The sequence below is a fragment of the Dapis brunnea BLCC-M229 genome (genome assembly GCF_050015995.1).
Taxonomy (GTDB): domain Bacteria; phylum Cyanobacteriota; class Cyanobacteriia; order Cyanobacteriales; family Microcoleaceae; genus Trichodesmium.
The window spans coordinates 1-42,878 of the sequence record NZ_JBNHEP010000250.1 but is presented as its reverse complement, the minus strand read 5'-3'; the positions used below and the strand labels follow the sequence as shown (position 1 = coordinate 42,878).

Here is a 42,878-nt window from a genome sequence, read left to right as displayed (position 1 = left end):
TGGCGAGGAAACCTAGCCATCCCATCCTAAGGTTATGCTCCGCTTTCCGACCGCTTTTTCCCCTTGAAAGGGGAGGCTTTAAAGGGTGAATAATTAATAATTATTAATTATTAATTATTCGGTAAGTAGATTTAATAGACTATTTACTATGATTTTGCATCAAATTGCTGCATTCTTAGTGGCACTAAAACTTTTTTGTTGGCTTTCCATTGCCCAAAGTCAATATTATCCACTACCTCTTTCTTAATTAACATAAAACTTGATATAACAATTCCCATACTGGTGAGATACAAAATTCTACGTTTTAGGAAATAGGAAACAGGGAATTAGGAAGAAACTATCCCACTATTATTGAAACCCTTGCATTTTGCATCTTCCCATTTCCCTATTTCCTTATCAAGGAAAGGTAACAAAAATTCATGTATTTCATATAAAATAGGGTGCTATTTTATTTAACACCCTATTTTATATGAAATTATGTTGAATATATAATTATTTATAACTTGAGACAGTTATTCTTTTTCCTCTCTGATTGAGATATTTCTGAAGATGTTCTTGTGATGTGACCCAAGACTTTAAATTGACATCCCAAAAAAAATTAATTCGATTCCTAATTCTGAGAGTATGAACCCTTTGAAAAGATACTCCTAAAAGTCTTGCTACATTAGTTTGAGTTAATTGATCTTTCATGGTTGATGAGTTAATTGAGATTTAAATGTTGTTAGATAAATCTAAAACTTGCATCTGTAATTAATGACTTATTCAGTCATCTTAGATGTTCTAATATCATCATAAAGATTAAAAACCAAAGCTTCAATAGTAATATTACTGAACTTTGAAAATTTTATTTGTAGTCAAAAATTATATCTACCCTAGGGAAATTACTCAAACGTTAAACTCAATACCAAATTACAGTTTTATCTGATATTTTTGACATTACTGAATCAAGCGATAAAACTCTAAGTATTTAATATAAAATAATATTATTTATAACAATCTTTTTTTCATAAGGTATAACAAACTCTAAATAAGGACTTAACTTTCATTTAGCAAAAAGCTTCTAAATACTTACTTCATTTTTTAGATTAGGCTGAGTTTCAAGATAAACTTTGATATTTTAGCACTCGATCCCAAATAGAAACCCATTCATCGTTCCAAATGGGGAATATTTTAAGCTCATGCTTATTTACTTATCTTCACAAACTAAAGAATTAAAATCCCAAATAGCTTCACAATTATCTAAATGTAAATTGAAGTGTCAACTTTTGTGACAAATTCCCCTATCTTCACGAGTTCTTCATATTTGTCGATTAACTTTAATTGGTAAGGTCAGCAACTTGCCCTAACACTGATATATAAATTTTTTCTTTGGAGGTAGGAAATGCAATCAGTTTATATCATTCTATTGACTGTTTCTGCAACCGCCGTATTGATTTATAACCACACATCTGAAGATATATCCTTTGTTTTAGCTGTATTAACCGGATTAATTTGTTTATTCTGGGGTTTTGCTTGTGCTCCATGGCTTGTTCAACTACTAATAGTATTAGGTTTGTTCTGTTTTTACAGACTTTACTCACCAGATAGCCAAGGTCTCAGTTAATTAAAGTAACATTTTTTGAACTTTTTTCAAGACAATTTTTGCGATTTTTTTTTGCTGATTCAGATCGATCAGTTACAAGTCTTAACTAATTTAATCTGATTTTAATTCCTCATCTAAAATCATCAGTTATTTGTTAGGGGTTAGTTATTGGAAGTTTCGATGTGTTTATCAAATAAATTTGAGGTATATTATGCACACTTGTCCTTGCTGCTCTACAACATTACTCCGTCATGTACGTCATAATAGTATTTACTGGTATTGTCCCCACTGTCGGGAAGAAATGCCAGACCTAGAATCAATGTTATTGAGTCGTTCTCAATTATCTCAGTCTTATGGAAGTTGGTTAGAGCTTCGTAAACAAAACTCTGAAGTATTAGTTGTGGTTCCAGTATAAATTAATTGTCATCTGTACTTCCATCTTTTCTAATATTAGGAGTGAATAACTATTAATTCAATAATTAATATAGGACTTACGCAGAAACCATATATATAGCGTTCAAAACTATAACGTTATAGTTTTGAGACTCTATATGTAGTACCTTTGCGTAAGTTCTGTAATAATTACCTATTGTTCAAAAAAAGACCATGGGCTAAAAAGAAAAAAATTTCTTTTTTCTTCCTGTGTGGGTAGTTTTAGTATTAATGTTAACTTACTCATGCCTTTATTTTCAGTAAGTAGGTAAGTGGGAAAATTTACAACTATGTCATTGCGACTGGAACTCGTGGAAGGAGGCAATCTCAAGGTTTGCGACTACATTAACATTTGGCGCTTACCTACTTATCCTATAATAAGCTTTTAGAATACTGCGCGATAAATTCTGTTCCTAATTTTTCACATCATTATTAAAACATGCTGGCTCTCATCTTAATTTTGCAAACTCTGGTAATTTGAGAATAATCACTAACCCGATTTAGAATAAATTCAAGAGCAAGGCATGGCCACTATTTGGGAACTAGACTTCTACAGTCGTCCAATACTCGATGACAGACAAAAAAAACTCTGGGAACTATTAATTTGCCAAAGTCCCGTAGGCATTAATGAACCGACAGACTCTTTGTATCGTTACTCGGAGTTTACAAATAATCAAGAAGTAAACTCAATTTGGCTACGAAATGCTATAGAAAAAGCGATCGCTGATGCTCCCGAACCGCCTCAAAAAATACGCTTCTTTCGTCGCCAAATGAATAACATGATTACCAAAGCTTGTGCAGAACTGGCCATACCTACAGCCCTAAGTCGTCGCACTTATTTACTCAACCAGTGGCTAGAAGAACGAATGGAAGAAGTTTATCCGACTTATCCCGGTTATCAGCCAGGAACAAATCCTTCCGTTCAATATATGAATTCTGCACCACAACCTTTACCAGATGCCTTAATTGGAGAAAAATGGACATTTGTTAGTTTAGAAGTTGGGGCTTTTGCAGAAATGTCAGAGTGGGATATTGATTTTGGAGAAGCTTTTCCCCTCAGTATGATGAATATAGCACCTAATTGTCCTATTCCTGGTTTGATTATCTATTCATCTAGGGCGCAAGCTTTAGCTGCTTGGATGTCAGGGTTAGAGCTAGCTTTTATCAAATTTAGTCCTAACCCACCAGCTAGATTACTACTACAGACTGGAGGTGATGATTCTTGGATTTTAGCTAATCTGAATAATCCATCAACTATTGCCGAAGCTAAAAGATTTTCTGAAGCCAAGTCAAAGGCCAAAGAGGTTCATTTTCTGGCAGTACAGTCAAATCCAGAATCAGAATCATTTGCTGGTTTTTGGTTATTACAAGAAATTAATATTTAGGACAGCCTAATTAAATCTCAAAGGATTTACAGGGAAAGGACTTACTAAAAACCGCTATATATAGTACGGGTAAACGGGATATCTCCCCTACAGATGATGTATGTTTTGATATTTTGCGTAAGTCCTGAGAGAAAAGCTGTAGAATTTTTGGGGCTAAATAGGGATATATGGGAGGAAAGTCAGTTTTTATTAGAGCTTGGGTATATTCCAGACCCTCTACTCCCGACACTTCCCAAACTTCCCACACTTCCCACACTTCCCACACTCCCCATCCTCCTGAAAAAGATTTAGTTAAACTTTGGGTACTGGACATTGGTACAATCCTACTAGCAATGCCATTGTCCAAAATCAAAAATCCCAAACAGAATGTTATGACCGAATTAGCAGAACAACTGCTAGAACTAGCTGCCAAAGCAGGGGCTGAGGCAGCAGAAGTATTTCAGGCGCAATCACACTCCCAGCCTATATTTTTTGAAAGTAATAGACTCAAGCAACTAGAAAGTACCCAATCAGAAGGCACAGCACTAAGACTTTGGCGAAATGGACGTCCAGGTCTAGCTGTAGCCCATGGACCTGTGACACCTAAAGCTTTAGTAGAAAGAGCCATCTCTATCAGCAGTTTGAATGAACCAGAATATATTGAACTAGCCTCGAAAGCCAAAAATCGCCATTATCCCAACCAAGGGATATTTGTACCCGTAGAACAACTGGTAAAGTGGGGCAAAGATGCGATCGCCTTAATTCGAGAATTTTATCCAGATGTGATTTGTAACGGAGAATGGGATTGTGAAATTGAATCTACACGTTTGATCAATTCATTGGGACTAGATTGTAATCATATAGATACAACTTTAAGTGGTTATGTAGAGACTGATTGGGTAAGAGGTGACGACTTCTTAAATATATCTGATGGTCAAATCCAAAGAAATAGCCTCGACCCCAAGAAAGTCGCAAACCGAATCTTACAACGATTAAATTGGCCACACAATAATGTGGCGTCCCCTAGTGGTAGAGTACCTATTTTATTTACAGCTAAAGCAGCAGACTTATTATGGAGTACCATATCTGGAGCTTTGAACGGCAAGCAGGTACTAGAAGGTGCTTCTCCTTGGAGCGATCGCCTAGGGGAACTTGTCACTAATAAGCAAATTACTATTTCTCAACAACCAGAAGAAGGACCATTTAGTTGTCCTTTTGACGATGAAGGTACTCCGACCCGCTCCATAGAATTTATTCAAAAGGGTATTTTACAACTATTTTATACAGACCGAACTACTGGTAGATTATTGGGTAGTGGGACTACTGGTAATGGGTTTCGCCCGGACTTAGGTAGGTATCCTACACCAGAATTATTTAATTTTATAGTTAAGCCGGGGGAGCGATCGCTACAGGAATTAATAGGGATGTTAGATGATGGAATTATAGTCGATCAAATTCTAGGTGGTGGTGCTGGTATTTCTGGTGATTTTTCTATTAATGTTGAACTTGGGTATCGTGTGATAAAAGGTGAAATAGTTGGTAGAGTGAAAAATACTATGGTTGCTGGTAATGTTTATACAGCATTAAAGCAATTAGTAGAATTAGGAAATGATGGGGAATGGAATGGTTCTTGTTATACTCCTCATGTAATTGTAGAAGGATTATCTACTATTGGTAAAGTGGATTAAATTACTTGCATGAGTTTAATATAGCAATCTCAATATTTTTGAGATAAAAACTCTCAATTTTTTAGGAAATATATTGATAAAACAAATGACTATACCTAACAATTAGTACCGTTGTGTAAGCCCTATATAAGTATTAGGAAAAAGCAAACAGGGAACAGGTATAAAACCTTCAGGAATAAGGAATAGGGAATAGAGAATAGGAAATAGAGAATATCTGAGTCGGGAATAGTTTCGATCTCCTTACTATTTTAGGACTACCATTTTATTTCGATAGTAATACTGAATTTAAAAGTAAGTAGGTGGGCTTAATTATCGGTACAATAGCAATGAAAATTCACGCGCAGTGAAAATATTTTGAAGACTGGATTATAAGTTCTTTTTCATATTTTTTATTTTGAACTTTATTGATGCCTACCTACTTAGTAATTGTAAATATTTAACCTTTTTTACCGACTGGAGTTTAGACTAAATTTTGGGGTCTTCAGATAGTCTGCTCAGAAGCAATGAAGACTTGGAATTCAAAACCCTTGGGTCATATAAGCGGTGCAGATGTTTTCGATGCTCTTGATTATTTTTCTTTGATACGGCCATCTGTTTCTTGGGACAAAAGCCTGTTTAATTCTGATTCTGTTTCTCAGGCTGTAAATTTTTTTTCTCATTTCATTTAACTGTTTTCACTTAATATCTTTAGACCCATTTCACTGTAACAGTCTTTTCTGAAATTGGTATAAAGCCTCTCCTTTCAGGAATAAAAAAAGAAAAAATTTTCCTTTTAACCAATCCTATTCTTAAAAAGAAGAGGTAATAATTAATTATCAATTATTAATTGTTAATTATTAATTATTGAAATACTTCTGTTTCTCTATTTCCATATCCAGTGTTCTCTGTTTGCTATTATTTGATGGTAGCAGTATTTTATAAAATTGGTATAACTAGATGGAAATCAGAATTTGCTTTATTGGAGACTCTTTTGTAAATGGCACAGGGGACCCTGATTATTTAGGTTGGGCTGGTAGAATTTGCCAGATATCTTATAATCAAGGATATGATATTACATACTATAATCTCGGAGTCAGAAGAGAAACTAGCACTGATATTAAAAATCGTTGGTTTAGAGAAGTTTCTTCTCGTTTACCGCCAGAAGTTAGTGGTAGAGTAGTATGTTCTTTTGGTACAAATGACACTACTTTAGAAGCAGGTAAAATTCGTGTGGAAAGAAATCAATCAATAGAGAATATTCGGCAGATTTTAATTCAAGTTCAGCAGCTTTTTCCAGTATTAATGATAAGTCCTCCACCTGTTGCTGATGCTGAACATAACATTAGAATTGCTAATTTATCTAATGATTTTTCCCAAGTATGTTTGCAATTAAATATTCCTTATTTAGATGTTTTTACACCATTAAAAACTTCAGAAAATTGGCGGCAAGAAATAGCGCAAAATGATGGTGCTCACCCAAGAGGATCAGGTTATTGTGAGTTAGCAAGCTTAATAGAAAATTGGAGTGCATGGAAATCTTGGTTCTAGAAACAATAATTTTCATTGTAAGGATTCAGCTAGCTTGCATTCAGCTTTCAGCTTTTCGGATTTTCGTAAAGAATAAAGCAACTACTAAAATTTGCTGATTTCTTCTTTACAAGGAGAAGGTTTATACCTTAATTATTGAGTAATTAATCCAATAAAGTAATTATGTTGCTTTTCTAGCTTAATTATATTAATAGTAATAAATCAAAAAAAATACCAACTAAGGAGTAGAATTAAAGACAAATCTGCCAAAATCAAAGCCAACATTTCCTTATGTGGTATCAGCATATCCGAGAAGAAGCACAAACCTACCTAAAGACATTTGTCTATCCATATACAGGCTTTGTAACCAAACCCCTACTAAGACCTAAACTTCTAGCAGTTTTTGAAGCTAGCTTAATCGGAATAACTTCAGGATTAGCCGCCGTCACCCTCAAAGAAGGTGTAGGATGGCTAGGTAGTTTGCGAATAGCTGCATCCCTAAAATTTCCCCCTTGGTTGTTACTACCTATTTTTGGTTTGATTGGAGGATTTATCACTGGTGTATTAGTAAAACTTTTAGCACCAGAAACTGGAGGGAGTGGAGTACCACAAGTAAAAGCTGCACTAGCAGGTATGCGAGTTCCCTTAAACTACCAGATTGCCATTGTCAAAATGTTTACTACCATTCTGACAGTGGGTTCTGGATTAACACTAGGAAGACAAGGCCCAACTGTACAAATAGGTGCATCTTTGGCAGCTTGGATCAGTCATTGGCTTCCCACTTCTCCCAGTTATCGTCGTCAGTTAATTGCCTGTGGTGCTGCGGCTGGATTAGCTGCTGGGTTCAATGCTCCTATTGCTGGTGTGTTATTTGTAGTGGAAGACCTGATGCATGATATTTCTGGCATCACCTTGGGTCCAGCAATTATTGCTTCCTTCGTCGGAGCAGTTACTTCCCAAATTCTAGGGGGAAAAAGTTTGTACTACAGCAGCGATAGCCTAGATACATCAATTACAGGATTTTTGGATCTTAAAGAAATTCCTTTCTACATAGTTTTGGGAGTTTTAGCAGGGTTACTAGGAACAGTATTTAGTCGGGGAATTATTGCGACTTCAATATTTAATCAGCGTAAACTGAAATTAACATTACCTTGGCGAATAGCTATTACGGGATTGATTAGTGGTTTAATAATCGCATTTTTACCGGAGTCATTTCACAATTATACAGGTTTAAGAAAATTACTAGGGACTAGCGACGCTAACTTGACACTGAGTTGCATAGCTTTTCTTGCTCACTTTATCTTAACAATATTTGCTGCAGGTTCAGGTGCCCCTGGCGGATTATTTGCACCATCTTTAATTATTGGTTCTGCTTTAGGTCAGATAGTTGGGATTTTGCAAAATAATGTAGTAGGTATTGAACAACCAACAATTTTTGCTTTAGCAGGAATGGGTGCATTCTTTTGTGCTGTATCAAGAGCACCTATCACAGCAGTAGTAGTTATTTTTGAACAGACACAAGACTTTCGCTTGGTGTTACCACTGATGATTGTTTCTATTGTGGCTTTATTGGTGGCAGAAAAGATAGATAAGAAATCTCTGTCTGACCTAGTTTTAGATTTAAAAGGTCTACAACTTAACAAGGAAATATCAGCAAATGATTATTTGAGTAACATTCGCGCCGATCAAGTGATGCACACTCCTGTGGAAACTCTTGATTCTAAATTAACTTTAGATGAAGTTAAGCAGAAATTTTCCAATTCTCACCATCGAGGTTTTCCTGTAGTTGATAGTCAAGGTTTGCTTGTGGGTATTGTTACTCAGACAGATTTAGCCTACACTCGGAAACGTCACCTTCGAGGAGATAATCTTTTAAAAGATTTTATGACACTCCATCCAATGACAGTAAAGACTAGAGATAATCTGAGTGAGGTTTTAAATCTTTTACATAGATATAAAATCAGTCGTTTACCTGTGATGGAAGGTCGTCATCTTGTGGGGATTATTACTGATACTGATATCATTAAAATAGAATCAGAGCAATTAACAGGCAAGACAAACTTAAGAACCAACCCGCCAGAACCATCTTATGTAGTTTATCAAACACGAGCGCCTCAAATTGGTAATGGTCGATTGTTGGTACCTTTGAGTAATCCTCGTACTGCCCCTGCATTATTAAGGTTGGCTGCTGTAATTGCTCGGCAACGCAATTATGAACTAGAATGTCTCCAAATCGTAATTGTGTCTCGTCAAAATTCTCCTGCTGAGACTGTAGTTGATACAACTGAGAGTCGTCGTTTGTTGGCAATGGCAGAACGCATAGCTACAGATTTGCAAATTCCAATTCACACTCAAGTGCGGGTTGGTCACGATATTGCTGATGCTATTTTGGAAACTGTTAAGGAGAGACATATATCTTTAATATTGATGGGTTGGAAGGGTGATATTGCACCAGGTCGTATTTTTGGCAGTATTGTGGATACTCTGATGCAAAAAGCTATTTGTGAAGTGGTAGTAGTGAAGTGGGGAGCGGATAAATTCAGAGAAAAAGAAAAGTTGGCAGGTGTTGCCAATGAAAAATTTAACCCTGATTCTGATTATATGTACTCATTTTTAGGATGGCGACAATGGTTGGTGCCTTTGAGAGATATTCCTACTCAAGCAGCAGCAGTAAAACTTTTGCCTGCTTTAGTTTCTTTGAGTGTGAAGCCAAAAATTCTCTTATGTCAAGTTTGTACTCAATCTGTTGTTGCTCCTAATATTCAGGAAATGCAGCAAGCTGCTAGAATGCTGAAACACCGCTTACATACAGAGGTGATGGCTACTTCAATCTGTTCTAAATCGGTTTCAGATGCTGTAGTTGATTTAGCTGATGCTCATCACTCTGATGTTGTGGTTATTGGTGCTAGTAAGGAGGGATTTTTGAGGCAAGCAATTAATGGTAATATTCCCGAAGCGATCGCTCGTGGTTGCAATTGTACTGTAATTCTGGTGCGAGCTGCGAATAATCAATAATATCATGTCCGGTAGCATCGGTATTGTATAGCAAAGGTAGGGAACACTTAACTGGGAACAGGGAACAGGGACGAGAGGGAGGAAGGTTTAAGAGCAAGAAAAAACTTAAATTTCCTGTTGATATTTACGCTAACTTTTACACAAACGATATAAACGGACATGATATAACAACCTACAGTTATTATTAGACCTCTCCGGAAAAGAGGGAGTAGGGAGTAGGGAGTAGGCAGAAAGAATTGATTATTTATGTGCGATAATTGATTTGATTTTTTATTATCACCAGATGTCTATTTAATACCAAATCCAGTCCTGCATACATTACCTTTTTCAAATCCCTCTCTAACCATCTCCCCATCTCCCTATCTCCCCAAAAGGATACTCTATAAACCGGATTTAGTATAAGATAGGGCTTACAGATAAAGGTTTGAGCCTTTTATGCTCGAAAAAAGTGCGCCTGTTTCAGTTCTCTTGGTCGATTGGATATGGCGCACTTCGGAGCGGCTCTGAAAGAGCGGGAAACCTCGCCATCCCATCTACCAGGTCATGCTCCGCAAACGACCGCTTTCTTGGTCGATTGGATATACCGAGGAGACCTCGGCATCCCATCCTAACGGAATGCTCCGCAAACGACCGCTTTTTCTCCATGAATGGAGAGGCTTTATACCTGAATTTTTCAGTAAAATATGCACGATCGCCTTTTTGACATAATCTAATCGACCTCAAAGTGCAACTGATAAAGTCTCAAACTCGGATGTTCAGTTAAATACCAATGACAGCCAATATTAGCAGGTGAAGGTCTTTTATTCAGTCGATACAAAAACATTGGTTCTTCTCTCAAGATTGCTTTTAAAATCAAATCTTCCCAGTCTTCATTGCCATGGTCAAAAACTAAATAAGACTTACCAATATATCCTGTTTTTATCAATACCTTGAGTAACCATCCCAAAATTTCCTCAGTTTTTTCTAGAGAAAATTCACTATCTGTTAAACCATAAGTTTCAACCTCTAGCTTTTCTGATTTAGGTTGTAGTATTGCCAAGAAAGCTGATACAATTCTTTTAAGTTTTATCATATTTACATACTCAACTCTCTATCTTTTATTCTAGTACCAACTCAGTTAAATAATGTCACAAATAATTTATAAGCTGCACTTGTGAAATAGAAGCCTGAAATGATTCTCAATCCTAAATTATGCACTTCAAAACCTAGTATAAAAGTTCTAAGTCGCCATCGGAGTAGCGACTTACAGGAGGGGAAGGTTGTCGCCAGTTGAAAAAATAAATTAAATAATAAGCATATCAGAACTATCAAGAATGTTTTTGGTTATCGCCAAAATATTTACAGCATTAGCGAGAAAAACCCTACATGAGATGAAAACCAGCTAGAAAAGGTATAAATTTTAGTATTAATCAATTCCTATTGTTTCCGAGAGAAAATCGGCTGTGGATTTAACTAGAGCGATCGCATTTTCATAGACCATCCGAGTTGGCCCTAAAACTCCCACACTTCCTAGAGGAATTGTCCCATTTCCATAAGTTGCAGAAACTAAAGCACAACCTTGAATAGGTTCCAAAGGATTTTCTGAGCCAATTCTCACTGTCACCTGCTTATCTATTTTTTTCCCAGTGGCTCCAAAGATTAAAGGCCACAGTTGTTCTTGTTTTTCTTCAAGTAGTTGAATAATAGTTTGGACTTGTTCAAGTTGGGAGAATTCTGGTAAACGCAATGCTTCTGCTATACCACTAATCAGAATTCTGGTATAATCAGGTGTCTGAGAACGGAGAGTTAAATTTTCCAACAGATTTTTGATTAATTCAGCATACTTCTCAAACTCCCGGTCTAGCTCACTCCAGTCCAATAAAGATAATTCTCCTATTGCCCGGTCTCGTAGTTGGCTGTTCAAAAAATTTGATAATATATGTAACTCTCGATCAATATCTTCTGGGTTGGAGAGTACCGAATCACCCTGTAAGTTTTGTCGATCGTTGGTCTGATTTATTGCCCGCAAGTCCATAATCAGTGACTGAGTTTCATAAGTATTTGTCACCACAATTAGCATAATTTTTTCTGCTTCCATTTGTACCAGTTGTAAATGTCGTAGCTTGGCCGTGGAAGTCTGGGGCATCGTCACCAAAGTAATATAACCACTGAGAGTAGCTAAAATTTGAGCTGCTCCCTGAAGTACAGCCTCTAGACGACCTTCTGGCCAATTCAGTTGTTTTTGTAAAAGTTCTTCAACTTCAAAAGCCAAATTTTCTGAAGGTGTCATTAATTGATCGACATATATTCGGTAGCCTGAGTCCGAGGGAACTCTTCCTGCTGAAGTATGAGGTTGATATAAAAGTCCACTTTTTTCTAAAAAGCTCATCCCATTGCGAATGGTCGCTGGACTAACACTGAGATTATACTCTTCTACTTCTACAAGGGACTTTGAGCCAACTGGCTCTGCCGTCGCAATATAGTGGCGAACTGTTGCCCAAAGAATATGTTGATGACGATTATTAAGCTTAACTTGCACTGACATAGATGTAGGGTGAGTATATCGGTAAGTTATCAGACAATAACAGAAAATAATGATCTTAGTTAATCAAAACATTAGGTTATTTTTCTTAATATAAATTAGTGCTTCGTTATGATATAAGCATAATTTTATAAAAAATATGTAGCCAAAAAAACTTTTCTACTCACATCATAAAATTTTTGATGTCTAATAGCGAGGTATACTTTTATCTACAACTAATGAGTAGGCATCAATACCACCAATAATGTTTTTCACATTGGTAAAACCTTGGCTCTTCAACCATTGGCACATTTGAGCTGAACGCATCCCATGGTGGCATAAGACTAAGGTTTCTTGATTAGAGTCTAAATGGACATGAATTTGGTCTGACCATTCAGAAAACTGACTTAAGGGTAAAACTTTAAAACCTTTGATAAAGGCTATTTCTACTTCTTGTGGCTCTCGAACATCTACTAATTGTAAATTTTCAGGAATACCATTTATTAAGTGATTTGCTAGTTCTTCGACAGTAATTTCAAGTATAGGTTGCTGGGAAAACTGTTGTGACATTTTTAGATACAAGAATTAATTAATTTACTAATAGAATAGTATAAACAAAATTATAGAAAATTTTTTCATTATCCTAATTTTTTTTAGTAACCTGAGAATTTTATCTGAAATTATATCAAGGTCTCTCGACTTAATCATAACAAACCTTATCCTCTCTCTCTTAAGTAAATCTTTCTTCACAAGGCTTGAAGAAGCAAACACTTACTTTATGGGTTTCCTTTTCTATAGTTCGGGATTCGGGCAAAAATAATATAATATGATGTCCGGTTGAATACTTATGAATAAGGATGAAGGAGTCAGGAGTCAGGAGTCAGGAGTGAAGAAGAAGGAAGAAGAATGAAGAAGAGAAGAAAGTTTTTTATAACTAATTAAACGGACATGATATAACTCAAATAAAATTAAAACTAATCAAATCAATATTATTTTAAATTTACTTTAAGGAGCAGGACAAATTAAACGTAAAATAATAACAGGAAGTTAATTTATTTAGACTATTTTAATTATGAATTATAACTCCTCCTAATTTAAAGTTGACTTTATTTATGACCAAATAAATAAGGTCTCAAGCCTCCTATTTCAAGAGGATAAAAAAGAAAATTAGCCCCGATACGAATTTCAAGTCTAGGGGTTGAGCTGGAAGTAATGTTAAAGTTAGCGTTTCGCTGCGCGACAAGAGGCAGCTCCTCTGGCAGGAGGCTAACTGAAATGACTAGTTACTTATGTTTTTTCTTGCTGATTCCTCCCTAAATTAATTAATTAATTAATCAAACATTTTTGTAAATTTTTAATTAAATCTTGATCTAAATAAGGTTTAGTTAAATAGCCATTTGCACCCAACTGTTTAGCTAACTGACGATAGGGTTGACTGCCACGAGATGTTAACATTAATACAGGCATTTCCTCCTGAGAATATTGTTTACGACAACGACTCAGGAACTCAAAACCATTCATTTCTGGCATTTCTACATCACAAATAATAGCCTTAATATAAGTATTTTGGTCTAGCTGTCTTAATCCTGCTTTAGCATCTTGAGCTTGCACAACATTATATCCTGATTTTTGCAAAGTTTTAGAAATAGTTTGGCGAGTAGTTAAAGAATCGTCTACTACTAAAATAGTTGGCAATTTAGACAAGGTAGACTGCTTAAATTGCTTCTGAAGACCAGGTAATCTATGAGGAGTTAAACTGGTTTGATTTAAGGTTTTTTCTAATAACTTAATTCCGTCAATAACTGGTACTAAACTACCATCTCCTAAGATAGTACAACCATACAAATATGATGGCGATGTTAAAACCTTGTTAAAAGGTTTAATCGTCAAATTTTGTTCCATTAATATTTGTTCAATTTTGATGGCAATTGTATCTATATCTTCAGAAATTAATAATAACATTACCTTTTCTTTAGATTTTTGACTATAAGGATTTTTGCCAAATTCAAAAGCTTTTTGTGGGATATTTTCTAAGACTATTGGATAATTATAATCTGATACGATTGATGGTGCTATTGATATTTTTTTGCCTCGCAAATAATAGATTTCTTCCCCTTTTTCATTGACTTGAATCTCAGTCGGCTCGGCATAGATAATAGTTGCTAAAATATCTAAGGGAATAGCAAACAAATTGCCTTCCATACGAAAAACTAATAATTTTGTAATTGTCAAAGTCCAAGGTAATCTCAGCAGAAATCTTGTGCCTTGACCGATTTCTGATTGAATAGTAATATTGCCTTTTAATGATTCTATTTGACGCAGTACTGCATCTAATCCTACCCCTCTTCCTGACAAATCACTCACTTTTTCTTTAGTTGAAAAGTCAGGATAGAATAAAAATTGGTATAACTGTTTCGTTGATAATTTTACTGCTTCATTAGGAGAGACAATTTGCTTAACTATGGCTTTATTCCGAATTTTTTCAAGATCTATACCCCCACCATCATCTTTAATTTCAATATAAGTATAATTTCCTTGATAATAAGATTTAATAGTAATTATCCCTACCTCTGATTTACCATTAGCTTGTCTTTTTTCTGCTGATTCAATACCATGATCGAAAGCATTCCTCAATATATGAACTATGGGGTCATATAATTTTTCTAAAACAGCTTTGTCTAACATAGTATTCATCCCAACTAATTCTAGTTTTACCTGTTTTTGCTTTTGCACTGATAAATCTCTAATCATTCTGGGGAATCTATTAAATAATGATTCCACAGGTAACATTCGAGTTTTATTGAGATGACTTTGTATTTGCTGTAAGGTTTGTTGTCTTTTTTTGACAATTTGTTTACTCTGCTGATGTAATAGTTTAATATCGTCTACTGCTTCTCCTATTTGAGCAACTTCTTCTGTAAGATTTGGTATTATATTTAGTAGAGATGCTAGTTTATGATTTTGAGGATTTGATGATTTTTTTAGTTTCTCAGAAAAGGCGGTAATATCTTGGAGATTCATCATTAATTGCTGAAATCTTTGCCACCCTTTTTCTAAAGTTTCTATTGAAGCTTGAGCTTGTTGATTTTGGAGAATAAAACTATTATCTTGAGTGGCTAATTCTCCTACTAAATTATTCAACATTTCTAGGCGTTTAAGGTCTATCCTAATACCTAAAGTAGATGAGGGTTGGGAGGTAGTTTGTTTTTCCTGAGTTTGCTTTTCGTTATGAGTAACTTCTGGTCTATAATCTTTTTCCTCAGAGACATTTACTGATGCTGTCGCTGTCTTGGAGTTTGTGGTTTTAGTAATATTAGTTATCTGTGCTTTTTGACCTTGAGTTTGATTGGCAACGTTGGATTTTTTAGCAGGTTGATTGACTTTTTCTGGCTTGAAATTTTGAGTAACTTCTGGTCTATAATCTTTTTCCTCAGAGACATTTACTGATGCTGTCGCCGTCTTAGAGCTTGTGGTTTTAGTAGTATTAGTTATCTGTGCTTTTTGACCTTGATTTTGATTGGTAAGGTTAGATTTTTTACTAACTTGATTGACTTGTTTCTGCTTGGTAGTTGCTACAGCTTTTTTAGATTTTAATGGTTTGGTCAATTTTACCAATGTTGCATTCGGATTTCCACCTTGAACACGATCACCTTCTAATACTGCTTTTTGCCCTGCCCAAAAATCTGCTAAAGCTAATTGACCAATTTTTTCTGTATATTTGGGATTTACTTCCAGGGCCTTAATTGTAGTTTCAGCAATAGAAGTAAACCCAGCCAAACTAAGCATTGTTCCCAAAGTCGCAAACACTTCTGCTTGTCTCTTCAACTCATCTTTAAGGGATAGACCAGTGTCGGAAATATTCTTTCCTGCTAATAAACTTTCCCAACGCTGCAAACCAGAGGGTATTTCTTCTGTAAACAGAAACTTAGCCATATCACCCTCTTCCATTGGTACTTCTGGAAACTCTGCTGCTTCTTCGAGAGAATGCCCAAGTTTATTTTCCAACTGCTCAAAGACTTCCTTTGCCTTGGCAATAGCTTTATTTTCATCATAGTTACCTGTTTCAATTTGTTCTGTAGTAGGCGATTGTAAACAGTCAAAAGCTTGCAGCAATAAATTCTCTAACTCCAGGTCAAAAACAGTATTTTCCTGATAAAGAGCTCTGATGCCATTTTCTAAGTCATGGGCAATTGTTTGAATTCCCATTAAACCAATACAAGCAGCACCACCTTTAATTGAATGAGCTGCCCGCATTAGTTTATGGAGTGTTTGGAGTTCATGCTCTTGAGAAATATTAATTAATCCTTGCTCAAGAGTTTGCAGTAATTCTGTAGTTTCTTCTACAAAAAATTCGTAGGCTTGATCGTCAATTTCAATCATAATTTTATCAGTACCTGTGCAAAATTAATTTAACATTTTTAAGGGAGTAGGGGAGTAGGGAGCATTTTTCTACCTGCTTGGTGCGCGTTCCCTCTCTTGGTCAGCGTTCCTATGGCTAGGAGACCTGGCCCCGTTCTGACCCCTTGCGCCGTGCGACGGTGAGTCCAGTGGGTTGGGCGGGTTTCCCGACAGTCACGCAACTGCCGTTCCTGTAGCGTCTCTGAAAGAGATACCCGAAGGGGGCGGGGTTGCATCCGCTTTTTCCCCTATTCTATTTCTTAATCCCCTGACTTATGACTCCTGATATCATGTCCGGTAGCATCGGAGCGTGTATAAAATTAAGGTCAAAATGGGCAAAAAACCTTCTGTCTTCTGTTTTCTGTCTTCTGTCTTCTGCCTTCCTTTCACCAAAATATAACTATTCAAGCGGACATGATATGACTCCTATGCCAAAAGCACATACCGCTTGCAAAGATACCAAATTGATTCTATACATAAACCATAAATAATTGTAGGGGTTTGGCTACCAAACCCCTACAAAATTTTAACTTGGTCTGCAGATAACACTATCCAAGTTTATACTTACAAATCCTAATTCACCTTAAACTCAGCAACATTCTTTTCTAAATCTCCAGCAACTGCTAGTAACTTAGCAAAAGAATCTGCTACAGTCATAGATTGTTCAGAAGTTTGATTAGCGATCGCCGCCACTTCCTCCATTGTTTTTGACAGTGCGTCAGAAGTATTAGCTTGAGTAGTAGCAGAACTAGTAATCTCCTCTACCAACTCACTAATCTGTCCACTCACATTCAACACATCTGTCAGAGATTTTCGTGCCCCCTTAACTAATTGAGTACCAACCATTACTCGCTTTCGCCCGACTATCATTGCTTTAATCACTTCACTGGTGCCAGATTGAAGTTCCTCGACAATTTGCTCTATTTCTTGAGTAGCACTAGCTGACTGTTCTGCCAAAGAACGTACTTCACTAGCAACTGTAGCAAATCCTTGGTCATCTTGCCCTGCTCTTGTTGCCTCTACCGAAGCATTCAATGCCAAAACATTTGTTTGATTTGCCAAATCATTAATCAAACTCAATACCCGAGAAATCTTTTTAGAAGTTTCCCCTAAAATTTTAACCTTCCTGGCAGTCGCCTCAACTGTTTTCTGAATTCCCACAATCCCATCCACAGTTCGGTTCATAGCAGCATCACTGGTTTGGAGAATTTTATTTGCCTGCTGCACCTTAGCTTCTGTTTGTTGAGCATTAGCTACCACTGCTTTCACTGAATTAGCCATGACCTGAATTTGTTGGAGAGCATTAGCTATTGCTTCTGCTTGGCGTTGAGCTTCACCAGACAACTCTTTAATTTCTGTTTCATTACTTTCTGTTGTCGAACTCACAACATTGGTTGCCGACTGCACCTGCAATACCAACTGCTGCAAATTTTCAATCGTGGCATTAAAGAAGTCAGCAACCGTTCCCATTACCCCAGTTGTTACAGCAGCTCGCACTGTCAAATCTCCATCGAAAGAATTTTCGATTTCTGCCAAAAACGTTTCTATCTGACTTTCTAGTAATTCTTTTTGTTGTTGTTGCTCAATAGATACACTTTCTGCTTTTTGACGAGCTTGTTCAATTTCTTGTAACAAAAGCGCCTGGTCTAGAGCGTACCCTATCTGTAAAGCTACTTGTTTAAACACTTCAACATCTGACTCTAACCAGTTGCGAGTTTCAGAACATTGATGCACACCCAATAAACCATAGAGAGTTTGGTTAACCAAAATCGGAGCCACCATATTCGCTTTAACCTGCCATTTTCCTAGTTGTTCTTCATGACAAGCTGTCAAACCTGCTTTACTAACATCTGGTGTAACTTGAATCCGACCTTGACGATATGGTTCTACATAATCTCGGGGAAAACAAGTTACCTCAGTTTCCATATCTATAATATTGAGATATCCCTGTCTTACCGCCTCACTAATAATCTTGCCATCCCAGTCTTCATCAAACCGATAAACTACCACCCGGTCAGCTTCTATCAATTTCAGTCCCTCTTCTGCTCCTGTACGGAAAATGCGGTTGACATCAAGAGATTCCCGAATCCTTAAGCTAATTTGATTCAGTTTTTTAGACCGTTCCACAGTCGTTTTTTGCTGTTTTAGCAGGTTTTCCTGTTCGACTGCAAAACCGATTTGAATTGCTAACTGCTTAATAAAATCTACTTCTGAGTCTTTCCAGTTCCGGGGAGCAGAACATTGATTAGTTACAAAGAAACCATACAGCTTTTTGCCAACAATAATTGGAGCTGTCAAGGTCGCTTTAATTCCTAGAGGTTCGGCATCTTTTAAGTAACATTCGGTATTCTTAGCATCATCAATCATAGTTTGAGAGGGGTCATGCAGATCGTTGAATACCTTAACTCGCCCTCGCAAATAAGCTTTAATATGATGTTCCTTAAAACATTTGCTGTCTAGTTTTGCCCCCATAGCAGTAGGCCACATACTATCTACTGATTCAGCTACAACAGTACCATTGTACTCATCATCTAACTTATAAATCATCACTCGGTCTGCTGCCAACACTTGGCGAGTTTCCACCACTACTGTGTTAAAAATATCCTGTTCATTTAAGGACTCCCGAATCAATGAGCTAATTTCATTCAAGCGTCGTGCTTGTTCGGTCGCGACTTTTTGCTGTTCTAGAAGTTTTTTTTGTTCTAAGGCAGTGCTGACTTGACTAGCTAACTGTTTGAGAAAGTTGATTTCTGATTCTTGCCAATTTCGAGGTTTAGAACATTGATGAATAATCAAGAAACCATATAGTTGTGCTTCTACTAGAATTGGAAGAACAATATTTGCTTTAACTTCAAAGGGTTCTAATAGTTTCAAGTAACACTCAGGTATTCTAGGATTATTAATATTATCAATTTTGTTAATTTTTCCGCGCAGATAAGGTTTAAAATTTTTGGCAAAACAAGGGTCAGCTATTTTCTTACCCAGAGTAGCTGTCCAACCCTGGCCTACAGATTCTGCTATCACTGTACCAATCATATCCTCATCAAATTGATAGACTATGGCGCGGTCTGCTCCTACAGCATTACGAGCTTCTTCAATGACAAGATCAAAAACTGCTTCAGTGTTGGTGCTTGTGCGCAGACTATTGGAAATTTCGTTTAATAATCGAGCTTGTTTAACTGCAGCTTGTTGCTTTTCTAATAGGTATGCTTGGTCTAGAGCATACCCCACTTGAATGCCAACTTTCCCCATTAAGTCTATTTCTAATTCTGTCCAAGCTCTAGGGCCAGAACATTGGTGAGCAATCAACAGACCTTGCAGTTTCTTCTCAACTACAATGGGAGCAACTAAGTTAGCTTTGACCTCAAAGGTTTTAAGCTGATTAATATGACAGGGAGTTAGTCCGGCTTCTTCGATATTGTCTGTGGCCTTAACTTGCCCTTGTTGATAGGATTGTACATAACGGTCAGCAAAACAGGGGTCAGCGATTTTTGCTCCCAAGGCTTTTGGCCAGTTACTGCCAACTGATTCAGCAATGACTGTGCCTTTCCAGTCACTATCAAATTCGTAGACTACTACTCGGTCTGAATTTAAAGCATTTCTGGTTTCTTCGACTGCAGTAACTAATATGTCTTTAATATTGAGAGATTTACGAATTTCACCGTTGATGTAATTTAATTTTTGAGCTTGTTGGGTAGCTTCCCGTTGTTTTTCTAATAGTAACGCTTGGTCTACAGCGTAACCTAGTTGAATTACTAGTTGCTGGAAAAATTCGATTTCTGATTCTATCCATTCTCGGGGTTCGGCGCAATGATGAGCTATTAATAAACCCATTAATTCTCCGCTTGCAAGAATGGGGGCAACTAAATTTGCTCTGACGGCAAAGGGTTCGAGTTGACCAATGTGACAATCAGTTAATCCCGCTTCGTAGATATCAGCGATTGCCTTTACCCGCCCTTTTTTATAAAAGTCTACATAACGGTCGGCAAAACAAGGGTCAGTTATTTGAGCGCCTAGGGATTCTGGCCATTGCACGTCTACTGATTCGGCAATGACTTTGCCTTGCCAATTTTTATCAAATTTATATACTATTACTCTGTCTGTTTGTAAAGCATCTCTCACTTCTTCTACAACTGTTTTAAATATATCTTTAAGATTGAGAGATTCCCGAATATTAGAGGTTATTTCGTTTAATAATTCGGCTCTTTCTGCTGCAGCTCCTTCTGTTTCTATTAATGATTGAAGTCTATCGATTCTGATATCTAAATTAGAGCGTAATACTGCTAAATCCTCTGCTAAGGCGTTAGTTTTTGATTTTAGTCCTAATGATTTTTGTGAAGAATTAGATGTTTGATTAGTACTTGGCTGCCATACTTCTACTGGCACAATAGTCAATTCTTCATTGTTTAATTCAGGTTCTGTAGTTTCTTGATTAGATTTTTGAGGGTAATCTTTAGCTTCATTTTGCACTATATTGTCTTGTGGGTTTGTTTTTCTAAAGCGTGTTGTCATAATTTTATTACTGATGCTTACTGAGGAATTAATTAATAGATGAAGAATTAATTAATAGATATAGCTAATTTTTGGGAACTAGTGTCGCTACAAGGCAGTCATCCATGCAAAAGTTAAAAGTATTTATAGAAACCCTAAATCATTATGTAAAAAATAGATAAAAATTTTAAAACCCTTACCCCTGTTACCTGCTGCTTGTTGCCTTTTTACCAGATGTTTTGTTCCCAATCTATTTAGGATTACTATATTGGTTAAGACTTTTAGAATTTTGCAGATGATGGATTATTTGTACCGCCCTATACTAGATTTATATCTAGGTTTTTTCTATGTATTCGATGATTGCTTCAATATCTAAAATCATCTTTTTTTCTCCTGCTGAATTAGTCCAAGTTCCCTGAATAAATTTTCCGACAACTGAATTTACTTTTTGGGTTTTTCCAGAACTAATCTCTTCGCTTTCAATATTGATTAAGTTACCTACTTTTCGCACCAAAATACCCAGATAAGTATCTCGAAATTTCACTTTCACTACCCGAAACTTTTGCTCATAATCTCCAGTAGATAATAAAGGTTCAAAACCCATCAAATAAGAAATATCAACTAACCAGAGAATTTCACCTTGCCACTGAAACACTCCTGCAACTACAGTTGGCATACCTGGTATTTGTAAGATTTTTCTGTGGTCTAAGGTAATCACTTCATCCAGCTCGCGGGTAGATAGTATAACCTCTAAAGTCTTAGTGACTTCTATAGATATAAATTGTGTACTACTATTTAAGAATGGTTGTTTTGGCATTGGCTTTTTTTAATGCTTTAGTCATTAAATACCTATATTTTTAAAACAACCAATTTTTCTAATGTTGCCACAAGTTCCTTTTGATCGACTGGTTTAGTAACATAAGCAGATGCTCCCTGCTTCATACCCCACTTTTGATCTATTTTCTCTGACTTACTAGAACAAATAATAATTGGGATATTTGCTGTATTTTGTTGATTTTTTAGCTCTCTACACAAACTATAACCACTTTGACCAGGTAGTACAATGTCCATTAAAATTGCATCAAAATTTTGTTGAACCAGGATAACCTTAGCTGCTTCTGCTGTAGTTACATTCAAGACATCAAATCCTGATTTTTGTAAACATTCACTCAGCATAGTAGCTTCTGTTGGACTATCTTCTACGATTAAAACACTTCCCTTTGCCATTGCTTAATTTTCCACTCTCAAAACTAATTTAATAATAATTACTAATGATTACTATAATTTTATCTTGTACTAAAAATTTATTTTTCTTCATAATTAGCACCTTGTATCTCAAGTAATCAAATTTTTTTGTTTCTCTTGTCTTACTGTACTTTGAATAAGAGTGAATTTAGTTAACTAAAATCAGGACTTATACACGCAAACCCAGAAAACCAGCTTCTCAAATCAATCCTTGGTTTAAAAATAAAGACATCTCGGAAAAAGCTAGGTTTCTTTGCATTAAGTACTATCAAAAAATCGACAATATAATAAAATTAACTAACATATTTTTGTAACATTAGCAATAGTAATATTGACTTATTGATTGTCATATCAGCTATTAGTAATAGACAAATGTTTTTCGATAATTTTTAAAATTTCTTGTGGTTTGGCAGATTTGTTCAAAAATTCAGCAGCTCCAATTAATTTAGTCCGACTACGATCTATCAAATTATTCCGACTGGTAAAGATGATCACTGGTATTTCGGCAAATACTGGTGCTTTGCGTAAAAATTGATAAACAGTATAACCATTAGCATTAGGCATTTCTAAATCAAGAAAAATCAAATCTGGTTTCTGTTCGGCAATTTTCATAAATCCTTTGATTGGATCTTGTATAGCTATCAGGTCATATCCAGCAGGTTTAACAATCTTCCTTAATGTTTCAGCAATTACTGGACTATCATCAATACAAGCAATTAATTGCTTTGTTTTTGGTGTAGTGTAGTCTTTCTTTTTCTGAGAATTAGTTTTTACTAAAGATGATTTAAAATTCGGTTCTGGCAAATCTGGAATTGCTTGTAATTTCACCAACCCTTTTGTAATTAACGGAAGTAAATTCTTAGCTATAGCTAATACTGATTTATTTAGTTTGATAGCAATATCCCACATCGTGAGATCGCCCTGTAAATATTTATCCCAACCAAATAAAGCTTCTGGGGGAACAGATTTTGTAGAAACAGGAACAAAGTTAGGGTTGAAACTTTCTAAACCTGATTTTTTGGATATATGTTGCATTTGAGCAACTTTAGTGAAAATTGGTTCTATTTCGCGATAACATAAAGATAAACCAAGAGATAATTCTGATTTACTATCAGGGTTTCCTTCCCAGTCATGTGTTAAGTCTGGGTAGCGACTCATGGAAAATAATATTTCTAAGGTGACAGTACGAATGACTGCTTTTGCTTGAGCAATAGTGATTTGATCTTTGCTAATTCCATCATAAAGGACCAAATATTCCCAAGGTTTGTCTGGTTCTAATACTATTTGTGACGTTGTAGGATTCCACTCAGGACAGTGCAATCTGAGCCCTCGTTCCCAACGCCTTACTCTGTGGATATCGCTAGTAGTATAGAGTAATCTACCATAGAATAGGTCGAGTTGTCCTTCTTTGACCGGAGTATTTAATAATATTTTGCCAGTTGCACCTCGTTGGCTAAGTATATCTAAATTTTGGGCCAGTTTTATTAATTGTTTGTTAGTAGACATTGATATTAAAGCTGTCAAATTAGAAATTGAATAATCCTTAAGTTTTGTATATGTCATAACATTATTAGTGGCCATATATTTATTTGCTGAATATAAAATTTCCCTATCTTAATTGGTAACAGTATTCTTATCTTAAAATTAAGATTCATGTACCAAAAGTTGGTGATTTCGATCGCATACAAATGTGACTTGACCAATTAAAGCAGTGCCGGAAAGTAAGTCCTTTTAGAATTCATAAAATGAAATTAAGTCATTGAAAACAGATACAATGCTATATTTATTTATATCTAAAACAGGGGAAACACATCTTGTCAATAAATTGGGGCATATTCTCACCTCAATAAGCTTGGTTTTATTGCGCTTTTTGACAATAGAATTTCCACATATAGTCTTTATTGAATTTGAAAAACTTATAATGGAATCAGCAAATTAGATGCCTTTACCCTGATATCTAATACCAATTTCATTAACTTAGCCTACATTACTTATGTTACTGAAATGTGAAATAATTTCCGGAAATTACTTTAGGGTCAAAGTTTTGAGCCTATAACATCCTAATGCATGACTTTTGAGTGTCAGATGTGCGTCTTAAATTCCGTTCGAGGCTCGTTTCCGCAGGAAATGGATACCTCAGAATTACGCACTCCATACATGAGTTTTAACTTCCGTGAAACGGTATATATTTTATACCAATACTTCTAGATTTCTCAACCTTAAGTATATTGAAACTTTAGCCAATAAATGTAATAACTAGTCTCAATAGATATAGAGAAATTTTAGTACATATTTACGACTTAATACTTAATATATTCTGTATAAAACCGCAATCTTGATTAGTTTTCCCATGGTACGCTTCCCTGAGTGGAGAGCGCGGATCTTCAACCAACGTTGAGATCAAAAACAGGAATCACAGATTCATCAGGAAGACAAAATCTGCTTTAACTAGTATAGCGTTTCTCAGTAAGTTAATGCTAGACTTTTATATTTGTTGTTTTTTGTCTTTTTTTTGTTGCCTGTTGTCTAATATTTTGTGCCACTCACTAATATGGGAATTACTATATATTGAGCATGAGGGGAATTTCATTAACGGATAATGGATAATGGATAATGGATAATGGATAATTACCTTTCCCTAAAACGGATTGGATTGACGCTGAGCGTGAAAATTTTTTCTTCTCAAGGGAAATTGGAGTCCAGCAAGGAGACCTCGCCATCCCATCCTAAGGTCATGTTTTGCAAACGACCGCTTGTTTCTCCTTTAAAGGAGAGGCTTTTTACCTTAATTATTCGGTCAAAGGTAAAAACCAGAAGGATTAGGGGAATTTGGGTAAAGTCCCTTGTTATCAGCAAATTTGGTAAAACTATCTTTATTGAAATTTGGTATAATTTTAAGATTATGGGTATTTAAAGTTACTACAATTATTAAAACTATTGTAAAAAAAAACTTATGTTAGAACTCCACTGTCACACTACTTACTCCGATGGAACCCTAACTCCTACAGAATTGGTTAGAAAAGCAGCAAGTTGCGGGGTACAAGCATTAGCTATAACTGACCACGATACATTATCTGGTTGTGATGAAGCAATTAATATGGCTTCTGACTACAAGATAGAAATAGTACCTGGTTTAGAATTAAGTACAGTTCATAATAATTCTTCCCTTCATATTCTAGGATTTTATCCAGATGCTAATAAGTTACTCTCGCCGTTGAGCGATCGTATTGCAGGCAGACATCGACGTGCCCAGTTGATGGTAGAAAACTTAGCTAAGTTGGGTTATCCTATCAAGTTGCCAAAAATGGAGGGGGGAATAGCACCGGGAAGACCACATATTGCTATGGCTTTGGTTAAAGCAGGTTATGTGCGATCGCCTCAAGAAGCTTTTGATCGCTGGTTGGGGGATGATCAACCTGCTTATGTTCATTATGAGAAGTTTTCTATAGTTGAAGGTATTAATTTGCTGGGTAGTTGTGGGGCGGTTGCTGTTTGGGCGCACCCCTATCTATTCCGTGGAGGAAAGGTGGAAGAGGTATTACCAGAAATGGTAGAAGCAGGTTTGATGGGATTAGAAGTTTTTCATCCCTGTCACTCTCCGACTCAAGTGCAAAATTTAAAAGAGTTGTGTAAAAAGTATGGGTTATTGATGACCGGTGGGAGTGACTATCACGGACCAAATAGCCAGGGAAAAGAGGAAACTACCTTAAATATGCTGAACTTACCAATGGAGTTGCTTGCACCGATAAAGCAAGCTGCTGGTATAGTTGAAGTCATAAGTCATAAGTCATAAGTCAAATTCGCAGCACGGACTAAATTTGAGAGTCGCGAGAATGTTCTAACTGCCCTAGTGGCTGCTATATTTGAAGCAGGAATTCAGGATATCGGGAGACAGAAGTAAGAATTAATATGAAATACGTTAATGTTTACTACTAAAGATTGATAGGGACATGGGGAGATGGGGATATCTTACAAGTGTATGTTTTTAACAAAGGGCTGAGTAATCATTTTATTCAGTATAAAATCTTAACAAAAGGGCGCTTTTTTATACAAAATATGGTTCAAAATTTCTCCCCACACTTCCCCCTCTCCCCACACAGACCACACCCAAGAGCATAATTCTAAAAAACATACCCTTGTAAGAATGGGGGATGGGGTGATGGAGTGATTTGTATATTTGCAGAATTTTTTGTATTTCATATAAGGTTTGCAGTTAAGTGATTAATGTTTGTTCTGATGAGAATATCTTCACAACTTTTGGATTTTTGAGTTCCCAATTGAGTGCTTGACTTAATTTTCGCTGCATTCTAATCTATGATTTTTATCAAAGTAGTGTTTTTGCAAGTATGAGTTATTCAAAAAAAATCAACAATATTATTTCCAAATTTTTGTGGCTGGTGTTGACATTATTAATTACAAGTTGTCAGAAAAAGCCGATAGAAGTTAAAGTTTTACAAAATCTTGTTTATGGGAATTATAATTTTCAAAATCAGGAAAAATCACTGCTTTTAGATTTATATTTACCAGAGATAAAACCAGACAAACCTTTGCCTCTCTTGATCTACATTCATGGTGGAGGTTGGCTAGGCGGAACAAAAGAATATTGCCCTGGTAAAATTGTCGTGCCCAGAAATTATGCGATGGCTTGCATTAGTTATAGGTTTAGTAATGAGGCTCTATTCCCTGCCCAAATTCAGGATGTTAAAACAGCAGTGCGTTGGTTGCGAAAAAATGCAGATAAATATGATTTAGACCCCAATAATTTTGGCGTTTGGGGACCTTCTTCTGGGGGTCATTTAAGTGCTTTGTTGGGAACATCAGCAGGGGTGAAAAAATTGTCAGACACAAACAATCAAGAAATATCTAGTGCGGTACAAGCTGTTTGTGCATGGTATCCAGTTACAGATTTTACTCAAGTCCCTCCCGCTTTTGAAGAACCTGTTACTGCTGCTGTTGAGGAAAAGTACAAAGACAAAGAATGGTATCTGTATACTCTAGTAACCCATCTATTATTAGGAGGACCTGTTTCAGAAAAATTAGAATTATCAGCTCTTGCTAATCCCATTACTCATATTGATGCTCAAGATCCACCTTTTCTAATTATGCACGGAGAAAAGGATAAAGTGATACCAATAAGTCAAAGTGTTTTATTGGCAGATGCTTTATCAGAAAAAGGTGTAGAAGTTGAGTTGGTTAGAAAACCTGAGTGGGGACATTACCATGGTAGGGGAGTAGATTTTGATCCTGGTTTGATGGATATGGCAATAGATTTTTTTGATAAACATTTGAAGTAGGTAAGAAAAAAGGTCAGGATGTCAAAATTGCTCGAATTGCTAAAGCTTCCATTCTAATAGCTGTGAACATCCAACTAATAGCTAGAGAAAGCTGAATAATGCCTAACACCAGTCCGATAACTTTGAGGATTGATGGCTTCAAAACCTTGAGAATTTGACGAGCATAGAGCATACTCAACAGGTTGAGTACCATCACCAGCATTAACATTCCCAAAACCACAACTTCATTGCCTATTACCTTCTTGAGAATAGACATGATAATCATGACTATGGCAATTCCGTAGGGGGTCAAGATTGTAGGAAAAATTAGGGGAGTAAGAACTAAATTAAGGGATGGATTTTCTGGAGGAGATGGGGGGGGAGCCGCCGAGCCATACTGCGCCATTACCATTCTCAGTGCTACTAAAAACAGTACAATCCCTGCTGCCATGAACAGAGCTGAAATAGGAATTCCATATTTATCCAGTAGTCCTATACCAAAAAGGGCAGTCAACATCACAACTAAGGTCGAAATCCAAAACCCACGAAATGCCATTTTCTTGCGGAGTGTGTCGTCAGCATTGGCAGTCAGACTCGCAAAAGTAGGTACAATTTTGAGCGGCCCAATAGTTAAAAAGAAGATAGTAAAGATAGAAGAAATGCTTCCTTCCTTAGTTGTACTGATATATTCGCGTATAAGTTTTACATCATCTAAATCTTCATTAATTGCTTCATCTGGTGTGCTGGCTTTTGAAGGGACTGGAGTTTGCACCAACATTACACTGTTCCCGGTGGAGGCTGTTGCTATTGGGGTAGTGGAGGGGGCAAATATCATGAGCAGGCTACAGACTACCAATACAGAAATGATCGAGCGGGAGACGATTACCCTGAAGGTGCTGAGAAGTTGTCGTATTTGTCTAGATTGTCTCATAAGTTTCTCAATAAGAGCTAACTTTTCTTCTGCTTGAAGGAAGCATTAGCTGAGTTTACCAATTCCCCCAGAATTGTACTTGCCAAATTCTGGGGGATTCAGTATCATTAGAGTTGTCCCTAAATAGATGAAAAAAATCGCTCAAATTAAGACACAGCACTAATTCTAATTTTTTCCTGGGAAATGGCTAAAATCCTGATATGACAAGGGTTTGCCAGTTTTTTCAGTTATAAAGCGACAAGTTTATTAAATCTGACTCAATAATCTACTTGCATGGGGTTCTTCTGGCATATCCTCAATTATCGCTCCTTGCTGTTGCAACTCTCGCTTCATCTCTGTAGACAAACCGATACCCAGAGAAAATTTGGTCTCAGTCACATTTACCCCAGTTATCTGAGAATCCTTGAGATCAGCACCACTTAAGTTTGCGCCAGTTAAATTTGTATCAATTAGGATTGCTTTATGTAAATTAGCACGACTCATGTCAGCATAGCTGAGATTAGCATAACTCAAAATTGCCCCACTCAAGTCAGCAGCACTCAAGTCAACACCACTCAAATTTGCACCACTCAAATCTGCACGAGTCAGGTTAGCACCACTCAAGTTAGCGCCACTCAAATCTGCACAATATAAATTAGCACCAATCAAAGTAGCATTGTACAGATTAACGCCAATCAAATTTGCCCTAAATAGATTAGCCCGGAACAAGTTAGCACGAAACAAACTTGCACCAGCTAAATTAATATTACTCAGTTCAGATCGGAACAACTCAATATCCCGAAAATTTCTTTCCCCGGCAGCATAACGTGTCAAAAGTTCTTCTACTTCCATAGTATTCTCTTAATATTTTCTTGATGTTTTCATCTAAATTTTTTTTATTTTAGATGTCTTTCTCTTCTTTATAGATAGAGAGAGTTTATATTAATTATTTTGTGCCTTTTTGAAAGTCTAGTCTGATTTTTACAACAATTTTTTACAAAACTTATAACTACTTGACATCTACAAGCAAAAGTTAAAATTTCCTTAAAAATTTTGATAAAAATAAATACTAGAGCCAAGAAACATTTAAGTTGCAATTTTTAAACTACATAGGAGCTTGATTAAGGTTCTATAAAAAATACCTAGAGAATTAGGTAATAGGGAACAGAAAGGAATACAGTGGTAAAAATTTCAGACTAGATCATCTATTTTGAGATTTTTGGCAAATTATTTAATACTATCTAACCTTAAGAGACTGTTTGTAAAATAAGTCTTAACAGAGCAAATAATGACTAAAATCTAAAAGCGGTAGTACTTCAAGAGATTGAAATTTCCTAGATACCAGAGGTTTAAAGGTACATATATTCCCAGATTTTTAACTTACAAATAGTTGTCTTGATTTCTTCCTCCCTCCATACCTATTCCCTATTCCCTGTTCCCTGTTCCCTGTTCCCTATATCCTTTTTATATTTCCTTTACAAACAGTCTCTAATATACCCAATATTATAACAATCAAAATCAATGATTCTCAACTTAGTTAAACTACTGGCAACCAGCATACATATAATGAAAATTGTTCCATTATTTAGAAACAATTTGTGACTACTACACCCTTAAATCCAACCTCAACTCAACAACCCGATGGCCTGGGTAGATTTGGCCAGTTTGGTGGTAAATATGTCCCAGAAACGTTAATGCCAGCCCTATTTGAACTAGAAGCAGCCTACAAAAAATACAGTCAAGACCACACTTTCCAAGTCGAACTCCAACAACTATTACGAGACTATGTAGGTCGCCCTAGCCCTCTTTACTTCGCCGAACGTCTGACGGCTCATTATGCTAGACCAGATGGCACAGGGCCACAAATCTACCTGAAACGGGAAGACCTCAACCATACTGGAGCGCATAAAATCAACAATGCTCTAGCCCAAGCTTTATTAGCTCGGAGAATGGGCAAACAACGCATTATTGCTGAAACAGGTGCAGGTCAACATGGTGTTGCGACTGCTACGGTTTGCGCTCGGTTTGGGTTGGAGTGTGTCATCTACATGGGCGTTCACGACATGGAACGTCAAGCTCTAAATGTATTCAGAATGCGACTGATGGGGGCAGAGGTGCGACCAGTGGCTGCTGGCACCGGCACTCTCAAAGATGCGACTTCGGAAGCTATTCGCGACTGGGTGACTAATGTGGAGACAACTCACTATATTCTGGGTTCGGTTGCTGGACCCCATCCCTACCCGATGATGGTGCGTGACTTTCATGCTATTATTGGGGTGGAAACCCGCGCTCAATGTTTGGAAAAGTGGGGCGGTTTACCTGATATTTTGATGGCTTGTGTTGGTGGGGGTTCTAATGCGATGGGTTTATTCCATGAGTTTATGAACGATCTGTCGGTGCGGATGATCGGTGTGGAAGCTGCTGGTGAGGGAGTTGATACGAATAAGCACGCTGCAACTTTGACTCTTGGTCGCGTGGGTGTTTTGCATGGGGCGATGAGTTATTTGTTGCAGGATGAGGAAGGTCAAATAATAGAGCCACATTCTATTAGTGCTGGTTTAGATTATCCTGGAGTAGGTCCTGAGCATAGTTTTTTGAAGGATCGTGGTAGGGCTGAATATTATGGTGTGACTGACAAGGAAGCGGTGGATGCTTTTCAACGTTTGTCTCAGTTGGAGGGTATTATTCCAGCTTTGGAGACTGCTCATGCGATCGCTTATCTGGAAACTCTTTGTCCACAGTTAAGCGGTAGTCCGCGTATTGTGCTTAACTGCTCCGGACGTGGGGATAAGGACGTGCAAACGGTGGCGAAGTTTTTGGAAGGGTAATTTAGTTTAGTTATAATTATGCTAGTAGTTGGGCTTTAGCTTTAATATCAATATTTATGGGGCTAAAGCCCAACTACAAATTTAGGACTTACGCAAAGGTACTATATATAGAGTTCAAAAACTATAACGTTATAGTTTTTTACGCTACATACATGGTATCTGCGTAAGTCCTAAAACTATAACTAATTATATAGCAATCTGCCCATAGGTTGCGGGTAATCAAAAAGTAAATAAAAAAACTGAAACTCTTACCAGTTAAGTGTTCCCAGTTAAGTGTTCCCTAAAAAGTAGTAAGATTTTTGACACAAATAAAATAGGATTGCTATATAAACATGATATTAGTCGTAGAGTTGGCAAATGAATCATAAATATTTAAAACAAATTTTCTGGAGTCTGGCAATATTTTTGAGTAGTTGTAATTATCAACAATTAATCGAAAATTTGCCAGAAATGCCAGAAATTAAAAATCCTAGACAAACTCCTATTTATAGACCAAATGTAACAGTTTCACCTGATGTTAGTAGATTGAAAAAATCTGTCTTTGCCCAAATAAATCAATATCGAAAATCTCAAAATTTGCCTCCTCTAGAGTGGGATAATACTATTGCTCAACAAGCTGCAATTCATGCTCAAGAAATGGCTAGTGGAAAAGCTACTTTTAGCCATGATGGATTTAAAGAAAGAATAGAAATAATCGGTCAAAAAGTTACTTACAGAAGTGCTGCTGAAAATTTGGCTAATAATTTTGGTTATAGTAATCCTGGAGAACAAGCTGTTATTGGTTGGATTAATAGTCATGGTCATCATAAAAATATGATAGGTGACTATAATTTAACGGGTATTGGTATTGCTAAAAATTCTGAAGGAACATATTACTTCAATCAAATTTTTATTAAAACGAGATAGTAATTAATGGATAATGGATAATGGATAATTGATAATTGATAATTGATAATTAGCTCAAGGAAACCCGTTCTTGATTGAATATAAGGAAATATCCTAGCACTAGCTATATTAAAAATTAGAAGAGATATTATGGCACTAGATTTACAGAAATTTTATCAAGCAACAAACCCCAGTCAGGTTCTTCAAGCAAATAGTCCAGAAGACCAAAAGTATTACATAGATTTTTCTGAAGTGCGAGGGGGTAAAATTATTGAAGAACTTAGGGATAATATTACATTCTTTTCTCCAGATGAACCTACTTGTGAATTGTTTACAGGTCATATTGGTTGTGGCAAGTCTACAGAATTATTACGACTAAAAGCTGCATTAGAAAAAGCAGAATTTCATGTGGTCTATTTTGAATCTTCTCAAGATTTAGAAATGGGTGATGTTGATATTGGGGATATTATGTTGGCGATCGCTCGGCGGGTAACGGAAAGTATTGAGAGTTTGGAAAAAATTAGTTTGCCTCAACCAAGAGGTTTCCAAAGAATCATTGACGGAGCGGTCAAAGTTTTACAAACGGAAATTGACCTATCTGCGGAAGCTGCACTGCCTGGGGTTGGTAAAATTTCTGCTAGTTCGGAAGGTAAGTTTTCTGTAGAAGCAGGTTTGCCTGGTATTGGGGAAGTCAAAGCTAGTGATGATGAGGGAGTTTCTCTAGTTTTGGGAATTGGTAAAATTACCGCTAAAACTAAGAGCTGAACAAGCATTATCTTTACTAGCAGAAGCTGTTGCTGAAATATCGAATGATTCTGAAAAAACTAACCAAGTATTAGATTGGGAACTCCACTATCACAAAGGTTGGTATTTATTTTCTTTAGCTAAAGCTCAAAAAAATCTTGACCAAGCAGAAAAAGCAGTTACAACTTTAGAGGAAGCAAAAAATATTACTAAACCTGGTTACGACCCCGAACTTTATCGGTTAATCCTGAAAGAATTAGGAAATTGCTATTTCCACAAAGGAGATTATTTAACGGCATTTAATCAAAAACTAGAGCAACAAGAAATTGAGACTCAATTTGCGATTAAAGCTTTTATTGGAGCAGGCAAATTACAACCAAGAAAACATCGAACTAATCCAGCTTTATCCTCGATTCAAGCATCAGAAAAACTAACTCAAGAAATAGCTACTTCTGGTAGGTTGCCGGATGTGGAAAATTTAGTCGGTCGGATTAAAGTTTCTCACCATAGATTCACAATTTTGTATGGCTCTTCTGGAGTTGGTAAAAGTTCTTTAGTGGAAGCTGGATTAATTCCAATTCTCAAAGGAGACTCTGTAGATGCTAGGGATCTTTTGCCAGTTTTGCAGCAAGTTTATACTAATTGGAGAGAAAACCTTGGCGATAGTTTGGCAAAGGCTATTTCAGAATTGGAAAATAGGGAATATAATCTCCCTAAATCCCCCTTAGAAAGGGGGACTTTGAAGACTTACCCCTTAACAAGGGGAGCGGAGGGGGAATCTAAAACTGTACCTGATAGATTAAAGAACTGCTATAGTTTGATTAATTCTAATGACGACTTACTGGCAATTTTAAAAGCTCAGGAAAAACAGAATAGGGTGACAGTTTTAATCTTCGACCAATTTGAGGAATTTTTCTTTAATAACAAGGATATAAATCAACGACTACAATTCTATAATTTTCTCCAAGAATGTTTGAAAATTTCTTTTGTCAATGTAATTATTTCCCTGCGGGAATATTTCATAAACTATCTTTTAGAATGTAATCGTCTGGTCAGTTTAGATATTATTAACAACGATATTCTCAGCAAAAAGCATATCTATTATATTGGTGATTTTTCTATCGAAAATGCTAAATCTGTAATTCAAGGAATAACATCCCAGACTACTTTTACTTTAACCCCAGAACTAATAGATGAATTAGTCAAAGATTTAGCAGGAGATTTGAAGACTGTCCGACCAATTGAATTACAAATTGTGGGGTCGCAGTTACAAAGCGAGAATATTACTACTTTAGCAGAGTATCAAGAAAAGGGTCCGAAACAAGCTTTCGTCGGGCGGTATTTAGAAGAGGTAATTAAGTATTGTGGACCGGAGAATGAAAGGTTAGCAAAAGTAGTTTTATATTTCCTCACAGATGAGAATAATACTCGCCCGCTCAAAAGTCGGGTGGAACTAGAGGAATATACAGAGAAACCTGAACGGATGGAATTAATTTTGACTGTTTTAGTTAAGTCTAGATTAGTATTTAGAATTCCTGCAAGTCCGTCAGATAATTATCAATTAGTTCACGATTATTTAGCATATTTTGTCAGAAAAGAAATGTCAGAAGCAGCTCAAATATCTGCTGAGTTGGAGAAGGAAAGAGAGCTGCGCAAACAGACAGAAAAAATGTTAAATGAGGCTTTGCAAAAGCAACTAAATGCTGCCCGTCGCGCGGCTATTACTTTAGGGGGAATGGTGTTAGCTGTTGGAGGACTTGCTGTTGCGGCAACCTTATTCGGAATTAACACTTATTTGTTAGGTTTAAGTGCAGTTTCTAAGGATAAGACAGAATTAGATCGTTTAGTATCTGCTATTGAAGCGGGAAAAAATTTAAAAACGTTATCTTTGGGAGCAACTTCAGGAACTAAACTACAAATTTTGTCAGAATTAAGTACAGCAATTCAGGAAGTAAAAGAGTTTAATAGATTTGAAGAACATAAGGATGACGTGACTCACGTTAGCTTTAGTAATGATGAGAAAATGATTGCCACCGGGAGTAAAGATGATACAGTAAAAGTTTGGTCGGTTGATGGTAGTCAAGAGAAAAAAACTTTTGAGGGACATACTGATGATATTACTCAAGTTAGTTTTAGTTCTGATGGTAAAATAGTTGCTTCTGCTAGTAAAGACGATCTAGCGATAATTAGATGGATAGATGATAGTAGAAAGGAGATTATTTTAGAACATAGTGACGATGTATTGGATGTTAGTTTTAGTTCAGATAATCAGTTTGTAGCGACAGGTTGTAAAGATGGAAAAGTTCAAATTTGGAGTGTAAAAGATGGTAGTTTAGTTAAAAATTTTGACAGTCATACTGCTCCTGTTACTCACGTTACTTTTAGCCCTAATGCTAAAATTGTTGCTTCTGCTGATGATTATGATAATGTCAAACTTTGGTTTATTTATGAAAAGAAAGAAGTGGAGATTGATAATTATGCTACGACTGATATTAAGTTTATAGATAATGAAACTATTATTTTGTCTAGTCGAGGCAATGATTTTAAAGTTTATAAAGTGAATGGAGAACTTATTAAAAGATATGGTGAATCTTTAGAAGATTATACTCATAATGTTATTAGCGACGATCAAAAAATTATAGCTACTACTAATTATTCTTCTTTAACACTAGATATAGAAAAGGAAATGAGAAGATGGCGTAATAGCAATATATATATATATATATAATAGAACTTATCGAACTTTTCTAGACAGTAACCAAGAAAGTATTTCTCATTTGAGCTTTAGTCCTAATGACAAATTCATAGCCTCAGCTAGCAATGATGATACAGTAAGGCTTTGGAAAACCAATTCTATTTTTTGGAAGTTGTTGGATAATAGGTTTAATAACAATTTTTACTTTAGATTTAACAAAAATTTAATTGCAACTGTTATTGATGATGAAATGTCAAAGCCTGAAATAATAGAAATTCAAGAAAAAAATGATTCTTTGATTACAACTATACCAATACATTATTATTATAATGGTTTTAGTTTTAGTCCTGACAATCAAAATCTTCTTATTTATAACAGTAGATATACGAATTATAATTATACTCCCAAGCTATGGAATATTGATAGAAGAGAAATATCTTTACAGCAGAATACTAAATCTGTAAAAAGTATCAGTGTTAGCAATAATGGAAAAACAATTGCTGCTATTGTTAATAATAAGTTGATTAATTTATGGAATACCAATGGTCTTCTAATCAAACGTTTAGAACATGATGGAATAAAAAGCCTTTCTTTCAGTCCAGACAGCAAAACAATTGCTGTTATTAGTAATGATAATTTGATTAATTTATGGAGTAGTAATGGTCTCTTTATCAAACGTTTAGAACATGATGGGATAAAAAAGCTTTCTTTCAGTCCAGACAGCAAAACAATTGTTTCTACAAGTAAAAATAGAATTAAACTATGGAATAGCAAAGGTGAATTAATTATAGAATCAAAAGGAAATTATCAAAAACTTCCAAAGCTTTTTTTTAGTCCAAATAGTCAGAGTGTTGCTGTTATAAGTGAGCATCAAGTCATTTTTTTGAGTAGGAATGGCAAATTAATTAATTCTTTTGATGCTCATAATAAAAAAATTGAAAAAATAATTCTCAGTCCAGATAAACAATTAATCGTTACTCAAAGTTATAATCAAGTCAAACTATGGAATCTCAATGGGAAATTAATTAGAGATTTAGACGGAAATTATCAGAAAGTTAAACAGATAATTTTTAGTCCAGAGAGTCAAATTATTGCTTCTATTGGCGATGATAATTTTGCCAAACTTTGGAGAGGAGATGGTACTTATATTGGCAAATTAGATCATCCAGATATAGTAAAAAGTCTTGACTTTAGCCGTGGCAGTAACATTATTATTACTCTTAGCTACAACAAAGACAGACTAGAAAAGAGTATGATTAAGTTATGGAAAAGTGATGGAACTCCAATGAAGCCATATAAAATTTATGATTATGGAATTAATAATATTAAATTACATCCAGACGGTAAGGTTATTGCTTCTACTTCTGGTAATTTTGTCAAACTCTGGAATCGTAATGGAAAATTAATTACTATTCTCAAGGGACATTATGAAGATATTAATGATGTGAAATTTAGTCCTGATGGTGAAATAATTGCTACAGCTAGTAAAGATCAAACTATTAAGCTTTGGAGGAGTAAAGATGGTAAAGAAATCAAAACTCTTAAAGGACATAAACATCCTGTTCAAGAGATAGTTTTTAGTCCTGATGGAAACATTTTTGCCTCTATTAGTCCTGATGGGAAAGCGATCGCCGTACAAAACCAGTCAGGAGTATTGCTATTAAACGCAGACTTAGACGACCTACTCAACCGTGCTTGTAACTGGGCGAGTGCTTACCTCAAAACTACTGATGATGAGAGCATAAAGCATCTTTGCGATTAAGACTTTGCTCAAAAACGCTACAATATTCTTTAACTTCAATTTTGAGCAAGTTTGAGCAACCCAGAAGACCTCTCCCCCGACCCCTCTCCTGCAAGGAGAAGGGAGAATATTCCCCCCCTTCCCTTGCAGGGAAGGGGGTTGGGGGGCTAGATTTTACCAATAATTTTAGTCTAAACTCCAGTAGTATGGAAAATATAATAATTTCTCTACCTGACTCCTTGGGAGTCTACGTTGAAGAACAACTAAAATTTGGTAGTTATAAAAATGCCAGGGAGTATTTTATGCTCCTAGTGCAGCAAGACCAACAACGCCAAGCCAACCAACGCTCAGAAAAAATGTTAATTGAAGGTATAGAGTCTGGCGCTGCCGAACCTATAACTGCGCAAGACTGAGATGAAATTCGTCAAGCAGTGCGAGAAGGAGTTGCCCAAGCTCAAGAAAAATATAATTTTTATATAACGAACGCTCGATATTAAATAGATTGCAGAAATGAGTGTACTTATCGCAAAACTGGACTTCGAGCAGCTCAACCAGACGCTTCCTATTATTTTAGAGAAAACGCAGATATAGTTTCTTGGGAAGCATCTACTATTGACCTAGATATTTATCCTCCACCAAATCTAGTTATAGAAATTGCCAATACTTCCCTAGCAGATGATAAAGGGGAAAAACGTTTGTTGTATGAAGCAATGAATGTTTCTGAATATTGGATAGTTGACGTGCAGAACTTAGAAGTTATTGCCTTTGCCATTGCCAATAGAGGTAGTCAAAGAATTAACCAGTCTCAAGTTTTGCCTGATTTAGCAATTTTTTTATTAGAGGAAGCACTGCAACGCACTCGTCAAGACAATCAAACCCAAGTTTAAACTTGGTTATTCAGTCAGTTTCAGTCGTAGGGAGTAGGGAGTAGGGAATAGGAATGAAAAAATTTCCCCTGTCAATGTCGAAAGTAAATGCTCAAGAATTATCATTGTGTGAAGCTCCTGAAAATTGTGCGGAAAAGGGTTGCCTTCGAGCAAAAACTCTGATATTCTCAAGATAATAAATGTTATTATGGTTAATTCGTATTTAAGCATGATTTTTTATTCAACAAAAAAAATAACTGATAGATAATTAAAAATGACTCAATCAGAAAAAGAAGAGCTATTTACTTTTGAAGTTTTAACTGTCGATAACTCAGGCAATATCGTTTGCACCCAGGGAAATACTAGGCAAAAAATAGAAGATTTAGGTAATGGTATTAAATTAGAAATGGTTTATATTCCTGGGGGAAGTTTTCTCATGGGTTCGCCGGAAGATGAGCCTAAAAGACTCTCTAGTGAGGGTCCGCAACATGAAGTTACTCTCTAACCTTTTTATATGAGTAAATACCCTATTACTCAAGAACAATATCAAGTCATTATGGGTGAAAATCCTTCTGAGGTTAAAGGAAAGAAGCGCCCAGTAGAAAAAGTTAACTGGCATAAAGCCAGAGAGTTTTGTAAAAAGCTGTCTGGGAAAATTGGGAAAACTTATACCTTGCCCAATGAAAGTCAGTGGGAATATGCATGCCGTGCTGGGACGACTACTCCTTTCTATTTTGGTTCGAGTATTTCCCCTAGTTTAGTTAGCTACAGTAATTATGTTTGTGATGTGGGGAGTTTTCCTCCCAATGCTTTTGGTTTATACGATATGTACGGTAATGTCTTGGAATGGTGTCAGGATGTCTGGCATGATAATTATAATAGAGCGCCTAATGATTGTAGTGCCTGGGAAACTGGAGGAATTACAAAAATCATCCGTGGCGGTTGGAAGAGTGCCATGCGTTTCGACCACAATGCCGAATTCTCCGGCAAAGATTTAGGTTTTCGGATCATCTCGCCTCTGTAGGTGGTTTCTGCCTTCCGTTTCTAGAACTCTTCCTTTCTCTGTTCCCTAAATCCATCTGTGCATCCGTGCCCAAATCTGTGTCTGGCGGCTCCCCTACTTCAAATGAGCAATAGTCACCCCACTACCCCCATCACTTCTACCACCTAATTCATAACGTTCCACCAAAGGATGCTCCTGCAAAAATTCATGGATACCTTGCCTCAACTTACCAGTACCCTTACCATGAATAATCCACAACAAACCATATTCGATCGCCTTCGACAATGCCCTGTCTACTTCAATTTGAGCATCCGCCACCCGACTCCCACGAATATCAATACTATTTTGAGAAGTACGAACAGCTAAACCACTAGAAGTAACTTCCGACTGAGTTTCTTTAGGCTTACTTTCTGACTTTTTAGTCTTTTGAGATTCTACATTTTTACTCTTCTTAAAAGACTCTACCTTTTCACCATCAAGAGATTCAACTTCTCTCAAATTAACTGTCATTTTCATTATCCCAAATTTAACAGTTAACTCATCATTTTCATTAGGAGCAGTCAACACTTCTGCCGTTTGCCCAATCTTCGGAATTCTAATCCGATCGCCCTCTTTTGGCATAAAACCAGGTTTCTTTGGTGGGAGAGTACGAGAAGGCAAATATTTCTCAGAAATTTCATTAATAGCATTAGTTGCTTTCTGAGCATTTCTAGCAGTCAGCGGACCTTGTTGCAAATTCCGAATAACTGTCGCAATTTCTGCTTTTGCCTCAGCAATTTTTTCCTGTACCGCTACTTCCTGCGCCAACTTTAATTCCCGTTCCCGTTCCTTCAAAGCTTCAGCTTTTCGAGCAACTTCCCGATGCAAATACTCAGTTTCTTGTAATAATTCAGATGCTTCTTTTGCCTTAGTTTCCTGCTTTTGTCTTTGCTCCTCCAAACCAGCAATTACCTGATTTACATCCTCAGAATCTTCCCCGACATAATTTTGTGCTCTATCAATAATATCCTGTTTTAAACCTAATCTACCAGCAATAGTCATAGCATTAGACCGCCCAGGAATTCCCCAAAGTAGACGATAAGTTGGTTGTAAGGAATTAGTATCAAATTCTACGGAAGCATTTTCAAATCTTTCATCTTCATATTTGAGAGCTTTTAGTTCTCCAAAGTGAGTAGTTGCTACTGTTAATAATGTGTTATCTGCCAAATATTGCAATAGAGAAATTGCCAAAGCACTTCCTTCAGTCGGGTCAGTACCAGCACCAATTTCATCTAACAAAACTAAAGTAGAAGATAAATGAGAATTTTCCATATTTTCATTCTCAAAAAAATCATCCTCCTCTGAATTATTTTCATCTGAATTACTGCTGAATTCAGAATTATTTTCATTCTCAGAAAAATCATCAACTTCTAAATTATTTTCATCCTCAGAGAAATCATCAACTTCTATTACTTTGGAATTACTTGTAAATTCTGAATTCTCAATTCTCAATCCAGAATTATTTTCATCCTCAGAAAAATCATCCACCTCTATTACTTCTGAATTACTTGTAAATTCTGAATTCTCAATTCTCAATCCAGAATTATTTTCATCCTCAGAAAAATTATCAACATCTATTATTTTTAACTTTTGACTTTTGACTTTTGAATTATTAACTACTTCCGACTTCTGACTTCTGAACTCTGACTTCTCACTACTAATTCCTGACTCCTGACTCCTGACTCCTGACTCCTCTCCATCTACCGCTTCTAAAATTCTAATAATTCGCCGAATATGACCAGAAAAAGTAGATAAACTTTGCTCCAAAGACTGCTCATCACCAATATCGGCTAATATTTGCTCAAACCAAGGCAACTCCACAGGGTCATTAGCAGGAATAAACAACCCTACCTTTGCCATCAATGCAGCTAATCCCAGAGTTTTCAGAGTAACAGTTTTACCACCAGTATTAGGACCTGTAATCGCCACCACTCTCACTGGCGGTCTAACATTCACATCAATAGGTACTACCGAACTTCCTTGTTCGTGCTGCTGTTGCCATACCAACAAGGGATGTCGCAATTGACGCATAGTTGTATGTTGGTCAGAGTCTGGGTCAGTAAACCGAGGAGGATTAGCTCCTAACCATAAACTATAACGAGCGCGAGCTGTAGCTAAATCAATAATAGTAGCGATCGCCAATAACTGCTCTAAATCTTCCTTAACTTCCGCCACTTGCTCAGTCAGAGCTTGGCGAATAGCTTCCTCCTCCCTTTGAGCTTGACGTTGCAGTTGTCGCATTTGATTATTAAGGTTGACAACCGCATTAGGTTCAATGTATAATGTAGAACCGGTTGTTGATGTATCGTGAACAATACCAGGTACAGCATCCTTTTGAGGAGCCTTAACAGGAATTACAAAGCGATCGCCCCGTTGAGTAATAATAGGTTGTTGAATAGCATTAGCCTTGCTTTGTAAAATCCTGCGGAGAATATTATCAATGCGCTGCCGGAGATTGTGCATTTTGTCACGAATTCCTGCCAGTTTAGGACTCGCCCTATCCGTAACATCCCCCCGGTCATCTATACAACGGTGAATTTCTTGTTCTAGTTCTGGATAAGTCCGCAAATCAGCTACCAATTCCGGCAAAACAGACAACTCATATTCTGACTCATAATTATCAATTGCCCGACGTAACTTACGAACACCAGACAGAGTTGTAGCAATAGCTAAAAGTTCACCACCAGAAAGTATACCACCTAATTCTGCTCTTTCGAGGGAATCACCAATATCTTCAATCCCGTCAAAAGACAAACCCTGTGTGAGAAGAGTTTCTAGTTTGTATACTTCCTGAGTTTGGGCTAATAACTGTATTGTCTCCGCCCTTGTTGACGGAATTTGTAAATGATGAGTCGCAATTGCACCCAATTTAGTCGCCGTAAAAGTGGCCAGATGTTGACACAAGCGAGGCCATTCTAGTAATTCTAAAGTCTCCGATTGAATCAAAGCTTATTTATTAAGGATTATGAACTATGAAATATATGATACTACAATTACTAAAATTTTGTGTTCGATCATAATTAGGGTTTGCTGAAAAAGTCTTATGGGTGAGGGGAGGAGACAGGAGACAGGAGACAGGAGACAGGAGAAATGGGTAATTTAGAGGAGACAGGAGGAAGAATCATCCCTTGATTTTTCTGGCTCGCGTCAACCTAAAATTCTCACTTTTTGAGCTTCCTATAACGAAAACCTTGTACTTTTTCAAGACCTAAAAAGGTTAAAACTTTTATCTGTCAATGTTTTTAGATTTAATCAGCAAGCCCTAATTAAAGGATTCAGCCGTCATGTTAATGGCCATAAAGTGAGATATGAATTCTGCCTAGCACCACAAAGTATCTTTTGAGTTCTAAACACTACATATACTAATACGTTATCGTTTTTATTCATAATATCTACTATATGTAGCCCTACCCAAATAGGGTACAGACATTTATAAATGCTCGAACTCACTCCTGTATTACTTCAGATTTCCGACTTTGTAGCACCACAAAGTATCTTTTGAGTTCCAAACACTACATATACTAATACGTTATAGTTTTTATCCATAATATCTACTATATGTAGCGCTACCCAAATAAGGCACAGACATTTATTTATAAATGCTCAAACTCAGTCGTGGGTATTCGTGCATGGTAATTGTCAGGATATACATTTTTGAATTTCTCCCAAACTC

General features: G+C 36.3%; 29 protein-coding genes and 1 pseudogene. 18 read left to right on the top strand and 12 right to left on the bottom strand.

Going from position 1 to position 42,878, the window contains the following annotated elements; translation table 11 throughout:
- Positions 1 to 492: 492 nt before the first annotated feature.
- Positions 493 to 690, bottom strand: a complete 198-nt coding sequence (locus tag ACP6PM_RS28880) for a hypothetical protein (RefSeq protein ID WP_293102726.1) — start codon at positions 688 to 690, stop codon at positions 493 to 495.
- A gap of 691 nt (positions 691 to 1,381) precedes the next feature.
- Between ACP6PM_RS28880 and ACP6PM_RS28875 the strand changes: the two genes are divergently transcribed.
- The 6 genes from ACP6PM_RS28875 (at position 1,382) to ACP6PM_RS28850 (ending at position 9,587) form a co-directional block, all read left to right on the top strand.
- Positions 1,382 to 1,603: a hypothetical protein gene (locus ACP6PM_RS28875; RefSeq protein WP_426590330.1), complete on the top strand. Its 222-nt coding sequence runs from the start codon at positions 1,382 to 1,384 to the stop codon at positions 1,601 to 1,603.
- Positions 1,604 to 1,793: 190 nt separating this feature from the next.
- Positions 1,794 to 1,997 (top strand): hypothetical protein, encoded by a 204-nt coding sequence (locus ACP6PM_RS28870; RefSeq protein ID WP_426590329.1) that lies wholly within the window; start codon positions 1,794 to 1,796, stop codon positions 1,995 to 1,997.
- Between the two features lie 541 nt (positions 1,998 to 2,538).
- On the top strand, positions 2,539 to 3,399 hold the full coding sequence (locus ACP6PM_RS28865; protein ID WP_426590328.1) for a Tab2/Atab2 family RNA-binding protein: 861 nt from the start codon (positions 2,539 to 2,541) through the stop codon (positions 3,397 to 3,399).
- Between the two features lie 371 nt (positions 3,400 to 3,770).
- Positions 3,771 to 5,066, top strand: coding sequence for a TldD/PmbA family protein (locus tag ACP6PM_RS28860; protein ID WP_426590338.1), 1,296 nt, complete (start codon positions 3,771 to 3,773; stop codon positions 5,064 to 5,066).
- Between the two features lie 936 nt (positions 5,067 to 6,002).
- On the top strand, positions 6,003 to 6,593 hold the full coding sequence (locus ACP6PM_RS28855) for a GDSL-type esterase/lipase family protein (RefSeq protein ID WP_426590327.1): 591 nt from the start codon (positions 6,003 to 6,005) through the stop codon (positions 6,591 to 6,593).
- Positions 6,594 to 6,863: 270 nt separating this feature from the next.
- Positions 6,864 to 9,587, top strand: coding sequence for a chloride channel protein (locus tag ACP6PM_RS28850; RefSeq protein ID WP_426590326.1), 2,724 nt, complete (start codon positions 6,864 to 6,866; stop codon positions 9,585 to 9,587).
- A 709-nt stretch (positions 9,588 to 10,296) separates the two neighbouring features.
- On the opposite strand, the gene ACP6PM_RS28845 is transcribed toward ACP6PM_RS28850, so the two are convergent.
- The 8 genes from ACP6PM_RS28845 to ACP6PM_RS28810 all read right to left on the bottom strand — a co-directional run bounded on the left by ACP6PM_RS28845 (position 10,297) and on the right by ACP6PM_RS28810 (position 23,802).
- The gene (locus ACP6PM_RS28845) at positions 10,297 to 10,659 is read right to left on the bottom strand and encodes a hypothetical protein (protein ID WP_426590325.1); all 363 of its coding nucleotides are present in this window, start codon (positions 10,657 to 10,659) and stop codon (positions 10,297 to 10,299) included.
- A 333-nt stretch (positions 10,660 to 10,992) separates the two neighbouring features.
- Complete coding sequence (gene hrcA, locus ACP6PM_RS28840; protein WP_426590324.1) at positions 10,993 to 12,111, bottom strand: heat-inducible transcriptional repressor HrcA; 1,119 nt, start codon at positions 12,109 to 12,111, stop codon at positions 10,993 to 10,995.
- 183 nt (positions 12,112 to 12,294) lie between these two features.
- Positions 12,295 to 12,657, bottom strand: a complete 363-nt coding sequence (locus ACP6PM_RS28835; protein WP_426590323.1) for a rhodanese-like domain-containing protein — start codon at positions 12,655 to 12,657, stop codon at positions 12,295 to 12,297.
- Positions 12,658 to 13,413: 756 nt separating this feature from the next.
- The gene (locus ACP6PM_RS28830) at positions 13,414 to 16,467 is read right to left on the bottom strand and encodes a hybrid sensor histidine kinase/response regulator (RefSeq protein ID WP_426590322.1); all 3,054 of its coding nucleotides are present in this window, start codon (positions 16,465 to 16,467) and stop codon (positions 13,414 to 13,416) included.
- A 591-nt stretch (positions 16,468 to 17,058) separates the two neighbouring features.
- Entirely contained in the window at positions 17,059 to 20,997 is a 3,939-nt protein-coding gene (locus tag ACP6PM_RS28825) for a GAF domain-containing protein (protein ID WP_426590321.1), read from the bottom strand.
- A gap of 313 nt (positions 20,998 to 21,310) precedes the next feature.
- A complete protein-coding gene (locus ACP6PM_RS28820; protein ID WP_293109320.1) occupies positions 21,311 to 21,793 on the bottom strand; it encodes a chemotaxis protein CheW in 483 nt (160 codons plus the stop codon).
- A gap of 32 nt (positions 21,794 to 21,825) precedes the next feature.
- Positions 21,826 to 22,203, bottom strand: a complete 378-nt coding sequence (locus ACP6PM_RS28815; protein WP_426590320.1) for a response regulator transcription factor — start codon at positions 22,201 to 22,203, stop codon at positions 21,826 to 21,828.
- Between the two features lie 369 nt (positions 22,204 to 22,572).
- On the bottom strand, positions 22,573 to 23,802 hold the full coding sequence (locus tag ACP6PM_RS28810; RefSeq protein WP_426590319.1) for a response regulator: 1,230 nt from the start codon (positions 23,800 to 23,802) through the stop codon (positions 22,573 to 22,575).
- A 1,372-nt stretch (positions 23,803 to 25,174) separates the two neighbouring features.
- Here ACP6PM_RS28810 and ACP6PM_RS28805 point away from each other — a divergent pair.
- Together ACP6PM_RS28805 and ACP6PM_RS28800 are read left to right on the top strand one after the other, a co-directional pair.
- Entirely contained in the window at positions 25,175 to 26,014 is an 840-nt protein-coding gene (locus tag ACP6PM_RS28805; RefSeq protein WP_426590318.1) for a PHP domain-containing protein, read from the top strand.
- A gap of 553 nt (positions 26,015 to 26,567) precedes the next feature.
- Entirely contained in the window at positions 26,568 to 27,515 is a 948-nt protein-coding gene (locus ACP6PM_RS28800) for an alpha/beta hydrolase fold domain-containing protein (protein ID WP_426590317.1), read from the top strand.
- 13 nt (positions 27,516 to 27,528) lie between these two features.
- On the opposite strand, the gene ACP6PM_RS28795 is transcribed toward ACP6PM_RS28800, so the two are convergent.
- Positions 27,529 to 28,272, bottom strand: a complete 744-nt coding sequence (locus ACP6PM_RS28795; RefSeq protein WP_426590316.1) for a MarC family protein — start codon at positions 28,270 to 28,272, stop codon at positions 27,529 to 27,531.
- A 399-nt stretch (positions 28,273 to 28,671) separates the two neighbouring features.
- Positions 28,672 to 29,256, bottom strand: coding sequence for a pentapeptide repeat-containing protein (locus tag ACP6PM_RS28790; protein WP_426590315.1), 585 nt, complete (start codon positions 29,254 to 29,256; stop codon positions 28,672 to 28,674).
- 746 nt (positions 29,257 to 30,002) lie between these two features.
- Here ACP6PM_RS28790 and trpB point away from each other — a divergent pair.
- The 10 genes and pseudogenes from trpB to ACP6PM_RS28740 all read left to right on the top strand — a co-directional run bounded on the left by trpB (position 30,003) and on the right by ACP6PM_RS28740 (position 39,187).
- On the top strand, positions 30,003 to 31,232 hold the full coding sequence (gene trpB, locus ACP6PM_RS28785) for a tryptophan synthase subunit beta (protein WP_426590314.1): 1,230 nt from the start codon (positions 30,003 to 30,005) through the stop codon (positions 31,230 to 31,232).
- A 357-nt stretch (positions 31,233 to 31,589) separates the two neighbouring features.
- The gene (locus tag ACP6PM_RS28780; protein WP_426590313.1) at positions 31,590 to 32,138 is read left to right on the top strand and encodes a CAP domain-containing protein; all 549 of its coding nucleotides are present in this window, start codon (positions 31,590 to 31,592) and stop codon (positions 32,136 to 32,138) included.
- A 129-nt stretch (positions 32,139 to 32,267) separates the two neighbouring features.
- On the top strand, positions 32,268 to 32,882 hold the full coding sequence (locus ACP6PM_RS28775) for a P-loop NTPase family protein (protein WP_426590312.1): 615 nt from the start codon (positions 32,268 to 32,270) through the stop codon (positions 32,880 to 32,882).
- Entirely contained in the window at positions 32,851 to 35,589 is a 2,739-nt protein-coding gene (locus ACP6PM_RS28770; RefSeq protein WP_426590311.1) for a WD40 repeat domain-containing protein, read from the top strand. The genes ACP6PM_RS28775 and ACP6PM_RS28770 overlap by 32 nt, the downstream gene beginning before the upstream one ends.
- Positions 35,564 to 35,692, top strand: a pseudogene (locus ACP6PM_RS28765) (hypothetical protein); the annotation flags it as partial. The gene ACP6PM_RS28770 and the pseudogene ACP6PM_RS28765, both read left to right, overlap by 26 nt.
- A 114-nt stretch (positions 35,693 to 35,806) precedes the next feature.
- The gene (locus ACP6PM_RS28760) at positions 35,807 to 37,318 is read left to right on the top strand and encodes a WD40 repeat domain-containing protein (RefSeq protein WP_426590310.1); all 1,512 of its coding nucleotides are present in this window, start codon (positions 35,807 to 35,809) and stop codon (positions 37,316 to 37,318) included.
- A 185-nt stretch (positions 37,319 to 37,503) separates the two neighbouring features.
- Positions 37,504 to 37,710 carry a type II toxin-antitoxin system ParD family antitoxin gene (locus tag ACP6PM_RS28755; protein ID WP_426590309.1) on the top strand — a complete coding sequence of 69 codons (207 nt, stop codon included), beginning with the start codon at positions 37,504 to 37,506 and terminating at the stop codon, positions 37,708 to 37,710.
- An 84-nt stretch (positions 37,711 to 37,794) separates the two neighbouring features.
- The gene (locus ACP6PM_RS28750; RefSeq protein ID WP_426590337.1) at positions 37,795 to 38,184 is read left to right on the top strand and encodes a Uma2 family endonuclease; all 390 of its coding nucleotides are present in this window, start codon (positions 37,795 to 37,797) and stop codon (positions 38,182 to 38,184) included.
- A 253-nt stretch (positions 38,185 to 38,437) separates the two neighbouring features.
- Positions 38,438 to 38,668 carry a hypothetical protein gene (locus ACP6PM_RS28745; RefSeq protein ID WP_426590308.1) on the top strand — a complete coding sequence of 77 codons (231 nt, stop codon included), beginning with the start codon at positions 38,438 to 38,440 and terminating at the stop codon, positions 38,666 to 38,668.
- 9 nt (positions 38,669 to 38,677) lie between these two features.
- Complete coding sequence (locus ACP6PM_RS28740) at positions 38,678 to 39,187, top strand: formylglycine-generating enzyme family protein (RefSeq protein ID WP_426590307.1); 510 nt, start codon at positions 38,678 to 38,680, stop codon at positions 39,185 to 39,187.
- Positions 39,188 to 39,280: 93 nt separating this feature from the next.
- Here ACP6PM_RS28740 and ACP6PM_RS28735 read toward each other — a convergent pair whose 3' ends face one another.
- Entirely contained in the window at positions 39,281 to 42,151 is a 2,871-nt protein-coding gene (locus tag ACP6PM_RS28735; protein WP_426590306.1) for an endonuclease MutS2, read from the bottom strand.
- Positions 42,152 to 42,878: the final 727 nt, after the last annotated feature.

Coding starts and splice junctions, on each gene's coding strand:
- ACP6PM_RS28880 (WP_293102726.1), bottom strand. CDS start 690: ATGAAAGATCAATTAACTCAAACTAATGTAGCAAGACTTTTAGGAGTA.
- ACP6PM_RS28875 (WP_426590330.1), top strand. CDS start 1,382: ATGCAATCAGTTTATATCATTCTATTGACTGTTTCTGCAACCGCCGTA.
- ACP6PM_RS28870 (WP_426590329.1), top strand. CDS start 1,794: ATGCACACTTGTCCTTGCTGCTCTACAACATTACTCCGTCATGTACGT.
- ACP6PM_RS28865 (WP_426590328.1), top strand. CDS start 2,539: ATGGCCACTATTTGGGAACTAGACTTCTACAGTCGTCCAATACTCGAT.
- ACP6PM_RS28860 (WP_426590338.1), top strand. CDS start 3,771: ATGACCGAATTAGCAGAACAACTGCTAGAACTAGCTGCCAAAGCAGGG.
- ACP6PM_RS28855 (WP_426590327.1), top strand. CDS start 6,003: ATGGAAATCAGAATTTGCTTTATTGGAGACTCTTTTGTAAATGGCACA.
- ACP6PM_RS28850 (WP_426590326.1), top strand. CDS start 6,864: ATGTGGTATCAGCATATCCGAGAAGAAGCACAAACCTACCTAAAGACA.
- ACP6PM_RS28845 (WP_426590325.1), bottom strand. CDS start 10,659: ATGATAAAACTTAAAAGAATTGTATCAGCTTTCTTGGCAATACTACAA.
- hrcA (WP_426590324.1), bottom strand. CDS start 12,111: ATGTCAGTGCAAGTTAAGCTTAATAATCGTCATCAACATATTCTTTGG.
- ACP6PM_RS28835 (WP_426590323.1), bottom strand. CDS start 12,657: ATGTCACAACAGTTTTCCCAGCAACCTATACTTGAAATTACTGTCGAA.
- ACP6PM_RS28830 (WP_426590322.1), bottom strand. CDS start 16,467: ATGATTGAAATTGACGATCAAGCCTACGAATTTTTTGTAGAAGAAACT.
- ACP6PM_RS28825 (WP_426590321.1), bottom strand. CDS start 20,997: ATGACAACACGCTTTAGAAAAACAAACCCACAAGACAATATAGTGCAA.
- ACP6PM_RS28820 (WP_293109320.1), bottom strand. CDS start 21,793: ATGCCAAAACAACCATTCTTAAATAGTAGTACACAATTTATATCTATA.
- ACP6PM_RS28815 (WP_426590320.1), bottom strand. CDS start 22,203: ATGGCAAAGGGAAGTGTTTTAATCGTAGAAGATAGTCCAACAGAAGCT.
- ACP6PM_RS28810 (WP_426590319.1), bottom strand. CDS start 23,802: ATGGCCACTAATAATGTTATGACATATACAAAACTTAAGGATTATTCA.
- ACP6PM_RS28805 (WP_426590318.1), top strand. CDS start 25,175: ATGTTAGAACTCCACTGTCACACTACTTACTCCGATGGAACCCTAACT.
- ACP6PM_RS28800 (WP_426590317.1), top strand. CDS start 26,568: ATGAGTTATTCAAAAAAAATCAACAATATTATTTCCAAATTTTTGTGG.
- ACP6PM_RS28795 (WP_426590316.1), bottom strand. CDS start 28,272: ATGTTGGTGCAAACTCCAGTCCCTTCAAAAGCCAGCACACCAGATGAA.
- ACP6PM_RS28790 (WP_426590315.1), bottom strand. CDS start 29,256: ATGGAAGTAGAAGAACTTTTGACACGTTATGCTGCCGGGGAAAGAAAT.
- ACP6PM_RS28780 (WP_426590313.1), top strand. CDS start 31,590: ATGAATCATAAATATTTAAAACAAATTTTCTGGAGTCTGGCAATATTT.
- ACP6PM_RS28775 (WP_426590312.1), top strand. CDS start 32,268: ATGGCACTAGATTTACAGAAATTTTATCAAGCAACAAACCCCAGTCAG.
- ACP6PM_RS28760 (WP_426590310.1), top strand. CDS start 35,807: ATGTCAAAGCCTGAAATAATAGAAATTCAAGAAAAAAATGATTCTTTG.
- ACP6PM_RS28755 (WP_426590309.1), top strand. CDS start 37,504: ATGGAAAATATAATAATTTCTCTACCTGACTCCTTGGGAGTCTACGTT.
- ACP6PM_RS28745 (WP_426590308.1), top strand. CDS start 38,438: ATGACTCAATCAGAAAAAGAAGAGCTATTTACTTTTGAAGTTTTAACT.
- ACP6PM_RS28740 (WP_426590307.1), top strand. CDS start 38,678: ATGAGTAAATACCCTATTACTCAAGAACAATATCAAGTCATTATGGGT.